The organism is Pseudomonas sp. GW821-FHT11D10 (assembly GCF_058808435.1).
On sequence record NZ_JBXARR010000005.1, the window covers coordinates 227,177 to 284,847 of the forward strand.

48 protein-coding genes, 2 tRNA genes and 1 riboswitch (1 of these 51 cut by a window edge) are annotated in these 57,671 nt (G+C 61.8%); of the genes, 37 read left to right on the forward strand and 13 right to left on the reverse strand.

The genetic code is table 11. The features are described 5' to 3' along the window. Positions 1–889 carry the 5' portion of a TolC family outer membrane protein gene (locus AC1RT4_RS17485; RefSeq protein WP_085608475.1) on the reverse strand. Its footprint begins 545 nt before the window's first position, so the window shows 889 of its 1,434 coding nt (coding positions 1–889); it begins with the start codon at positions 887–889; its stop codon lies beyond the left edge, outside the window. Positions 890–1,085: 196 nt separating this feature from the next. Continuing rightward, a riboswitch (TPP riboswitch) is annotated at positions 1,086–1,191 on the forward strand. Between the two features lie 146 nt (positions 1,192–1,337). On the opposite strand from AC1RT4_RS17485, the gene thiC reads away from it, so the two are divergent. Beyond that, positions 1,338–3,227, forward strand: coding sequence for a phosphomethylpyrimidine synthase ThiC (thiC, locus tag AC1RT4_RS17490; protein ID WP_011332157.1), 1,890 nt, complete (start codon positions 1,338–1,340; stop codon positions 3,225–3,227). A gap of 171 nt (positions 3,228–3,398) precedes the next feature. Next, complete coding sequence (gene cytX / locus AC1RT4_RS17495; protein WP_493086595.1) at positions 3,399–4,691, forward strand: putative hydroxymethylpyrimidine transporter CytX; 1,293 nt, start codon at positions 3,399–3,401, stop codon at positions 4,689–4,691. On the opposite strand, the gene AC1RT4_RS17500 is transcribed toward cytX, so the two are convergent. Next, the gene (locus tag AC1RT4_RS17500; RefSeq protein WP_085701039.1) at positions 4,660–5,406 is read right to left on the reverse strand and encodes an RsiV family protein; all 747 of its coding nucleotides are present in this window, start codon (positions 5,404–5,406) and stop codon (positions 4,660–4,662) included. The two genes, cytX and AC1RT4_RS17500, sit on opposite strands and share 32 nt — an antisense overlap. A gap of 221 nt (positions 5,407–5,627) precedes the next feature. On the opposite strand from AC1RT4_RS17500, the gene AC1RT4_RS17505 reads away from it, so the two are divergent. The 9 genes from AC1RT4_RS17505 to AC1RT4_RS17545 all read left to right on the forward strand — a co-directional run bounded on the left by AC1RT4_RS17505 (position 5,628) and on the right by AC1RT4_RS17545 (position 14,934). Continuing rightward, complete coding sequence (locus AC1RT4_RS17505) at positions 5,628–6,245, forward strand: NUDIX domain-containing protein (RefSeq protein ID WP_007952223.1); 618 nt, start codon at positions 5,628–5,630, stop codon at positions 6,243–6,245. Then, on the forward strand, positions 6,236–6,688 hold the full coding sequence (locus tag AC1RT4_RS17510) for a DUF1249 domain-containing protein (RefSeq protein ID WP_007952222.1): 453 nt from the start codon (positions 6,236–6,238) through the stop codon (positions 6,686–6,688). The genes AC1RT4_RS17505 and AC1RT4_RS17510 overlap by 10 nt, the downstream gene beginning before the upstream one ends. A 105-nt stretch (positions 6,689–6,793) precedes the next feature. Continuing rightward, positions 6,794–7,609 carry a 3',5'-cyclic-AMP phosphodiesterase gene (cpdA, locus tag AC1RT4_RS17515; protein ID WP_493086598.1) on the forward strand — a complete coding sequence of 272 codons (816 nt, stop codon included), beginning with the start codon at positions 6,794–6,796 and terminating at the stop codon, positions 7,607–7,609. Between the two features lie 96 nt (positions 7,610–7,705). Beyond that, entirely contained in the window at positions 7,706–8,314 is a 609-nt protein-coding gene (locus tag AC1RT4_RS17520; RefSeq protein ID WP_493086600.1) for a YqiA/YcfP family alpha/beta fold hydrolase, read from the forward strand. 42 nt (positions 8,315–8,356) lie between these two features. Next, a complete protein-coding gene (gene parE / locus AC1RT4_RS17525; RefSeq protein WP_085608483.1) occupies positions 8,357–10,264 on the forward strand; it encodes a DNA topoisomerase IV subunit B in 1,908 nt (635 codons plus the stop codon). Beyond that, complete coding sequence (locus tag AC1RT4_RS17530; protein WP_085608484.1) at positions 10,264–11,253, forward strand: esterase-like activity of phytase family protein; 990 nt, start codon at positions 10,264–10,266, stop codon at positions 11,251–11,253. The genes parE and AC1RT4_RS17530 overlap by 1 nt, the downstream gene beginning before the upstream one ends. After that, positions 11,250–11,774, forward strand: a complete 525-nt coding sequence (locus AC1RT4_RS17535) for a retropepsin-like aspartic protease family protein (RefSeq protein ID WP_007952204.1) — start codon at positions 11,250–11,252, stop codon at positions 11,772–11,774. The genes AC1RT4_RS17530 and AC1RT4_RS17535 overlap by 4 nt, the downstream gene beginning before the upstream one ends. A gap of 7 nt (positions 11,775–11,781) precedes the next feature. Next, positions 11,782–14,046, forward strand: coding sequence for a DNA topoisomerase IV subunit A (parC, locus tag AC1RT4_RS17540; RefSeq protein WP_011332166.1), 2,265 nt, complete (start codon positions 11,782–11,784; stop codon positions 14,044–14,046). 177 nt (positions 14,047–14,223) lie between these two features. Further along, positions 14,224–14,934 (forward strand): PqiC family protein, encoded by a 711-nt coding sequence (locus AC1RT4_RS17545; RefSeq protein WP_007952202.1) that lies wholly within the window; start codon positions 14,224–14,226, stop codon positions 14,932–14,934. 359 nt (positions 14,935–15,293) lie between these two features. Here AC1RT4_RS17545 and AC1RT4_RS17550 read toward each other — a convergent pair whose 3' ends face one another. Beyond that, a complete protein-coding gene (locus AC1RT4_RS17550) occupies positions 15,294–16,802 on the reverse strand; it encodes an AhpA/YtjB family protein (RefSeq protein ID WP_273901491.1) in 1,509 nt (502 codons plus the stop codon). Between the two features lie 134 nt (positions 16,803–16,936). Between AC1RT4_RS17550 and serB the strand changes: the two genes are divergently transcribed. Beyond that, complete coding sequence (serB, locus tag AC1RT4_RS17555) at positions 16,937–18,151, forward strand: phosphoserine phosphatase SerB (protein WP_007952163.1); 1,215 nt, start codon at positions 16,937–16,939, stop codon at positions 18,149–18,151. Positions 18,152–18,190: 39 nt separating this feature from the next. Here serB and AC1RT4_RS17560 read toward each other — a convergent pair whose 3' ends face one another. Then, positions 18,191–19,945, reverse strand: a complete 1,755-nt coding sequence (locus AC1RT4_RS17560; RefSeq protein ID WP_493086605.1) for a cyclic-di-GMP receptor FimW-related protein — start codon at positions 19,943–19,945, stop codon at positions 18,191–18,193. A 221-nt stretch (positions 19,946–20,166) separates the two neighbouring features. On the opposite strand from AC1RT4_RS17560, the gene AC1RT4_RS17565 reads away from it, so the two are divergent. Further along, the gene (locus AC1RT4_RS17565; RefSeq protein ID WP_007952165.1) at positions 20,167–20,568 is read left to right on the forward strand and encodes a lectin OAA family protein; all 402 of its coding nucleotides are present in this window, start codon (positions 20,167–20,169) and stop codon (positions 20,566–20,568) included. A 60-nt stretch (positions 20,569–20,628) separates the two neighbouring features. On the opposite strand, the gene asd is transcribed toward AC1RT4_RS17565, so the two are convergent. From asd to AC1RT4_RS17580, 3 genes are read right to left on the reverse strand one after another with little or no spacing between them, the layout of a single operon-like run. Beyond that, positions 20,629–21,489 carry an archaetidylserine decarboxylase gene (gene asd, locus AC1RT4_RS17570; RefSeq protein WP_007952166.1) on the reverse strand — a complete coding sequence of 287 codons (861 nt, stop codon included), beginning with the start codon at positions 21,487–21,489 and terminating at the stop codon, positions 20,629–20,631. 18 nt (positions 21,490–21,507) lie between these two features. Continuing rightward, positions 21,508–22,323, reverse strand: a complete 816-nt coding sequence (locus AC1RT4_RS17575) for a rhodanese-like domain-containing protein (protein WP_064379082.1) — start codon at positions 22,321–22,323, stop codon at positions 21,508–21,510. A 39-nt stretch (positions 22,324–22,362) separates the two neighbouring features. Next, positions 22,363–23,901: an HDOD domain-containing protein gene (locus tag AC1RT4_RS17580; protein WP_493086608.1), complete on the reverse strand. Its 1,539-nt coding sequence runs from the start codon at positions 23,899–23,901 to the stop codon at positions 22,363–22,365. A 166-nt stretch (positions 23,902–24,067) separates the two neighbouring features. On the opposite strand from AC1RT4_RS17580, the gene motA reads away from it, so the two are divergent. Further along, a complete protein-coding gene (motA, locus tag AC1RT4_RS17585; RefSeq protein ID WP_007952169.1) occupies positions 24,068–24,919 on the forward strand; it encodes a flagellar motor stator protein MotA in 852 nt (283 codons plus the stop codon). 3 nt (positions 24,920–24,922) lie between these two features. Then, positions 24,923–25,990, forward strand: a complete 1,068-nt coding sequence (gene motB, locus AC1RT4_RS17590) for a flagellar motor protein MotB (protein WP_493086610.1) — start codon at positions 24,923–24,925, stop codon at positions 25,988–25,990. A 56-nt stretch (positions 25,991–26,046) separates the two neighbouring features. On the opposite strand, the gene rsgA is transcribed toward motB, so the two are convergent. Continuing rightward, positions 26,047–27,078: a small ribosomal subunit biogenesis GTPase RsgA gene (gene rsgA / locus AC1RT4_RS17595; RefSeq protein ID WP_007950741.1), complete on the reverse strand. Its 1,032-nt coding sequence runs from the start codon at positions 27,076–27,078 to the stop codon at positions 26,047–26,049. Positions 27,079–27,185: 107 nt separating this feature from the next. Between rsgA and orn the strand changes: the two genes are divergently transcribed. Both orn and AC1RT4_RS17605 read left to right on the forward strand, forming a co-directional pair. Then, positions 27,186–27,728: an oligoribonuclease gene (gene orn, locus AC1RT4_RS17600; protein WP_007950739.1), complete on the forward strand. Its 543-nt coding sequence runs from the start codon at positions 27,186–27,188 to the stop codon at positions 27,726–27,728. An 83-nt stretch (positions 27,729–27,811) separates the two neighbouring features. Further along, positions 27,812–28,423, forward strand: a complete 612-nt coding sequence (locus AC1RT4_RS17605; protein ID WP_039766632.1) for a trimeric intracellular cation channel family protein — start codon at positions 27,812–27,814, stop codon at positions 28,421–28,423. On the opposite strand, the gene queG is transcribed toward AC1RT4_RS17605, so the two are convergent. Further along, positions 28,405–29,484, reverse strand: coding sequence for a tRNA epoxyqueuosine(34) reductase QueG (gene queG, locus AC1RT4_RS17610; protein WP_493086613.1), 1,080 nt, complete (start codon positions 29,482–29,484; stop codon positions 28,405–28,407). The two genes, AC1RT4_RS17605 and queG, sit on opposite strands and share 19 nt — an antisense overlap. Positions 29,485–29,547: 63 nt before the next feature. Here queG and AC1RT4_RS17615 point away from each other — a divergent pair, with 63 nt between their 5' ends. The 12 genes from AC1RT4_RS17615 to AC1RT4_RS17670 all read left to right on the forward strand — a co-directional run bounded on the left by AC1RT4_RS17615 (position 29,548) and on the right by AC1RT4_RS17670 (position 44,540). After that, a complete protein-coding gene (locus AC1RT4_RS17615) occupies positions 29,548–31,047 on the forward strand; it encodes an NAD(P)H-hydrate dehydratase (RefSeq protein ID WP_493086615.1) in 1,500 nt (499 codons plus the stop codon). Beyond that, on the forward strand, positions 31,035–31,505 hold the full coding sequence (tsaE, locus tag AC1RT4_RS17620; RefSeq protein ID WP_493086617.1) for a tRNA (adenosine(37)-N6)-threonylcarbamoyltransferase complex ATPase subunit type 1 TsaE: 471 nt from the start codon (positions 31,035–31,037) through the stop codon (positions 31,503–31,505). Before AC1RT4_RS17615 ends, tsaE begins: the two co-directional genes overlap by 13 nt. A gap of 51 nt (positions 31,506–31,556) precedes the next feature. Further along, positions 31,557–32,942, forward strand: a complete 1,386-nt coding sequence (locus tag AC1RT4_RS17625; protein ID WP_371857334.1) for an N-acetylmuramoyl-L-alanine amidase — start codon at positions 31,557–31,559, stop codon at positions 32,940–32,942. Continuing rightward, positions 32,939–34,846, forward strand: a complete 1,908-nt coding sequence (gene mutL / locus AC1RT4_RS17630) for a DNA mismatch repair endonuclease MutL (RefSeq protein ID WP_039766643.1) — start codon at positions 32,939–32,941, stop codon at positions 34,844–34,846. Before AC1RT4_RS17625 ends, mutL begins: the two co-directional genes overlap by 4 nt. After that, positions 34,846–35,817 carry a tRNA (adenosine(37)-N6)-dimethylallyltransferase MiaA gene (gene miaA / locus AC1RT4_RS17635; RefSeq protein ID WP_262159129.1) on the forward strand — a complete coding sequence of 324 codons (972 nt, stop codon included), beginning with the start codon at positions 34,846–34,848 and terminating at the stop codon, positions 35,815–35,817. The genes mutL and miaA overlap by 1 nt, the downstream gene beginning before the upstream one ends. Positions 35,818–35,910: 93 nt before the next feature. Beyond that, positions 35,911–36,171: an RNA chaperone Hfq gene (gene hfq / locus AC1RT4_RS17640; RefSeq protein WP_007902656.1), complete on the forward strand. Its 261-nt coding sequence runs from the start codon at positions 35,911–35,913 to the stop codon at positions 36,169–36,171. Between the two features lie 12 nt (positions 36,172–36,183). Beyond that, positions 36,184–37,485, forward strand: coding sequence for a ribosome rescue GTPase HflX (hflX, locus tag AC1RT4_RS17645; protein WP_007950725.1), 1,302 nt, complete (start codon positions 36,184–36,186; stop codon positions 37,483–37,485). A gap of 96 nt (positions 37,486–37,581) precedes the next feature. Continuing rightward, complete coding sequence (gene hflK, locus AC1RT4_RS17650) at positions 37,582–38,751, forward strand: FtsH protease activity modulator HflK (protein ID WP_273901508.1); 1,170 nt, start codon at positions 37,582–37,584, stop codon at positions 38,749–38,751. After that, positions 38,751–39,620, forward strand: a complete 870-nt coding sequence (gene hflC / locus AC1RT4_RS17655; protein ID WP_007950723.1) for a protease modulator HflC — start codon at positions 38,751–38,753, stop codon at positions 39,618–39,620. Before hflK ends, hflC begins: the two co-directional genes overlap by 1 nt. Positions 39,621–39,933: 313 nt before the next feature. Next, positions 39,934–41,121, forward strand: coding sequence for an ATP phosphoribosyltransferase regulatory subunit (locus AC1RT4_RS17660; RefSeq protein ID WP_007950716.1), 1,188 nt, complete (start codon positions 39,934–39,936; stop codon positions 41,119–41,121). A gap of 54 nt (positions 41,122–41,175) precedes the next feature. Next, the gene (locus AC1RT4_RS17665) at positions 41,176–42,465 is read left to right on the forward strand and encodes an adenylosuccinate synthase (RefSeq protein WP_007950715.1); all 1,290 of its coding nucleotides are present in this window, start codon (positions 41,176–41,178) and stop codon (positions 42,463–42,465) included. Positions 42,466–42,605: 140 nt separating this feature from the next. After that, positions 42,606–44,540 carry a methyl-accepting chemotaxis protein gene (locus AC1RT4_RS17670; protein ID WP_493086621.1) on the forward strand — a complete coding sequence of 645 codons (1,935 nt, stop codon included), beginning with the start codon at positions 42,606–42,608 and terminating at the stop codon, positions 44,538–44,540. 41 nt (positions 44,541–44,581) lie between these two features. Here AC1RT4_RS17670 and AC1RT4_RS17675 read toward each other — a convergent pair whose 3' ends face one another. The 4 genes from AC1RT4_RS17675 to AC1RT4_RS17690 all read right to left on the reverse strand — a co-directional run bounded on the left by AC1RT4_RS17675 (position 44,582) and on the right by AC1RT4_RS17690 (position 47,703). Then, positions 44,582–46,147, reverse strand: coding sequence for an ABC transporter permease (locus tag AC1RT4_RS17675; RefSeq protein WP_493086623.1), 1,566 nt, complete (start codon positions 46,145–46,147; stop codon positions 44,582–44,584). After that, positions 46,147–47,157 carry an iron ABC transporter substrate-binding protein gene (locus tag AC1RT4_RS17680; protein ID WP_493086625.1) on the reverse strand — a complete coding sequence of 337 codons (1,011 nt, stop codon included), beginning with the start codon at positions 47,155–47,157 and terminating at the stop codon, positions 46,147–46,149. The genes AC1RT4_RS17675 and AC1RT4_RS17680 overlap by 1 nt, the downstream gene beginning before the upstream one ends. A 191-nt stretch (positions 47,158–47,348) precedes the next feature. Continuing rightward, a tRNA-Leu gene (locus AC1RT4_RS17685) sits at positions 47,349–47,435 on the reverse strand. A 181-nt stretch (positions 47,436–47,616) separates the two neighbouring features. Continuing rightward, a tRNA-Leu gene (locus AC1RT4_RS17690) sits at positions 47,617–47,703 on the reverse strand. A 225-nt stretch (positions 47,704–47,928) separates the two neighbouring features. Between AC1RT4_RS17690 and rnr the strand changes: the two genes are divergently transcribed. The 8 genes from rnr to AC1RT4_RS17730 all read left to right on the forward strand — a co-directional run bounded on the left by rnr (position 47,929) and on the right by AC1RT4_RS17730 (position 57,645). After that, the gene (rnr, locus tag AC1RT4_RS17695; protein WP_221535375.1) at positions 47,929–50,559 is read left to right on the forward strand and encodes a ribonuclease R; all 2,631 of its coding nucleotides are present in this window, start codon (positions 47,929–47,931) and stop codon (positions 50,557–50,559) included. After that, the gene (gene rlmB, locus AC1RT4_RS17700; protein ID WP_007950704.1) at positions 50,556–51,323 is read left to right on the forward strand and encodes a 23S rRNA (guanosine(2251)-2'-O)-methyltransferase RlmB; all 768 of its coding nucleotides are present in this window, start codon (positions 50,556–50,558) and stop codon (positions 51,321–51,323) included. The genes rnr and rlmB overlap by 4 nt, the downstream gene beginning before the upstream one ends. A gap of 307 nt (positions 51,324–51,630) precedes the next feature. Next, positions 51,631–52,059, forward strand: coding sequence for a 30S ribosomal protein S6 (gene rpsF / locus AC1RT4_RS17705; protein ID WP_007950702.1), 429 nt, complete (start codon positions 51,631–51,633; stop codon positions 52,057–52,059). A gap of 28 nt (positions 52,060–52,087) precedes the next feature. Beyond that, positions 52,088–52,318 (forward strand): 30S ribosomal protein S18, encoded by a 231-nt coding sequence (gene rpsR / locus AC1RT4_RS17710; RefSeq protein WP_002551829.1) that lies wholly within the window; start codon positions 52,088–52,090, stop codon positions 52,316–52,318. A gap of 36 nt (positions 52,319–52,354) precedes the next feature. Continuing rightward, entirely contained in the window at positions 52,355–53,245 is an 891-nt protein-coding gene (locus AC1RT4_RS17715) for a YybS family protein (protein WP_039766674.1), read from the forward strand. 19 nt (positions 53,246–53,264) lie between these two features. Next, on the forward strand, positions 53,265–53,711 hold the full coding sequence (gene rplI / locus AC1RT4_RS17720; RefSeq protein ID WP_003186385.1) for a 50S ribosomal protein L9: 447 nt from the start codon (positions 53,265–53,267) through the stop codon (positions 53,709–53,711). Positions 53,712–53,831: 120 nt separating this feature from the next. After that, the gene (gene dnaB, locus AC1RT4_RS17725; protein ID WP_007950700.1) at positions 53,832–55,229 is read left to right on the forward strand and encodes a replicative DNA helicase; all 1,398 of its coding nucleotides are present in this window, start codon (positions 53,832–53,834) and stop codon (positions 55,227–55,229) included. 112 nt (positions 55,230–55,341) lie between these two features. Next, entirely contained in the window at positions 55,342–57,645 is a 2,304-nt protein-coding gene (locus tag AC1RT4_RS17730) for a YgiQ family radical SAM protein (RefSeq protein ID WP_493086630.1), read from the forward strand. The last annotated feature ends 26 nt before the right edge of the window (positions 57,646–57,671 follow it).

Below are 57,671 nucleotides of genomic sequence, written 5' to 3' on the forward strand. Positions count from 1 at the left end.
TGAAACCGAACGAATCGTTGTCGCCTTTCTCATACTTCGCCACGGCGTCGAGAGTCGGCAGGTGGCCGGCCTTGCGCTGTTTCAAGGTCTGTTCGGCGGAGCTGACCGCGTAGTTGCTGGCCAGCAGATTGAGGTTCTGTTTCGCGGCGGTATCGACCCAGGCCTTGGCGTCGTTCGGCGCCGGCGGCAGGATCGGCAACGTGTGGACGATTCCCTGAATCGAGTTGTACTGACGGTTGGTCAGGGTGATCAGCGCTTCGAACGCATCATCGACCTGACGCTGGGCGACGATCCGGTTGGCCCGTGCGGTGTCGTAACTGGCTTGCGATTGCAGCACGTCGGTCTTGTCCGACAGGCCCACGTCGAAGCGCTCGTTGGACTGGTCGAGCTGGCGCTTGAACGCGGCTTCCTCGGCCTTGGTCGAGGCCAGGTTGTCCTGGCTGCGCAGCACGTTGAAGTAGCTTTCGGCGGTCTGCAGGATCAGGTTCTGCTCGGTGGCCGAGAGTTGCAGCGCGGCCTGCTCGTTGACGTCCTTGGCGGCCTGGTACTGGAACCAGCGATCGGCGCGGAACAGCGGTTGCGCCAGGGTCGCCTGATACGACTGGGCGCTGCGGTTGGCGACGGCCGACGGCTGATCGATGTCGGTGCGGACATTGGCGACCTGGGCGCCACCGGACAGGTTCGGCAGCAGCCCGGCGCGGGCCTGGGGCACGACTTCTTTCTGCGCGCCGTACTGGGCGCGGGCGGCGGCCAGGTCGGCGTTGTTGTCGACCGCTTCCTGATAGACGCTGACCAGATCAGTCTTGGTCGATAAAGGCGCTTCTGCTGCCCAGACCGTGGCGGTGGACGCACAAGACACGGCAACAGCCAGTGAGAGTTTGCGCAGCATGAGGCGATCCCTAGCATGAATATTATGGAAATAATCCGGGCGCCAAAGGTAAGGCGCGGCCCATGCAGCGTCAAGGCGCAGCATGGCGTAGCGAGTGTAGTTGCGCAGGCGGCAGGCAACAATCTGCCAAATGCGCCATTCATCATGGTGTTTGCCGCGGTGTTGGCGTTCTTTGTCGGTTGTGTCTAGACTGGCCGGGTTCTTGTCGGGGTGCCTTGCTATGAGGCTGAGATCGAATAATTTCGGATCCCGTTGAACCTGATCAGGTTAGCGCCTGCGTAGGGAACAAGATTTCTCGTCACCCGGCGAGTCCTCTTGTGCTTCGTCCGGGATATTGTTCGACAATCGAACGCTCGACGACGATGCACAGCACCAGTCCTGGTGCGTCCGTGCCTTTCAGGTTCTGCTCCGACAATCCACTGCCTGGATGCTGTCTGGAGAGCCCGTGATGACTACAAAATCTAAAAACGCGATCAACCTGAGTGACTCGGCCAAGGTCGACGAGCAGTCGGTTCAACCGTTCACCCGTTCGCAAAAAGTCTACGTTCAGGGCTCCCGCCCGGACATCCGCGTGCCGATGCGCGAAATCACCCTCGATGTGACCCCGACCGACTTCGGCGGCGAAATCAACGCGCCGGTCACCGTCTACGACACCTCCGGCCCGTACACCGATCCGAATGTGGTGATCGACGTGCGCAAAGGTCTGGGCGACGTGCGTTCGGCGTGGATCGACGACCGTGGCGACACCGAGCGCCTGCCAGGCCTGAGTTCGAATTTCGGTCAGGAGCGCCTGGCCGATCCGGAGCTGACCAAGCTGCGCTTCGCCCACGTCAACAACCCGCGCCGCGCCAAGGCCGGGGCCAACGTCAGCCAGATGCACTACGCGCGCAAAGGCATCATCACCGCCGAGATGGAATACGTCGCCATCCGCGAAAACATGAAGCTGCAAGAGGCCCGCGCTGCCGGCCTGTTGAAGCAGCAGCACGCCGGCCACAGCTTCGGCGCGAGCATCCCGAAAGAAATCACCCCTGAGTTCGTGCGTGAAGAAATCGCCCGTGGTCGCGCGATCATCCCGGCCAACATCAACCACGTCGAACTGGAACCGATGATCATCGGCCGTAACTTCCTGGTGAAGATCAACGGCAACATCGGCAACAGCGCGCTGGGTTCGTCCATTGAAGAAGAAGTGGCGAAACTGACCTGGGGCATTCGCTGGGGCTCGGACACCGTGATGGACTTGTCCACCGGCAAGCACATCCACGAAACCCGCGAGTGGATCATCCGCAACTCGCCGGTTCCGATCGGCACCGTGCCGATTTATCAGGCGCTGGAAAAAGTGAATGGCGTCGCCGAAGACCTGACCTGGGAGCTGTTCCGCGACACGCTGATCGAGCAGGCGGAGCAGGGCGTCGATTACTTCACTATCCACGCCGGCGTGTTGCTGCGCTATGTGCCGCTGACCGCCAAGCGTGTGACCGGCATCGTGTCCCGTGGCGGCTCGATCATGGCCAAGTGGTGCCTGGCGCACCACAAAGAGAACTTCCTCTACACCCACTTCGACGAAATCTGCGAAATCATGAAGGCCTACGACGTCAGCTTCTCGCTGGGCGACGGCCTGCGTCCGGGCTCGATTGCCGACGCCAACGACGAAGCGCAATTCGGCGAACTGGAAACCCTCGGCGAGCTGACCAAGATCGCCTGGAAGCACGACGTGCAATGCATGATCGAAGGCCCGGGCCACGTGCCGATGCAGTTGATCAAAGAGAACATGGACAAGCAGCTGGAGTGCTGCGACGAGGCGCCGTTCTACACCCTCGGCCCGCTGACCACCGACATTGCGCCGGGCTACGACCACATCACCTCCGGTATCGGTGCGGCGATGATCGGCTGGTTCGGTTGCGCGATGCTCTGCTACGTGACGCCGAAGGAACACCTGGGTCTGCCGAACAAGGATGACGTGAAGACCGGGATCATCACCTACAAGATCGCCGCTCACGCAGCGGACCTGGCCAAGGGGCATCCGGGCGCGCAGATCCGCGACAACGCCTTGAGCAAGGCGCGGTTCGAATTCCGTTGGGAAGACCAGTTCAACCTCGGTCTGGATCCGGACACCGCTCGTTCGTATCACGATGAAACCCTGCCGAAGGACTCGGCGAAGGTCGCGCATTTCTGTTCGATGTGCGGGCCGAAATTCTGCTCGATGAAGATCACTCAGGAAGTCCGCGAATACGCGGCCAACCAGCGGATCGACGCGGTCGACGTGGACGTCGCCCAGGGCCTGGCGGAACAGGCCGAGCGGTTCAAGAAGGAAGGCAGTCAGCTGTACAAGAAAGTTTGATCCCACACTGATCGTTCCCACGCTCTGCGTGGGAATGCCTCTAGGGACGCTCCGCGTCCAGTGACGCGGAGCGTCACGGGCTGCATTCCCACGCGGACGGTTCGACGCCTCGACGTGGGAACGATCACAACGGGTCAGCACAACAACAAATGTCCCTCTGAGATAACACCCTTGAGCATTCAACCCGGTACTTATTCCCCCGACCTCGCCGTGCCCGCCAACCAGCGTGTATTCGGCGGTCGCGATCTGTTTTCCCTGTGGTTTTCCCTCGGCATCGGCCTGATGGTTTTGCAGACCGGTGCGCTGCTGGCGCCGGGGCTGGGCCTGTCGGGATCGCTTCTGGCCATCTTCCTCGGCACCCTGGTCGGCGTCCTGTTGCTGGCCGCCGTTGGCGTGATCGGCAGCGACACCGGCCTGTCGTCGATGGCCGCGCTGAAGCTCAGCCTCGGCAGCAAAGGCGCGAGCCTGCCGGCGCTGCTCAACCTGCTGCAACTGATCGGTTGGGGTTCGTTCGAAATCATCGTCATGCGCGATGCGGCCAGCCTGCTCGGCACCCGTGCTTTCAGCGAAGGTTCGCTGTGGGCCAGTCCGATGCTGTGGACGCTGTGCTTCGGTGCACTGGCAACCTTGCTCGCGGTCAGCGGGCCGTTGACGTTTGTGCGCAAGATCCTGCGCAAGTGGGGCATCTGGCTGATTCTGGCCGCGTGCATCTGGCTGACGTGGAACCTGTTCGCCAAGGCTGATCTTGCCGCCTTGTGGGCACAGGCCGGGGATGGTTCGATGTCGCTCGCCGTGGGCTTCGACATTGCGATTGCGATGCCGCTGTCATGGCTGCCACTGATCGCCGACTACTCGCGTTTCGGCCAGCGGGCGAAGAACGTATTCGGCGGCACGGCGATCGGTTTCTTCATCGGTAACTTCTGGCTGATGAGCCTCGGCGTGGCGTACACCCTGGCATTCGCGCCGAGCGGTGAAGTCAACGCGCTGCTGCTGGCACTGGCCGGTGCGGGTCTGGGCATTCCGCTGTTGCTGATTCTGCTGGACGAGTCGGAAAACGCTTTCGCCGACATTCACTCGGCAGCGGTTTCCAGCGGGATTCTGTTGCGTCTGAAAGTCGAGCATCTGGCGTTGGCCATCGGCGTGATCTGCACCCTGATCGCCTTGCTCGCGCCATTGGCGCAATACCAGAACTTCCTGCTGTTGATCGGTTCGGTGTTTGCGCCGCTGTTCGGCGTGGTGCTGGTGGATCACTTCATCCTGCGCAAGCGCAGTGCCCAGGTGGCGTCGGCCGCATTGCGCTGGCCGGCACTATTGGCGTGGCTGGGCGGTATCAGCACCTATCACTTGCTGGCCAATCTGTATCCGGATGTCGGCGCAACCCTGCCGGCGCTGGTGCTGGCAGGGCTGCTGCAACTCGTGCTCGGTCGGGCTTTCAGTTACGGCCGGGAAACAGCTCGGGCTTGAGAATGCCGTTCAGGCGCGGGTAAGGGATCTTCAGTTCGACGTGGCCCAGCGCGTAAGGCGCGATGGTGGTCACGTCGTACTTGAGGATCACGCCGCCGTAGGTCAGCGCCACGTTCGGGGTTTTGACGAACGGCCAGCTCTTCACGAATTCCGGTTCCTGATCGAGCTTGGTGCTGATCAGCCAGCTGTTGTGTGCCACTTGCGCGGCTTTCCAGAACGCCTCTTCCTGACCTGGCAGCAGCATGTCCGCCAGGGTCAGCACCTTGTGCTGCTGACGCGAATAGTTGATGAAACCGCGTCCCGGCGTACCGTGGGCACCGCCGGTGTCCAGATAGCTCGACGTTTCGATGATCACCAGACCGTCATGCTGCTCGCGTACTTTCGCCTGCAAATAGCTGCTGTTGCGCGGGCCGGCGTTGGCCAGGAACTGCTCGCGATACGCTGCCAGCGTCGGCGCCACCGGGGCGTTCGGTGCGGTGCGGGTCATTTGCAGCAGGCGTTTTTCGATGATGCCGTCCAGCGCCGGTTCTGCCGGGAAGCGCAACGTATCGATATTCACCAGCGGGCAGTCCGGGTTGGAACAACCGGGTTTCAGCGTTTCCGAGGCGTCGCGGGTGGTTTCCAGCGGCGTGCGGTAATTGGGCTGGAACAGGCTGGCGCAGGCGCCCAGGGTCAGGGCGATGGCGGCCACGGAGGCAATTTTGAAAAGCGACATGGGCGTCCTTTCTGAAGCAGGGGAAGGCAAAAAGTTACCGCTTCGACTCTCAACGAAGCGGTCAGTTCGCCACTAAGCTAATTAGAGTGGGTTTCGCCTCCACCGTCCATCCCGCTGACAGTAAAGGGGCTGCATCAAACGTCACCGGCGCGTTAGGATGGCGCGAAGTCGAGGTCGCAGGTAAGGGGCCTCGTATTGGATTTGCAGTAAAGAGGATGCTCATGACCGATTTTGCCAAAGCCATTCCGACCGCCGTCGATATCGTGCGACGCGAGCAGTGCTACAAGGGCTTCTACAAGCTCGACCGTCTGCACTTGCGACACGAACTGTTCGCCGGTGGCATGAGCCGCGAAATCAATCGTGAAGTGTTCGTGCGCCACGATGCGGTGTGCATGCTGCCCTACGATCCGCAGCGCGACGAAGTGGTGCTGATCGAGCAGTTTCGCGTCGGCGCTCTGGGCAAGGCGGACAACCCGTGGCTGGTGGAACTGGTCGCCGGTCTGATCGACAAGGATGAACAGCCGGAAGAAGTTGCTCACCGCGAGGCACAGGAGGAAGCTGGGCTGGACATCAAAGCCCTGTGGCCGATGACCAAATACTTTCCATCGCCGGGTGGCAGCAACGAATTCGTGCATCTGTATCTGGGGCGTTGCAGCACCGAAGGCGCGGGCGGCCTGCATGGGCTGGAGGAAGAAGCTGAAGATATTCGCGTCACGGTCTGGGCCTTTGAAGATGCCTTGCAGGCCGTACGTGACGGACGGATTGCCAATGCGGCGAGCATCATCGCCTTGCAGTGGCTGGCGCTCAATCGCGCCGAAGTGAGGGGGCTATGGTCGTAAACAAGCTGCGCGATCGCTACCGCGTCGACCTCGTGGGCCTGCAAGCCGCCTGCGAGGCCAACTACGCGCGCCTGATGCGACTGTTGCCGGACATGCGCAGTGACCCCGAGGCGCGGCGCATCGCCGTGACCCAGGGCGACCAGATGCTCGGCGTGCTGACCCTGGAAGTGCTGCAGGCCTGTCCGTACACCACGACCCTGCAGGTGCGTCAGGAACACAGCCTGCCGTGGCTGCCGGTGCCGCAACTGGAAGTGCAGGTCTATCACGATGCGCGCATGGCCGAGGTGATCAGCGCCGAACATGCGCGACGTTTTCGCGGCGTCTATCCTTACCCGAATGCGGCCATGCATCAGCCGGACGAGAAGGCCCAGCTCAATCTGTTCCTGGGCGAGTGGCTGAGTCATTGCCTGGCGTGCGGACACGAATACGCGGCGGTCCGATAACCACCGCAAGTTGTGAACTGCGTCCGGTTCGCCGGTTTCTCTTTGCGCTGTCCCCCCGCATAATTGCCGCACCTATCCAGTCCCGCGATCCCGGGGGAGAACGCCTTGCCGAGCGTATCGACTTTGACCACCGCCGACACGGCGTTGCTGGTGCAACTCTCTGACAGTCATCTGTTCGCCGAGGCGGACGGAACGCTGCTGGGCATGAACACCCGCGAGAGCCTGCAAAAAGTCATCGAGCTGGTGCTCGAACAGCAACCGCGGATCGACCTGATCGTTGCCAGCGGCGACCTGTCCCAGGACGGTACGCTGGAGTCCTACCAGCAATTCCGCCAGATGACGGCGCAGATCGACGCGCCGGCCCGCTGGATCCCCGGCAACCACGACGAACCGCAGATCATGGCTCAGGCGACTGTTAAGAGTGCGCTGCTGGAGTCCGTGGTGGATGTCGGCAACTGGCGCGTGACCCTGCTCGATTCGGCGGTGCCCGGATCAGTGCCGGGTTATTTGCAGGATGACCAACTGCAATTGCTCGCCCGCTCCCTGAGCGAAGCGCCGGATCGCCATCATCTGGTGTGCTTTCACCATCACCCGGTGTCGATCGATTGCGCCTGGATGGAGCCGATCGGCTTGCGCAATTCGGAAGCGTTTTTCGACGTGCTCGACCGTTTCCCGCAGGCCCGCGCCGTGCTGTGGGGGCATGTCCATCAGGAGATCGACCGCGAGCGCAACGGCGTACGGCTGATCGCCTCGCCATCGACCTGCATCCAGTTCGAGCCAGGCAGTGAAGATTTCAAGGTCGGCGAACAGGCACCGGGGTATCGCTGGTTGCGGTTGCTGCCGGATGGCCGGATCGAGACCGGTGTGGAGCGTGTCACCGATTTCCGGTTCACCGTTGATTACGGCTCCGACGGTTACTGATCAAAGGGCGCAGCGCTGATTTCCTCGGGTGCTGGCCCAACTCCCCTCGACTCCCTGTAAACTCCGCTTTCTTCAGCCGACGCCCAGGGAGCTCAAATGTCCGGTTCGATTCTCTATATCCATGGTTTCAACAGCGCGCCGGCCTCGAAGAAGGCCTGTCAGCTGGTCGAGGTGATGGAGCGGCTGGGTTTGAGCAATCAACTGCGTGTGCCGGCGCTGCACCATCACCCGCGCGAAGCCATCGGTCAGCTGGAACAGGCAATCGCCGAACTCGGCCGGCCATTGCTGGTGGGAAGCTCGCTCGGCGGCTACTATGCGACTCACCTGGCCGAGCGCCATGGCCTGAAAGCCCTGCTGGTCAACCCGGCCGTCAGTCCGCACCGGATGTTCGACGGATACCTGGGCACCCAGAAAAACCTGTACACCGACGAAACCTGGGAGCTGACCCACGACCACGTGACGGCCCTGGCCGAGCTGGAAGTGCCGGCGCCGCAGGATCCGCAGCGTTATCAGGTATGGTTGCAGACCGGGGATGAAACGCTGGATTATCGCCTTGCCCAGCAGTATTACCGGGCCTGTGCCTTGCGCATTCAGGCCGGCGGCGACCACAGTTTTCAGGGATTTGTTACACAATTGCCGGCATTGCTCAGCTTTGCCGGGATTGGCGCCGATACCTATCAGGCAATCGATTTCACCGCGCTGTGAAGTCTTGCCCCATTTTCATTGAATTACTGACGACGAGACCCTATGGCCACTCCCAGCGCTAGCTCCTATAACGCCGACGCCATCGAAGTCCTCTCGGGCCTCGACCCGGTGCGCAAGCGCCCCGGCATGTACACCGACACCAGTCGGCCGAACCACCTTGCCCAGGAAGTCATCGACAACAGCGTCGACGAAGCCCTGGCCGGCCACGCCAAATCGATCCAGGTCATCCTCCACGCCGATCACTCGCTGGAAGTCTGCGACGACGGCCGTGGCATGCCGGTCGACATCCACCCGGAAGAGGGTGTGTCGGGCGTTGAACTGATCCTCACCAAGCTCCATGCGGGCGGCAAGTTTTCCAACAAGAACTACCAGTTCTCCGGCGGTCTGCACGGGGTGGGTATTTCCGTGGTCAACGCCTTGTCGACCCAGGTGCGGGTGCGGGTCAAGCGTGACGGCAACGAATACGAGATGACCTTCGCCGACGGCTTCAAGGCCACCGATCTGCAAGTGATCGGCACCGTCGGCAAGCGCAATACCGGGACCAGCGTGTACTTCGCGCCGGATCCGAAATACTTCGACTCGCCAAAATTCTCCATCAGCCGCCTCAAGCACGTGCTCAAGGCCAAGGCCGTTCTGTGCCCGGGGCTGTTGATCAGCTTCGAAGACAAAGGCACCGGCGAAAAGGTCGAGTGGCATTACGAAGACGGCCTGCGCTCCTATCTGGTGGATGCGGTCAGCGAATTCGAGCGCCTGCCGGACGCGCCGTTCTGCGGCAACCTGGCCGGCACCAAGGAAGCGGTCGAGTGGGCGCTGTTGTGGCTGCCCGAAGGCGGCACCTCGGTCACTGAAAGCTACGTCAACCTGATCCCGACGGAGCAGGGCGGCACCCACGTCAACGGTCTGCGCCAGGGCCTGCTCGACGCGATGCGCGAGTTCTGCGAATTCCGCAGCCTGCTGCCGCGTGGCGTGAAGCTGGCGCCGGAAGACGTCTGGGAACGCATTGCTTTCGTCCTGTCGATGAAGATGCAGGAGCCGCAATTCTCCGGCCAGACCAAAGAACGTCTGTCGTCCCGTGAAGCGGCGGCCTTCGTTTCCGGTGTGGTCAAGGACGCGTTCAGCCTGTGGCTCAACGCCAACCCGGAAACCGGTCTGGCGCTGGCAGAGCTGGCGATCAGCAACGCTGGCCGCCGCCTGAAGGCCAGCAAGAAAGTCGAGCGCAAGCGCATCACCCAGGGGCCGGCGCTGCCGGGCAAACTGGCCGATTGCGCCGGGCAGGACCCGATGCGTTCCGAGCTGTTCCTGGTGGAAGGTGATTCCGCCGGCGGTTCGGCCAAGCAGGCGCGGGACAAGGAATTCCAGGCGATCCTGCCGTTGCGCGGCAAGATCCTCAACACCTGGGAAGTCGACGGCAGCGAAGTGCTGGCCAGCCAGGAAGTGCACAACATCGCGGTGGCCATCGGTGTCGATCCGGGCGCCGAGGACATGAGCCAGCTGCGCTACGGCAAGATCTGCATCCTCGCCGACGCCGACTCCGACGGTCTGCACATCGCAACGTTGTTGTGCGCTTTGTTCGTCCAGCATTTCCGCCCGCTGGTGGATGCCGGTCACGTCTACGTGGCGATGCCGCCGCTGTACCGCATCGATTTGGGCAAAGAGATTTTCTACGCCCTGGACGACGCCGAGCGCGACGGGATCCTTGACCGTCTGGTGGCCGAGAAGAAACGCGGCAAACCGCAGGTCACCCGATTCAAAGGTCTGGGTGAAATGAACCCGCCGCAGTTGCGTGAAACCACCATGGACCCGAACACCCGGCGCCTGGTGCAGTTGACCCTCGGGGATGACTTCGCCGAGACCTCGGAAATGATGGACATGCTGCTGGCGAAGAAACGTGCCGGCGACCGCAAGACCTGGCTTGAATCCAAGGGCAACCTCGCCGAGGTTCTGGCCTGATGCGGTTTGGCTGGGCCTTGGCGGGTGCGTTGCTGCTGGGTTCGATGACGGTGTCGGCAGAGCCAGTGCAAGAGCTGCGCGTGCTCGCCGAACACCCGGTCGAAGGCATGCGCGGCGGCAACCTGTCGGGGCTGGCCTTGTGCGGCAATGACCTGTGGACGGTTTCGGACCGCGACGATGATCAGATCTACCGTCTCGATATCCGCGACCGGGTCTGGCAGGCCACGGCCGTGCGCATCGATCCGCCGAAAGTGCCGGACAGCGGCTTGCCGTGGGGCATCAGTTCGCGCACCTGGGCGGCGTCGTTCATTCGTGGCGGCGATCTGGATTTCGAAGGCATCAGCTGTGACAGCGCCGGCAACCGCTACATCGTCAGCGAAGCCCACGCGGCCGTGCTGCAAGTGCCGCCGCAGGGGCCGTCGTCGTGGCTGAAAATCTCGCCGATGATGGTTCGCGAAGCGCGGGCAAGTGGGATGCTGCTGCAATTCAACGCGATATTCGAAGGCCTGGCGATCAACCCGGCGGGCGATCAGATGTGGCTGGCCGCCGAGCGGCAAAGCCGTGGCTTGTTGCTGATCAAGCGCCAGCAGACGGTGTGGGATTGTGACGGACGCTGCGTGCTGCTCAGCGAAGGCGGGATGGAAATGCAGCCGCCGCAGTTCCCGAAGGCCCGTCCGGTCAATCGGGATTTTTCCGATATCTCCCTGTTCAACGGCAAGCTGTTTACCCTTGAGCGCAACGCGTACCAGATCTGTCGACGCGATGCTCAGACAGCCAAGGTCGAGCTCTGCTGGTCCTATGCGGCCGAGCTGTTGCAGGCCAATCGTCGTTACGAGCAGAACTTCGGGCTGGAAGAGGCACTGGTCGTCGATGCTCAGGGTGCCTGGATCGGCGTCGACAACAATTTCGGCCCGCGCGCCGATGGCGAGGTTCGCCCGATCATCTGGCGTTTCGCCGCGCCTGAGGGTGGCTGGAGCGCCAAACCATGAGCCAGCAACCGCCGGGCAAACGCGCCGGTCGGGTGCTGATGATTCTGGCGTGGTGCGCGGCGCTGTTTCTGGCCACGCGGTTTTTCGGCCAGTGGGAAGAGCGCCAGCGTAATCCCAATGTGGAAGTGGCTTCGCAGCAGGGTAACGGCTTTATCGAAGTGAAACTGATCGGCAACGCCCAGGGACATTTTGTCGCCAGCGGCCTGATCAACGGTCGGCCGGTGGAGTTCATGCTCGACACCGGCGCGACCGACGTGGCAATCCCGGCCGAGGTGGCGAAAAACCTCCGGCTGGAAGAAGGTTTCGGTGTGACCCTGAGCACGGCCAATGGCCTGAGCCAGGGCTATCGCACCCGTATCGACCGCCTGCAACTGGGCGACATCGTGCTGCGGGACGTCCGCGCACTGGTGGCGCCGGGGCTGCATGGCGATCAGGTGCTGCTCGGCATGAGCGCCCTGAACAAACTTGAATTTACTCAGCGCGGCGGCACCATGCTGCTGCGCCAGACAACGAACCGATGAGGCCCGCATGAGCGACAACCTTGCAGACAGCTTAGATGGCGTAGAACGCCGGTCGCTGGCTGACTTCACCGAAAATGCCTACCTCAACTACTCCATGTACGTGATCATGGACCGTGCCCTGCCGCATATCGGCGACGGTCTGAAACCGGTACAGCGGCGTATCGTCTACGCCATGAGCGAGCTGGGGCTGGATGCCGACTCCAAACACAAGAAGTCGGCGCGTACCGTCGGCGACGTGCTCGGCAAGTTCCACCCGCACGGCGACTCGGCGTGCTACGAAGCGATGGTGCTGATGGCCCAGCCGTTCAGCTATCGCTACACGCTGGTGGACGGCCAGGGTAACTGGGGTGCGCCGGACGATCCGAAATCCTTCGCCGCCATGCGTTACACCGAAGCGCGGCTGTCACGTTATTCCGAAGTGCTGCTCAGCGAGCTGGGCCAGGGCACCGCAGACTGGGGCCCGAACTTCGACGGCACCCTGCAGGAACCGTTGGTGTTGCCGGCACGTTTGCCGAACATCCTGCTCAACGGCACCACCGGCATCGCCGTGGGCATGGCCACCGACGTGCCGCCGCACAACCTGCGCGAAGTCGCCACCGCGTGCGTGCGTCTGCTCGATGAGCCGAAAGCCACGGTCGAACAGCTCTGCGAACACATCCAGGGCCCGGACTACCCGACCGAAGCGGAAATCATCACCCCGCGCGCCGACCTGCTGAAAATGTACGAAACCGGCAAGGGCTCGGTACGCATGCGCGCCGTGTACCACGTCGAGGACGGCGACATCATCGTCACCGCGCTGCCGCACCAGGTCTCCGGGGCCAAGGTGCTGGAGCAGATCGCCGCACTGATGCAGGCCAAACCGTCGAAAGCGCCGCAGATCGCCGATCTTCGCGACGAATCCGACCACGAAAACCCGTGCCGCATCGTGATCATCCCGGTCAACAGCCGCGTCGATCACGAAGCGCTGATGCAGCACCTGTTCGCCAGCACCGAGCTGGAGTCGACCTACCGGGTCAACGTCAACATCATCGGTCTGGACGGCAAGCCGCAGCTGAAAAACCTCCGCGCGTTGCTGGTGGAGTGGCTGGAATTCCGCGTGCTGACCGTACGTCGCCGTCTGCAATTCCGCCTCGACAAGGTCGAGCGTCGCCTGCACCTGTTGGACGGTTTGCTGATTGCCTACCTCAACCTGGATGAAGTGATTCATATCATCCGTACCGAGGAACACCCGAAGGCCAAGCTGATCGAGCGTTTTGCCCTCAGCGAAATCCAGGCTGACTACATCCTCGACACCCGTCTGCGTCAGTTGGCGCGACTGGAAGAGATGAAGCTGCGCGACGAGCAGGACGAACTGCTCAAGGAACAAGCCAAACTGCAAGCGCTGCTGAGCAGCGAAGCCAAGCTGAAGAAGCTGGTTCGCAGCGAGCTGCTGAAAGATGCCGAAACCTACGGCGACGACCGTCGGTCGCCAATCGTTGAGCGTGCCGAAGCCAAGGCGCTGACCGAGCACGATCTGCTGCCGAACGAGAAAGTTACCGTCGTGCTGTCGGAAAAAGGCTGGATCCGTTCGGCCAAGGGCCACGAGATCGATGCCACCGGCCTGTCGTACAAAGCCGGGGACGGCTTCAAGACATCGGCGGCGGGGCGCTCGAACCAATCGGCTGTGGTCATCGACTCCACGGGCCGCAGTTACTCGCTGGCCACCCACACCCTGCCATCGGCACGGGGCCAGGGCGAGCCGTTGACCGGCCGTCTGACGCCGCCGCCGGGTGCAACGTTCGAATGTGTGCTGATGCCTGAAGAGGACTCGCTGTACGTGATCGCCTCGGACGCCGGCTACGGTTTTGTGGTGAAAGGCGAAGACCTGCAGGCCAAGAACAAGGCCGGCAAGGCACTCTTGAGCCTGCCGAACAACGCCAAGGTGATTGCGCCGCGTCCGGTCGCCGACCGCGAGCACAACTGGCTGGCCTCGGTGACGACCGAGGGTCGCCTGCTGATCTTCAAGATCAGCGATCTGCCACAATTAGGGAAGGGCAAAGGCAACAAGATCATTGGTATTTCCGGTGAGCGTGTGGCCAGTCGCGAAGAATATGTCACGGACATCGCCGTTCTTCCGGAAGGCGCCACCTTGGTGCTGCAGGCCGGAAAACGCACCTTGTCGCTGAAAGCCGACGACCTCGAACACTACAAAGGTGAACGTGGACGTCGTGGCAACAAACTGCCACGTGGCTTCCAGCGGGTGGATGCGCTGCTCGTCGAAAACCTCAATTAAGCGTCCTAGACGCCCCGATCTACGATTTAACCCGTAGATCGGCGCTTTGGCGCTGGAGTCGGAACGCATATTCACGGATGATATGGCCTTTCCAAGCGCCGGCGTGGCCGAGCGTTCTTCATATTTGTTGAGTATTTTCACTGTGGTCAGCCTTGTGGCGGCCACCTGGACGGGATGATGACTTCTCTGCGCCCCCTTATTTTCCTGCTCGCCGGCGTTCTTGGCCTGGCGGGTTGCAGCGTTCACCAGCCGGTGTCGCTGTATCAGCTGGACAGCGGAAGTCCGGCTCAGCCTGCGCAAAGCTCAGGCATGGCAGTTTTGCTGGGCCCTGTAATCGTTGCCGATTACCTGCAACGTGAAACCCTGTTGCAGCGTCAACCGGACGGCAGCCTGCAAGCCTCGGTCGATGGCCGTTGGGCGGGTAGCCTGTCTTCGGACATCGATCAGTTGCTGTTGCGTCAGGTCGCCGGGCATCTGGACAGTCAGCGCGTCGTGCTGGCGCCGGCCACCGTGGGCTTCACCCCGGACGTGCAGGTGCTGTTGACCATTACGCGTCTGGACTCGGGTCAGTCGCAACCGGCGATCCTCGACGCGCAATGGCGCCTGATCGACCGCCGTGGTCAGGTGCGCGATAACCGCATTGTTCATCTGCAGGAACAGCATGCCGGCACTACCGCCGCGCAGGTGCAGGCGCAAGGCGTGTTGTTGCAGCGTCTGGCGGAGCAGCTGTCGGTAGCGCTCAAGCCGTTGGCCAATCAGCCTCCGGTGGCCGAGGCGCCGCGCAAACCGGCGCCGAAGCCGGCAGCACCGGCGGCGGAAGCCGAGAAGCAGCCGAAGATACCGATGGCTTCGCCGATTCGTACGGATATGGAAGTGTTTCGCTTCTAAGGCTGGAACGAGTCAGAACAGAGCCCGCCTTGTGCGGGCTTTGTTGTTTCTGGACGTTGGTGGAACCTGCATTGGTGCCCAATTCGAAAAGCCCCTCACCCTAGCCCTCTCCCGGAGGGAGAGGGGACTGATAGGGGGATGCTCTAGGATTTCATCGACCTGAACGTGTTTTGCCGAATCCATAATCGCCAAGATCTTTCAGGTCGATGTATGACGCAAGACATCTCGGTCAGTCCCCTCTCCCTCCGGGAGAGGGCTAGGGTGAGGGGGCTCTCAAGGCCAGGCGCAATCATGGAAACGCCACGCACAAAAAAGCCCGCAGACAATCACTCGTCTGCGGGCTTCTTCATATCAGGGTCTCAGGCCCGACGCTCATGCATCCGCGCCAGTTGCCGCTCAAGCATCGACGGATAAGGCTCCATCAACCGCTCCACACAGCAAGCCCCCTCAGGGCTGGCAATCGGCCGGATTCGCGCGCGTTGGCGAATCAACGCGTCATCACCAATCTTGCGCTCCACCAGCAGCAGGTTGCGGCTGTGTTGCGACAGGGCCAGGGCGTCCTGGGCGGAGTCGGTCAGCAACAGGTCGATCTGGCTCAGACCGAACAGTTCGTCGCCAAGAGTCAGGCCCAGCTGCAATTGCAGGGTGATGCCGCTGTCGGCGACTTCGATCTGCAACTGGTGGCCCAGCGCCCGCAGCAGCTCGCCGCAGCAGATGGCGTTGGTCAGGTAATCGTCGCCGCTGTCTTCGGTGTGGAACAGCATCAGCGTGCTGCCGTCGTTCAGGGTTTCGATTTCGCCCTGATACAGCGAAGCAGCCTGCTCCAGGCAATCGCGATAGCGATCCTGCAACTCTTCCAGACGTGCGCGGGGCAAACGGCGCAGTTGTTCCTGCGAGCCCAGTTGTACCGCCAGCACCGCCGTGTGTTGCGGCACGCTTGGGGTCGGCCGGCGCACCGCCGGTTGTGCGGTTTCGTTCAGCGACTCGTCACGCAGATCGGCGAACGGATCTTCGTCATCGTCGTCTTCAACGGTGCTGACCACATGGCGTGGCGCAGGCTTCTGCGCAGCCATCGGGCGGCTCTCGTCGAAGCTCGGATCACGCAGGTTGCGCACTTCGAATTCCGGCTCGTCGTCCTCGAACTCGGGTTCCGGCTCGGGTTCCGGTTCGGCCGGCTCCGGGGCATAGTTGGCGTGCAACTGGCGGGCAAGATCGCCGATCTCGTCCTGACGCTCGATACCCGGCGTGTATTCGTCGATCCGGCGCAGCCACACACGCAATTGCAGCAGCGGCGTGGAGATGTGCCGGCCCAGACGCAGGCTCAGGGCCAGGGACAGTGCCAGCAGGATTGCACTCAGAATGCCCATGCTCTGAAGGCTGATGGTCATCGGCTGCTGGAACTGGTCCATGTCCAGGCTGATGCGCAGTTGCCCGGCGGTCACGTCCTGGAAGGTGATCTTGCTCTCGTACATGCCCTCGGCTTCGCCCAGCAGGCCGTGCTTGGGCCGCTGACCGGACTCGGCGAGGATGCGGTTGTCCACGCTGTAGATGGCGGCGTGGGCCACCAGCTTGTTCTTGGTCAGGTTGTTGAGCAGCACGTTGAGGCTGAGGATGTCGTTGGACACCAGCAGTTCGGTGGCGGAGGTGGCGGTCTGCGTGGTCAGGCTTTCGCCCAGCGCATCGGCCTGCTCGTGCATGGCCTGCTTGAACTGCAGGCCCATCACGCAGGCATAGATCACCAGGGCCAGGGCGACCAGGATCACGTTATGGCTGGCAATGCGCAATGCAATCGGTACACGGCGGTGGCGCAGTGCACGGAAGATCAGCAGAAAGAAGTTATCGGTTTTAACTGGCGTGGGCCGGTTCACTGAGCTCGGCTCTTTTGTCCGTGAAGTTGACGCGCAGTATAGCGACAGGCCCTAGACCGGCAAAGCGCTGGCGGTGCCCGATGGTCACTGAAAGTGGGTAGAATGCGGTTTTTTTCCAGTTGCGGGGGTGCGCGTTGCGCGAAATCGTCCTGATTAACATCACGGGAGTCGACCGTCCGGGTCTGACGGCGGCCATTACCGGTGTTCTGGCCCAGGGTGGTGTGAATATCCTCGACATCGGTCAGGCGGTGATCCACGACATGCTGTCGTTCGGCATCCTCGTGGAAATCCCCGACTCCGAGCAAGGCAAGTCGGTGCTCAAGGACATCCTGTTCAAGGGCTATGAGCTCGACCAGCAGGTGCGCTTCACCCCGGTGTCCGAAGAGGATTATCAGCAATGGGTGGGCAATCAGGGCAAGAAACGCCACATCGTCACCCTGCTGACCCGCAAGGTCACCGCCGGCCAGTTGCAGGCCGTGAGCTCGATCACCGCCAAATACGGCCTGAACATCGACCATATCGACCGTCTGTCGGGTCGCATGCCGCTGGACACCCCGGCCGACAAGGGCAAGGGCTGCATCGAATTCTCCGTACGTGGCGAAGCGGCCGATCCGCAGGCCCTGCGCGCCGAATTCCTCAGCGTGGCTCAGGAACTGAACGTCGATATCGCTTTCCAGGAAGATTCGCTGTTCCGTCGCAACCGTCGTCTGGCGGTGTTCGACATGGACTCCACCCTGATCGAAGCCGAAGTCATCGACGAACTGGCCAAGGCCGCCGGCGTCGGCGATCAGGTTTCGGAAATCACCGAGCGGGCAATGGCCGGCGAACTGGACTTCCGCGCCAGCTTCAAAGAGCGTCTGGCGCTGCTCAAGGGCCTGGATGTCAGCGTGCTCGATTCGATCGGCGCCTCGCTGCGCCTGACCGAGGGTGCCGAAACCCTGTTCGCCGAACTCAAGCGCCTGGGCTACAAGACTGCGATCCTGTCGGGCGGTTTCACCTACTTCGCCAAGCAATTGCAGGCCAAACTCGGCATCGATTACGTGTTCGCCAACGAACTGGAAGTGGTCGACGGCAAGTGCACCGGCGTGGCGATCGAGCCGATCGTCGATGCCCAGCGCAAGGCCGATCTGCTGAAGCAACTGGCTGAAAAAGAAGGTTTGCGTCTGGAGCAGACCATCGCCGTGGGCGACGGCGCCAACGACCTGCCGATGCTGGCGATTGCCGGTCTGGGCGTGGCGTTCCGCGCCAAGCCGCTGGTCAAGCAGTCGGCGAAGCAGGCGATCTCGACCCTCGGGCTGGATGGCGTGCTGTACCTGCTGGGCTTCCGGGATCGCGACGGGCAGCTCTGATATAAGCACGGGATCGCAGCCCTCGGCTGCGGTCCTGGCTCAAAGGGATTTCCACAACGAGTCGAAATCTTCTTCGCTCCCGCCATTCCTGGCCGCCTCCAGCGAGCGATAGGCAAACTGATTGAAACTGTGAGTGCTGGCCACCCGCCGATCCAGCCCGGCGCGGTGCTCTTCGCCCTGGGTGTTGATCAGCACTTTATTGCCTTCCTGAAACGGCAGCCGTGGCGCCAGCAATGTCGCTGGCAAATCGATCGCACTGATCTCCGGCAACAGCAAACCGCGCAGATACTGGCTGTGATCATCCCGCGAACGCACCAGTTGCAACCCGCACGGCCGGGCATGGGGCGCCACCAGTTCGATGCCCATTTGCGTACCGGCGCCGCGCACCTGGCGGATCCAGCGCACCACGGCAATGCTCCAGCCCTGGTTGAGGCTGTCCTGAATCCCGACCATTTCCCCGGCCTGCAATTCAGCGGGTACGTCCTTTGGCCAGGCCAGGCAATAACCGCCGGGGCTGTGGTTGATGACGGGCAAGGCATAGGTCGGGTAATGCGGCGGACTGTCGGCGTCGCCTTCATCGTCGATCAGCGGTTCGTAACGGATTTCCTCGTAGGGCAACAATTCATCGGATGTGCTCTGCGGTGCGGCATCGAACGCCTGGCTCCAGCTGTCCTTTTCGCCCTGAACCACCGCGCGGCTGAAATTCGCCGCACGGGCGCCGGGGTGCTTGAGCAGTTCGCTGAAGGTGCGTTCGCCGCCGAGGTAGAAGTGCAGGGCGCTCATGCCGACGCACACGGTCAGGTTGCCCTGGCCGACGGTGCGCTGGAAGCTGCGTTCGGCGGCTTCGCCCCAGGTGGCGTGCAGGTGTTGCAGGGTGTCGAGGGTCAGGCCGGACGGCACGGGCAGCGGGGTAGTCGCATCCTGATGCAGCAGGTGAGCCTCGATGGCGTTCACCAGCGGTTGCGGATCGAAGCCGAGCAGACTGGCCTGCTGTTCGCTGCGAAACTGGGAGCGGTAACGCGGGCCGGCGTCGATCTCTGCCGAAACCGCGAACAACCCCTCGCCCGGATGGGCGGGATGCAGTTTCAGCCACGCACTCCACGGTTCCACCACTTGGGCCAGACGCGCGATCTGATTCTGGCGCAACTGATTGCAGCGGGCGCTGCCCAGCAGCAGGGCGGCGAGGTAGGTCTGCTCGACACTCAACTCGCCGGTCAGGCTGGCAAGGTCGTCGCGCACCCGGCGATGTTGCAGTTGCAGCTCGCAGGCACAGCGAAACAATTGATGCAGTTCGAACCACAGCTGTTCCGGTGCGGCGCTGTACAACTGCGTGGCGCGAACCAGTTGCCCTTTCAGCGCATGGGCCGCCCGTTGCAGCGCTTCGCTCACCAGGGCTGCACGATCCCGGGAGTACTTGGGCGCGATCCGCAGAATGATCTGTTTGTAACCGATGGTCAGCTGACTTTGCAGGGCCTGGCACAGGTTGCTGATCTTGCGTGAGCGCTCATCGAGCATGATCGCCTGATGCAGAAAGTGCCGTTCCAGATGCTGGCAGACGAAATACACCTCGGGCCGCAGCAGCTCCAACAGATGCAGGCGGTTGTCGCTGGGGGTCAGCAGTTGATTGAGTTCACCGAGGCCTTGATACAGCAGACGCGCGGTTTCGCCGATGTTGGCCTTGGGCAGATCGGCGATCCAGCGCTTGAGGTCGCGCGGGGTGGCCTCACAGAAGGACAGGCGCAACTGCGTGGGCGTCGGGGCACTCAGTTTCGGTTGGGATCGAGGCTCACTCATGCCGTGACAAGCTCCGGCGGCGAATAGGGCAATGCCAAAAACTCTAGCAGTTGTGCTCTGTTTCGCAGGCGATTGTCAGGCTTTTTTACCGTTGGTCTGCTGGCCTGGTGCCATTTCGGCAGGCGCTACTAGGCTCTCAGGCGTGCGATCGGAAACGCACGGTTGCACGGCTTGCCGCAACGTCGGGCAGGTCTCTGAAAAACTTCAAGGAGATGAGGTTCATGTCTAAATACGCAGTGGCAAATCAATGGGGCGGTAGTTCGGCACCTTGGCATCCGGGTGGAACCTGGGTGCTGGGCGCGCGGGACAACCAGAACGTCGTCGCGATCGAGATCAAGTCCGGCGACGGTGGCAAAAGCTTCACCGGCACCATGACCTACGCCGGCGAAGGCCCTATTGGCTTCAAGGCTCAGCGCACTGGCCAGAACCAGTACAACGTCGAAAACCAGTGGGGTGGCAACGATGCCCCCTGGCATCCAGGTGGCAAGTGGGTGATCGGCGGGCGGGATAACCAGAACGTTATCGCGTTGAGCGTCACGTCCAATGACGGCGGGAAAAACCTCAGCGGCACCAATACCTACGCCAACGAAGGGCCGATCGGCTTCCGTGGGCAGATAGAGTAACGGCGCCACTCAGGTCGTGTCCGCCCCTTCGCAGACGTGCGAAAGGGCGGATCAACAGGTTCAGGCGTTCGACAGTGCCAGGGCCTGACCCATCTGTACCGGCGAGCCGGCTTTCAATTCTTCAACCCATTTCACCTGATCCGGCCCGAACAGCACGATCGCGGTCGAACCCAGCTTGAAGCGCCCCAGTTCCGCACCTTTTTCCAGATGAATCGGCGCACGGGCGGCTTCGTCGTAACGGAAGGTTTTCAGCTCGCGCTTCGGTGGCGTGACCAGACCGGCCCACACGGTTTCGATCGATGCCACGATCATCGCGCCCACCAGCACCACGGCCATCGGCCCGCGCTCGGTGTCGAAAATGCACGCCACGCGCTCGTTGCGGGCGAACAGTTCCGGCACGTTTTCCGCGGTGGTCTGGTTGACCGAGAAGATCCGGCCCGGGATGTAGACCATTTCGCGCAGGGTGCCGGCCAGCGGCATGTGCACGCGGTGGTAGTCCTTCGGCGACAGATAAACAGTGGCGAATTCACCGCCCATGAACGGTGCCGCATTCGCTGCATCGCCGCCCAGCAGTTCCAGCACGCTGAAACTGTGGCCCTTGGCCTGGAAGATGCGACCGTGCTCGATCGGGCCGAGCTGGCTGATCGCACCGTCGGCCGGGCTGAGGATCGCGCCCGGGGTCTGATCCAGTGGGCGTGCGCCGTCTTTCAGGGCGCGTGTGAAGAAGGCGTTGAAGTGCTCGTAAGCGGTCACGTCTTCAACCAGTGCCTGCGACATGTCCACTTGATAACGCTTGGCGAACCAGGTGGTGAAGGCATTCTTGAACCAGCGCACGCGGCACTCGGCGACGCAGCCGGCCAGGCGCGACAGCAGGTGATGAGGCAGCAGGTACTGGCTGATGATAAACAAACGCTCTTTCATGACTGTCCTTAAAAATCCTTAAAGCTCGACGGGGGTGTCGGGGTGGTTGCCCCATTCGCCCCAGGAACCGGCGTAGCCCTTGACCCGCGGATAACCGAGGGCCTTGGCCACCAGATAAGTGAAACCGGACCGGTGATGGGTCTGGCAGTGGGTAATGATTTCTTTGTCTTTGGTGATCCCGAGGTTTTCGAGAATCTGCGGCATGTCGGTACGGATGCGCAGCTGACGCGCCTGATCCATGCCCGCCGTCCATTCGAAATTGACCGCGCCGGGGATGTGCCCGCCCTTGGCCGCCAGGACTTTCTCGCCGGAATACTCCAGCGGCCCGCGAGCGTCCCAGATGGCCAGGTCAGCGGCGCCGAGACGGCTTTGCAGGTATTCGCGGGTGGCGGTCGGTTCCTCGTGCAGCGTCAGGGCAACCGGGCCGCCCGCCGCCGGAGGAATCTGGATCGACATCGGCGAACCTTCCGCCAGCCACGCCGGCAGACCGCCGTCGAGGTAGTGATACTTGTCGTGGCCGATCACGTCGAGCAGCCAGATGAAGCGCCCGGCCCAGCCGCCGCCTTCGTCGTCATAGACCACGTAGACCGCGTCCTTGCGATGGCCGAGCTCACCGAACAGTTCTTCGAGTTTTTCCTTGCTCGGCAACAGGCCCGGAGCCGGCGCCTGACCCAGCTGGGTGCGTTTCGGATCAACGAAGCGTGCGCCGGGAATGTGTCCCTCGGCGTAGCGGGCGGCACTGGTCAGATCCACCAGAATCAGATCGCGGGATTCGAGGCGCGGCAGCAGGTCGCTCGGCTCGATCACCAGGGCCAGGCCAGAGAAATCAGACATGTGAGGTCTCCAGAGCACAAAGGGGAAGGATTGTAGCTGTCATTGGCCGCGCTGGCTAAAACTGTGCAGGGCTTTCTCGATGCATTGCGCGGTTTTGCCGAAGGCTTGCACGGTGATGTCGGCGAACGGCCCGCCACCCTGGTCGGCGACCACGATCATGATCACCCGGCCATTGTTCACCAGCGAGCGCAGGAACAGGTGTTCGCCACGAAACAACGTGCGCAGCGAGGGCGGCAGCAGGGCGGAAAACTGGGCGTTGTTGTCCGGGGTGATCCGCACTTGCGCCTGCTGCGCGAGCAAGCGTTGCAGCACCGAACTCTGGCTGACGACGAAATTGAGCGCAGCGGCTTCCTTCGGCAACCCAGAGGTTTGATGGACGCGCAGATTGGCGTGGCTGCGGTCGGCCATCAGGATCATCACCCGGCGCATGCCGCTGGCGACCAGCGCATCGCGGGCGGCGACAGTCAGGCTCATGGCGTTGGTGAAGCGGCTTGGCACGGCCAACAGCTCGGCGCATTGGCGGCGCCACTGGGTCAGGTCTTCAGCGGACGGCGCCGCAGCCGGGAGCATTCCGGCAGGCAGGCGACGGGTGTCCCACGGCCACAGCAGCGAAACCGCCGGGTGCCACAGGTCCGGCATGGAATGATGGCGAGCGCTGACGGCAGCCTGTTGGTGCAACTGTTGTTGCACCTCGTCCATCGAGATTTGCAGATAAAGGCTGGTCAGGAATTGCCAGCGCTCACTGTGCGGGCTGTCCCAGGCCTGTTGCGCCGAGAGTGCCAGACCGTTGGCCAGCAACACGGTGTTGGCCGGCTGATTGAGCCAGCGGCGCAGGGTCGGATCGTCGTCGAGGCGGTTTTGCTGGCGCAGCGGATGATCGACGTCGCGGGCAATGCGCAGAACCTTGACCAGTTCGCGCTGCTCGGTCAGCAGCAGCCGATAACCTTGCTGGACCCAGATCGGCAGGCGCCAGGCTTCTACCAGCGCTTCGCCGATTTTCAGCAGGCGCACACCGAACAGCTGCTTTTCCACGACTCGCGCCGATTCGCCCTTGTGGATAACCCGCACTTCCCACTCTTCAAGCAATTGGGGAAAGGTCAGTGCCAACGGCCACAGCGGCGACAGAAACAGCAGGCTGCCCCAATGAATGTCCTGCCAAAGTCGCGCTAGGCGGCTGGCGAAAAAACCGTTGGCCTGTTGCGTGGCGTGCTGGCTGATCATCTGCAACTGGCGCAGGGCCTGCGGGATCTGTGCGGCAGGTTCGGCGGGCAGGCGGGCGAGCAGTTCTTCGGTACGGCCAAGGCCGAGGCGATTGATCGCCACTTCGAGGTTCTCCGCAGGCGTGGTCATGTTGCCGTGGGTGTGGCGATTGGCTTCGCGGATGATGCTCAGGGCCAGCGCCGGGCTGTCCTGCATCAGGTCGGCGATGTCGCGCAACGAGCTGCGGTCATCGCGAATCGCCCGGCAGACCCGGTCATGGGCGTCTTGCGGCACCGGCAGGCGAACGCTGTCGAGCAGCTTCACCCAGCCATCGAGCGTGGTCGGTTTTGCGTGTGGGACGTTCGTTTCATTAGCCATGTCTGGACGAGATCTTCACTGACTGTAGACGCGCCCGGCATGGGCTAAATTGGCTTTTCGCCTGAACTGGCTATAGTCTGGCGCAGTTTTGCCGATAAGTAGAAGAAGAGATTTTTTAACTTCCGAATATGACCTTGAACCCGACTTAAGTAAGTACTTTCTACCTATGGCTAAAATTATCGGCATCATCGTCGTATTCGCGAGCGTGCTCGGCGGATACGTGCTCTCCCACGGCAAGATTGCCGCCCTGATCCAGCCCTTCGAGGTGATGATCATCGGCGGTGCTGCACTCGGTGCATTCCTGCAGGCCAACCCCGGTTACATGACGATGCACGTGCTCAAGAAATCCCTGAGCATGTTCAGTTCGCGTTTCAGCCACACGTTCTATCTGGAAGTGCTGGGCCTGATCTACGAGATCCTCAACAAGAGCCGCCGCGAAGGCATGATGGCCATCGAAGGCGACATCGAAGACGCCGCCGCGAGCCCGATCTTCGCCAAGTACCCGGCGGTACTGAAAGACGAACGCATGACCGCGTTCATCTGCGATTACCTGCGCATCATGTCCTCCGGCAACATGGCTCCCCACGAGCTGGAAGGCCTGTTCGACATGGAACTGTACAGCCTGAAGGAAGACCTCGAGCATCCGTCCCACGCGGTGAATGGCATTGCCGACGCCATGCCGGGTTTCGGTATCGTCGCGGCGGTACTGGGTATCGTGGTGACCATGGCCTCCCTGGGTGAAGGCGATCAGAAGTCCATCGGTCTGCACGTAGGTGCGGCACTGGTAGGTACCTTCTTCGGTATTCTCGCGGCGTACGGTTTCTTCGGCCCGCTGGCGCACTCCCTGGCCCACGATGCCAAGGAAGAGCTGAACGTCTACGAAGCCATCAAGGCCTCGCTGGTGGCTTCGGCTTCCGGCATGCCGCCGTCGCTGGCTGTCGAGTTCGGTCGCAAGGTTCTGTACCCGGCTCACCGTCCAAGCTTTGCCGAGCTGGAACAAGCCGTTCGCGGTCGCTAAGTCATGGAAAATAACCAGCCGATAATCATCAAGCGCGTCAAGCGCATCGCCGGCGGGCATCACGGCGGGGCGTGGAAGATCGCCTTCGCCGACTTCGCGACGGCGATGATGGCGTTCTTCCTGGTGTTGTGGCTGCTGTCCACGGCGACCCCGGAACAGAAGATCGCCATCGCCGGTTACTTCAAGGACCCGGTCGGTTTCTCCGAGAGCGGCACGCCGTACATCATCGATCTGGGCGGCACGCCGACCCTCGCGCCGGAAAATACCCTCAACCCTGAAGTGAAGTCGCAGCCGCAGCCGGACAAGGTCACGGTTGACACCGAACAGGTTGAAGGCATGGCCGAGCAGGTCGAGAAGGAACGCCTGGAATTGCTGCTGCAAGAGCTGCAGAACAAGGTCGACGAGAACCCGCAACTGCAGAAGTTCAAGGACCAGATCCTGTTCGAGATCACGCCGAACGGCTTGCGCATCCAGATCATGGACGCCGAGAACCGGCCGATGTTCGACTCCGGTTCTGCACGCCTGAAGCCGTACTTCGAAGACATCCTGCTGGCCATGGCCGACACCATCAAAGCGGTGCCGAACAAGATCAGCATCAGCGGTCACACCGATGCCAAGCCTTACGTGGGCAATGGCGACTTCGGCAACTGGGAGCTTTCGGCCAACCGTGCCAACGCCGCCCGGCGTGCGCTGGTGGCGGGCAGTTATCCGGACGCTCAAGTGGCGCGGGTTGTTGGTTACGCCTCGTCGGCACTGTTCGACAAGGAGAACCCGTTCAACCCGGTCAACCGCCGCATCGACATCGTGGTGCTGACCAAGAAAGCCCAGGCGGCCATTGAAGGTTCGCAAGGCGCTGACCCGTCGCAACCGGCAGATCAAGGCCAGAACGGCGCGGCGCCGGCCACCCCGGTCGACCCGAACGCATTGCCGGCGGATCAGCAGCCAGTGCCTGCGCACGAGCTGCGCGAACGGCTGAACCTGTTCGACGACCCGCTGCCGAAACCGACCGAACCGGGCGCAGCGGCACCAGCCCCGGCGCCGGCTGCACCGGCCACTGCGCCGAAACAGTGACCCACAAAAAAGCCGCGAGATGATCGCGGCTTTTTTGTGTCTGGTTACTTGAAAGTCTAGTAACCGTTTTCCGGCAGGCTGGCGATGATCGAGCGGTAGCTGTTCATTCGCTGCTGCTGCACGCGGCCATCTTCCAGGGCCTTGAGCAGTGCGCATCCCGGTTCGCGATCGTGCTTGCAGTCGCGGAAGCGGCAGGTGCCGAGCAGGTCGTTGAACTCGATGAAGCCGGCTTCGACGTCGGCGCGGCTGACGTGGCCGAGGCCGAATTCACGGATGCCCGGGGAGTCGATCAGTTCGCCGCCGCCAGGGAAGTGGAACAGGCGCGCGGTGGTCGTGGTGTGGGTGCCCTGGCCGGACAGCTCGGACAGCGGGCCGACGCGGGTTTCGACTTCCGGCAGCAGGCTGTTGACCAGCGACGACTTGCCGACACCGGACTGGCCGACGAACACGCTGATGCGCCCGTCGAGCTGTTTCTGCAATTGCTCCATGCCGTTGCCGTGGTGCGCCGAGACTTCCAGCACCGGGTAACCCAGCGTGCGATAGACCGCCAGCAGGGCATTCAGCGCCGGGGCGTTCTGCTCGTCGATCAGGTCGAATTTGTTCAGCAGCAGCAACGGGCGGATGCCGGCGTGCTCGGCGGCAACCAGATAGCGGTCGATCAGGTTCGCATGGGGCTCGGGCAGCGGGGCGAACACGATGACGATCATGTCGACGTTGGCGGCCACCGGTTTGAGCTGGCCACGGCTGTCCGGGCGGCAGAGTTCGGTGGTGCGCGGCAGTTGCGCGACGATCACACCGATGCCCTGGTTGCCGGCACGCCAGACTACTTGGTCGCCGGTCACCAGCGCCGGCAGGTTGGCGCGCAGGTGGCAGCGGAAGACCTGGCCGGCCAGTTCGCCGTCAACGGCCTCGACCTCGACCTGCACACCGAAGTGGGCGATCACCAGACCGTGCTGTTCCGGGCCCAGATCGCCGCCTTCGAGCGCCTCGACTGCCGAGGACTCGCGTTTGGCGGCGCGGGCGGCGCGCTCGCCCTGAATCTTTTCGATGCGCCAGTTTTGACGACGATTGAGTTGGCGTTTGGCCATGGGTGTTCCGTCTGAAGAATGCAGCGATTAGGTAAAACGGCCGCGAGTTTAGCACGCCCGGCAGGCTGCCTAGGCTAAACTGCGCAGCATTGCTCAGGAGCCGAAATATGCAAAACCCGCAGAATCTGATCTGGATCGACCTGGAAATGACCGGTCTGGATCCGGAAAACGACGTCATCATCGAAATGGCCACCATCGTCACCGACAGTGACCTGAACACCTTGGCCGAAGGCCCGGTGATCGCCATTCACCACAGCGACGAAGTCCTCGCCCGCATGGACGAGTGGAACACTCGCACTCACGGCAACTCGGGACTGACCCAGCGCGTGCGCGACAGCCGCGTGAGCATGGCCGAGGCTGAAGCCGAAACCATCGCCTTCCTGGAGAAGTGGGTGCCGAAAGGCAAGTCGCCGATCTGTGGCAACAGCATCTGCCAGGATCGCCGCTTCCTTTATACCCACATGAAGTCGCTGGAAAGCTACTTCCACTACCGCAACCTCGACGTCTCCACGCTCAAGGAACTGGCCGCGCGCTGGGCGCCGGACGTGCGTGACAGCTTCAAGAAGGGCAGCACTCACCTGGCGCTGGACGACATCCGCGAATCCATCGCCGAGCTGCAGCACTACCGCAAGCATTTCATCAAGTTCTGAGATCGGCACCCACGCCGGGGCGCCCTCTTTTGGTGCCTCGGCGAAGTGAGTAGACTGCGCGCCTTCCTGCCAGGATCGCCACCATGTTGCTGATGCTCTACCTCGTCGCCATTACTGCCGAAGCCATGACCGGCGCCCTGTCTGCAGGCCGTCGCGGCATGGACTGGTTCGGCGTGGTGCTGATCGCCTGCGTTACGGCATTGGGCGGTGGTTCGGTGCGCGACGTGCTGCTCGGGCACTACCCGCTGACCTGGGTCAAACACCCGGAATACCTGGTGCTGACGACCATTGCAGCGATGATCACGGTGTTCACCGCACGCTGGATGCGTCACCTGCGATCACTGTTTCTGGTGCTCGACGCGGTCGGTCTGGTGGCATTCACCCTGATTGGCTGCATGACCGCTCTGGAAATGGGCCACGGCATGCTGGTGGCTTCGGTCAGCGGCGTGATCACCGGGGTATTCGGCGGCATTCTGCGTGACATCTTCTGCAACGACATCCCACTGATCTTCCGTCGCGAACTCTACGCCAGCGTCTCGTTCGCTGCGGCGTGGTGCTACATGCTCTGTCTGTTCCTCAACGTGCCGAGCGAACAGGCGATCCTGATCACGTTGTTCGGTGGCTTTCTATTGCGGCTGTTGGCGATTCGCTTCCACTGGGAAATGCCGAAGTTCGTCTATAACGACGCGCCTTGACGGTCGGCGTGTTGTTTCAGCGCCCATTCCACATGTTCACGCACCAGTTCTGACGGGTATTCACGCCGTGCCTTGAGCGCTTCCAGCACTGGAATGCTCGATGGTGCATTGCCCAATCCCACCGCCAGATTGCGCAGCCAACGCTCGTAGCCCGCGCGGCGCAGCGGCGAGCCCTCGGTGCTGCTGAGGAATTTGTCTTCATCCCACAAAAACAGCTCGGCCAGTTCGGCGTTGTCCAGGTTGTGCCGTGGCTTGAAATCGCTTTCGCCGGACGGGCGAGCGAAGCGGTTCCACGGGCAGCAGATCTGGCAGTCGTCGCAGCCGAACACCCGGTTGCCGATCAGCGGTCGCAGGTCTTCCGGGATGGCGTTCTTCAGTTCGATGGTCAGGTAGGAAATGCAGCGTCGCGCGTCCAGCACATAAGGGCCGACGAAAGCGTTGGTCGGGCAGATGTCGAGGCACGCGGTGCAGCGTCCGCAATGTTCGGTGCTGTGGGGTTCGTCCACCGGCAACGGCAGGTCGACGAACAGTTCGCTGAGAAAGAAATAACTGCCGGCCTTGCGGTTCAGCACCAGGGTGTTTTTGCCGATCCAGCCCAGCCCGGCCTGTTCGGCGATGGCCTTTTCCAGCACCGGGGCGCTGTCGACGAAGGCACGGAAGCCGAACGGGCCGATCTCGGATTGAATCCTGTCCGCCAGTTGTTGAACGCGTTTACGGATCAACTTGTGATAATCGCGGCCCAAGGCATAACGCGAGATGTAGGCTTTTTCCGGTTTGGCCAGCAATTGCGCCATTTGCGTGTCGCCCGGCAGGTAGTCCATGCGCAGCGACACCACGCGCAAGGTGCCCGGCACCAGCTCTTCGGGGTGCGAGCGTTTGCTGCCGTGGGCGCCCATGTAATCCATTTCGCCGTGGTAGCCGGCCTCGAGCCAGCGTTGCAGGTGCTGCTCGTGCTCGGCCAGGTCCAGACCGCTGATGCCGACTTGCTGGAAGCCCAGCTCGCGGCCCCAGTCCTTGATGGATTGGGCGAGGGCTGGCAGATCTGTGGTGATGGCGGACATGAGGCGAGAGAAACCGGAGCTGAGGTGCGTATAATTCTGCCAGACATCGGAGCCCGAAGACGCATGCCGCACACTAAAGATCAATTACCCGACGCGCTGTACCGTGCCGCGCAGGTGCGCGAACTCGACGCACGGCTGATCGCCGCCGGCACGCCGGGCTTCGAATTGATGCAGCGTGCCGCCCACGCCACCTGGCGCGCACTGGTGCGCCAATGGCCGGCTGCGAATGAAATGACGGTACTGGCCGGGCACGGCAACAACGCAGGCGATGGTTATCTGGTGGCGGTGCTCGCGCATCGGGCGGGTTGGCAGGTTCAGGTGCTGGCTGTCGGCGAGCCGCAGCGTTTGAAGGGCGACGCCGCCGTGGCGCACGCCGAAGCTGTGGCCGATGGCGTTTCGATTGCCCCATGGGATCTGTCCTGCGAGTTGCGCGGCATCGTCGTTGACGCGTTGCTCGGCACCGGCCTGAGCGGCGAGGTGCGTGAGCCCTATGCCGCTGCGATTGCGGCGATCAATGCCAGCCGACTGCCGGTGGTGGCGGTCGATATCCCTTCCGGGTTGTGCGCCGACACTGGTCATGCGCTGGGTGATGCGGTGCACGCCGACCTCACCGTGACCTTCATCGGCCTGAAACTCGGACTGTTCACGGGCGCGGCGGCGGATCACGTCGGCGAACTGCTGTTTAACGATCTGCAGGCCTCGGCCGAAAACTTCAGTGACATTCCTGCCGCCGCTCAACGACTCAGCGCGATTAACCTGCCGCAACCGGCGGCCCGCGCGCCGGCTGCGCACAAGGGGCGTTTCGGCCATGTGCTGCTGATTGGCGGCGATCACGGCTTTGGCGGGGCGATTCTTCTCAGCACTGAAGGCGCGTTGCGCAGTGGTGCCGGGATGGTCTCGGTCGCGACTCGCCCGGAACATGTGCCGGCGGCGCTGACCCGGGTACCGGAAGCCATGGCGCTGGGCACTTCTTCGGCCAATCAATTGATGGGGCTGCTGGAAAAGGCGTCCGTGCTGGTGGTCGGGCCGGGGCTGGGTCAGGCCGGTTGGGGAAGGGCGCTGCTGTCGGCCGCTGCCAATGCATCGCTGCCTCAGGTGTGGGATGCCGACGCGTTGAACCTGTTGGCCTGCGGTTTCGTCTGTCTGCCCAACGATTGTGTGATCACGCCGCATCCGGGTGAGGCGGCGCGGCTGCTGGGGATCAGCACCGCCGACGTGCAGGCCGATCGTCCGGCGGCGGCGCTGGCGTTGAGCAAAAAATATACAGCGGTGGTGGTGCTCAAGGGTGCGGGCAGTCTGATGGCTCATCCCGATGGTCGTCTGGCGCTGTGTCATCAAGGCCATCCGGCCATGGCCACCGCAGGGCTCGGCGATGTACTGGCCGGTCTGATCGGCGCACTGCTGGCCCAGGGCATGGACGGTTTTGATGCCGCGTGTCTGGCAGTCTGGCTGCACGCCAACGCCGGTGCGCAACAAGGTAAATTCGGCCGTGGGCTGGCGGCCAGTGATCTGATTCCAGCCATTCGTCAGTTGTTGGAGGAGCATGCACCGTGTCTGAAGTAACCCTGTACCTGGCCGATGAACAGGCCATGAGCGACTTTGGCGCACGCATCGCCCGTATCACCCGGGGCCATGGCCTGATCTTTCTCGAAGGCAACCTCGGGATGGGCAAAACCACGCTGTCGCGGGGCATCATTCGCGGTCTGGGGCACGTGGGGGCGGTGAAAAGTCCGACCTTCACGCTGGTCGAGCCTTACGAGATCGGTGACATCCGTGCCTTCCACTTTGATCTGTATCGCCTGGTCGATCCGGAGGAGCTGGAGTTTCTCGGGATCCGCGACTATTTCGAAGACGACGCCCTGTGCCTGATCGAATGGCCCGATAAAGGTGCAGGCTTTTTGCCAAAGCCTGACCTGACCATTACCATTAGCCCGCAAGACAGCGGACGTTCGCTGACCATTTTGTCCCAGGGCTCGCGCGGCGAGGCCTGGTGTGCCGCTTTGGCATTGGAAACCAATTGAATGATGGGGTTAGGTATGCGCTTTCGCGCGTTGGTGGCTGCCGCTGGACTGATGTTGATGGCAGTAACCGTCAACGCTGTGGCCGAGACGAAGGTCAACAGCGTGCGCCTGTGGCGGGCGCCGGACAACACGCGACTGGTGTTCGACCTGACAGGCCCGGTGCAGCACAGCGTCTTCACGCTGACCGCGCCGGATCGTCTGGTGATCGACATCAACGGCGCCACCCTCGGCGCGCCGCTGAATGTGCAGACCGCCAACACGCCGATCACCGCCATGCGCTCGGCCCAACGCACGCCGACCGACCTGCGGGTGGTCATCGACCTGAAAAAAGCCGTCACCCCGAAAAGCTTCTCGCTGGCGCCGAATGCGCAGTACGGCAACCGACTGGTGGTCGACCTGTTCGACAACCCGGCTGACGCTGCACCACCGCCCACACCTGCCCCGACCCCGACGGTTGCGACCGTTCCTGCGGTGCCGGTCACGCCGGCCGAGCCTGCGATCAAACTGCCACCGGCCCCGGCCGGCAAGCGCGACATCATCGTGGTGATCGACGCCGGCCACGGTGGCGAAGACCCGGGTGCATCGGGCTCGCGCGGTCAGCGCGAGAAAGACGTGGTACTGCAGATCGCCCGTGAGTTGCAGCGTCAGGTCAACGGCATGAAAGGCTTCCGCGCCGAACTGACCCGTACCGGCGACTACTTCATCCCGCTGCGCGGCCGTACCGAAATCGCCCGCAAGAAGGGCGCCGACCTGTTCGTCTCGATCCACGCCGACGCTGCACCGTCTGCGGCCGCGTTCGGTGCGTCGGTGTTCGCCCTGTCCGACCGTGGCGCCACTTCGGAAACCGCCCGTTGGCTGGCCGACAGCGAAAACCGTTCCGACCTGATCGGCGGTGCCGGCAACGTCAGTCTCGACGACAAGGACCGCATGCTGGCCGGCGTTCTGCTTGACTTGTCGATGACCGCCTCGCTGACCTCCAGCCTCAACGTCGGCCAGAAAGTCCTGACCAACATTGGCCGGGTCACCCCGCTGCACAAACAGCGCGTGGAGCAGGCCGGGTTCATGGTGCTGAAGTCGCCGGACATCCCGTCGATCCTGGTGGAAACCGGCTTCATCTCCAACGCCAACGAAGCGAACAAGCTCTCGGCAGCGAGCCACCAGCAGGCGCTGGCGCGCTCGATTAGCAGTGGCGTGCGCCAGTTCTTCCAGCAGAATCCGCCACCGGGCACTTACATCGCCTGGCTGCGTGATTCGGGCAAGATCGCTCAAGGGCCGCGTGATCACCGGGTAGGCCCGGGTGAGACCGTGGCGATGATTGCCGTGCGGTATCAGATCTCGCCGGCCACGCTGCGCAGTGCCAACAACCTGAAAAGCGATGATCTGAAAGTCGGTCAGCACCTGACCATTCCCGGCACCGAACTGGCGTCCAAAGAATGAATCAGGTCCTGAACGCTGCCCGCATCGAACTGCTCAGCCCGCGGCTGGCGAACCAGATCGCCGCCGGTGAGGTGGTCGAACGCCCGGCCTCGGTGATCAAGGAGTTGCTGGAAAACAGCCTCGACTCCGGCGCCAAGCGTATCGACGTCGATGTCGAACAGGGCGGCGTCAAACTGCTGCGAGTGCGCGACGATGGCAGCGGCATTTCCGCCGATGACCTGCCGCTGGCCCTGGCCCGTCACGCCACCAGCAAGATCCGCAACCTCGAAGACCTCGAGCAGGTGATGAGCCTGGGTTTCCGGGGCGAGGCTTTGGCGTCGATCAGCTCCGTGGCACGCCTGACCCTGACCTCGCGCACCCGCGATGCCGATCAGGCCTGGCAGGTCGAGACCGAAGGCCGCGACATGGCGCCCCGCGTGCAGCCGGCGGCGCACCCGGTCGGCACGTCGGTGGAAGTCCGTGACCTGTTCTTCAACACTCCGGCGCGACGCAAATTCCTCAAGACCGAAAAAACCGAATTCGATCACCTGCAAGAAGTGATCAAGCGACTGGCGCTGGCGCGTTTCGACGTGGCGTTCCATTTGCGCCACAACGGCAAGACCATCCTCAGCCTGCACGAAGCCCACGATGATGCGGCCCGCGCCCGGCGTGTGGCGGCGATCTGTGGTTCGGGCTTCCTCGAGCAGGCGTTGCCGATCGAGATCGAGCGCAATGGCCTGCATTTGTGGGGCTGGGTCGGTCTGCCGACCTTCAACCGCAGTCAGGCGGACTTGCAGTATTTCTTCGTCAACGGCCGCGCAGTACGCGACAAACTGGTGGCCCACGCGGTGCGTCAGGCTTATCGCGATGTGCTGTTCAATGGCCGGCACCCAACGTTCGCGCTGTTTTTCGAGGTCGATCCGGCGGCGGTGGACGTCAACGTGCACCCGACCAAACACGAAGTGCGCTTCCGTGACGGACGCATGGTGCATGACTTCCTGTATGGCACCTTGCACCGTGCCCTCGGCGATGTGCGGCCGGAAGATCAGCTAGCCGGGTCGGTCACTACCGCGATCGTCCGGCCAACCGGCCTTGAAGCCGGTGAATTCGGGCCGCAGGGCGAAATGCGTCTGGCCGCCAATGCGTTGCTGGAGCAGCCGCAGGCGCAACCGGCGTTCAATACCTCGTCGGGTGCCAGCGCTGGCGGCGCTTATCAGTATCAATACACGCCGCGTCCGCAATCGACCGTGCCGGTAGCCGAGGCCCAGGCCGCGTACCGCGAGTTTTTTGCGCCGCTGCCCGAGGCCAATGCCAATGCATTGCCAGCCGGTCAGGAAGACATTCCGCCGCTTGGCTACGCGCTGGCGCAGCTCAAGGGTATCTACATACTGTCCGAGAACGCCCAGGGCCTGGTTTTGGTGGACATGCACGCCGCGCACGAGCGCATCATGTATGAGCGCCTGAAGATTGCCATGGCCAGCGAAGGCCTGAGCGGCCAGCCGCTGCTGGTGCCGGAATCGCTGGCGGTCAGTCAACGCGAGGCCGATTGCGCCGAAGAACATGCGGCGTGGTTCCAGCGTCTTGGTTTTGAATTGCAGCGCCTTGGCCCGGAAACCCTGGCCATCCGGCAGATCCCGGCCCTGCTCAAGCAGGCCGAAGCCAACCGTCTGGTGGGCGATGTGCTGTCGGACTTGATGGAATACGGCACCAGCGACCGGATCCAGGCGCATCTGAACGAACTGCTCGGCACCATGGCCTGCCACGGCGCGATCCGCGCCAACCGGCGCCTGGCCCTGCCGGAAATGAACGGCCTGCTGCGTGACATGGAAAACACCGAGCGCAGCGGTCAATGCAACCATGGCCGACCGACCTGGACCCAACTGGGCCTGGACGATCTGGACAAACTGTTCCTGCGCGGTCGTTGATGAGCCAGCTTCCTCCAGCGATTTTCCTGATGGGCCCGACCGCTGCGGGCAAGACCGACCTGGCCATCGAGCTGACCAAGGTGCTGCCGTGCGAGCTGATCAGTGTCGATTCGGCGCTGGTCTATCGCGGCATGGACATCGGCACCGCCAAACCGTCCAAAGAGCTGCTGGCCGAGTTTCCCCACCGCCTGATCGACATTCTCGACCCGGCCGAAGCCTATTCGGCAGCGGATTTCCGCCGCGATGCGCTGGAGGCCATGGCCGAGATCACCGCACGCGGAAAAATTCCGCTGCTGGTGGGCGGCACGATGCTTTATTACAAGGCTTTGATCGAAGGCCTGGCGGACATGCCGGCGGCCGATCCCGAAGTTCGCGCGCAGATCGAAGAAGAGGCTGCACGCCTTGGCTGGCAAGCCCTGCACGATCAACTGGCGGTCATCGATCCGGAGTCTGCGGCACGCATTCATCCGAACGATCCACAACGACTGAGTCGTGCGCTGGAAGTTTACCGGGTCAGCGGTCAGAGCATGACTGAACTGCGGCTGAAACAATCTGTACAAAGTACCGAAGCGGCCGCATCGGGACTGCAACAATTGCCCTATACTGTCGCGAACCTGGCGATTGCTCCAACTAATCGGCAGGTACTGCACGAGCGCATTAAACAAAGATTCACAAATATGCTGGAACAGGGATTCATCGACGAGGTCGTAGCCCTGCGTAATAGAAGTGACCTGCATGCCGGGTTGCCGTCTATACGTGCGGTAGGCTACCGCCAGGTCTGGGACTTCCTGGATGGCAAGCTGACGTCGGCCGAGATGCAGGAACGGGGCATCATCGCCACGCGCCAATTGGCCAAACGCCAGTTCACCTGGCTGCGCAGCTGGAAAGATTTACACTGGCTCGACAGTCTGGATTGCGACAATCTGCCACGCGCCTTGAAATACCTTGGGACGATCTCCATATTGAGCTGAGTCCTTGCAATTGCCGTCTATCCTTGGGGGTGTGGCGGCAAAAGCCATCTGTTTACCTATTTTTTATATTGAATCCTTAAAGGAGTGCGGCACATGTCAAAAGGGCATTCGCTACAAGACCCTTACTTGAATACTTTACGTAAAGAGAAAGTGGGGGTTTCCATCTACCTGGTGAACGGGATCAAACTGCAAGGCACGATCGAGTCGTTCGACCAGTTCGTTATCCTGCTGAAGAACACCGTCAGCCAGATGGTTTACAAACACGCTATCTCTACAGTCGTGCCGGTTCGTCCAATTCGTCTGCCAAGCGCAACCGAATCCGAAGCAGGTGACGCTGAGCCAGGTAACGCCTGATAGGAGTCTCCTTTGTTCTTTGAGCGCCACGGTGGTGGTGAGCGAGTCATCCTCGTTCACTTGGATGGACAGGACCCTGAGGCGCGCGAAGATCCGCAGGAGTTTCAGGAACTGGCAAATTCGGCTGGCGCCGAGACCGTTGCGTTTTTTAACGTGCCGCGTCATCGGCCAACCGCCAAATACCTGATTGGCAGCGGCAAGGTCGAGGAGCTGCGCGACCTGGTCCACGCCGAAGAAGCCGATCTGGTGATCTTCAATCACGTCCTCACGCCCAGTCAGGAACGTAACCTCGAACGTGTTTTCGAGTGTCGCGTGATCGACCGTACCGGTCTGATTCTCGATATTTTCGCCCAACGCGCCCGTACCCATGAGGGCAAGCTCCAGGTAGAACTGGCCCAGCTTGACCACATGAGCACCCGGCTGGTTCGCGGCTGGACTCACCTTGAGCGTCAGGGTGGCGGTATCGGCATGCGCGGCCCGGGTGAAACCCAGCTCGAAACCGACCGGCGACTGCTGCGGGTTCGCCTGCGTCAGATCAAGGGCCGGCTGGAAAAAGTGCGCAGCCAGCGCGAACAGTCGCGTCGCGGCCGCTCGCGTGCGGATATCCCTACCGTGTCTCTGGTGGGATACACCAACGCCGGCAAGTCCACGCTGTTCAATAACGTGACCAAGTCCGACGTGTACGCGGCTGACCAGCTGTTCGCCACGCTCGACCCGACCCTGCGCCGTCTGGATCTGGACGACCTGGGGCCGATTGTCCTGGCCGACACGGTGGGTTTCATCCGCCACTTGCCGCACAAACTGGTCGAGGCATTTCGGTCTACGCTCGAAGAGTCGAGCAACTCCGACCTGTTGTTGCACGTGATCGATGCGGCCGAACCGGATCGCATGTTGCAGATCGAGCAGGTGATGGTGGTGCTGGGCGAGATCGGTGCCCAGGACTTGCCGATCCTCGAGGTCTATAACAAACTCGATTTGCTTGAAGGCGTTGAGCCACAAATCCAGCGCGATGAAAACGGCAAGCCCCAGCGGGTCTGGCTGTCGGCGCGTGATGGCACCGGTCTGGAATTGCTCGAGCAGGCGATTGCCGAGTTGTTGGGCAGTGACCTGTTCGTGGGAACCTTGCGCCTGCCTCAGCGGTTCGCGCGTCTGCGTGCGCAGTTCTTCGAACTGGGCGCGGTACAGAAAGAAGAACACGACGAAGAAGGGGTCAGCTTGCTGGCCGTTCGATTGCCACGCTCGGAGCTCAATCGACTGGTGAGTCGTGAAGGCGTTGTGCCGACGGAGTTCATCGAGCAACACACTTTGCAATAAAAGCCTGGCAAAGCGGTTGTGCCGCAACGGCAGGCATTCTGTAGCATTGGTCGGCGCGCCGTGGGTGCGTCTTTGCTTTATCAGATGGAGAGCGCTATGGCTTGGAATGAGCCGGGTGGCAACTCGAACAATCAGGATCCTTGGGGTGGCAAGCGTCGCAACAACGGCGACCGCAAGGGACCGCCGGATCTCGACGAGGCCTTCCGAAAGCTGCAGGAAAGCCTGAACGGGTTGTTCGGTGGTGGAAAAAAACGCGGTGACGACGGTGGTGGATCGGGCAAGAGCGGCGGCTTCGGCGGCCTGCTCGGCATCGGCCTTGTCGTGCTGGCGGCCGTCTGGCTGTACAGCGCGGTGTACGTCGTGGACGAGCAGGAGCAAGCCGTGGTGCTGCGCTTCGGCAAGTACTACGAGACTGTCGGTCCCGGCCTGAACATCTACTTCCCGCCGATCGACAAGAAGTACATGGAGAACGTCACGCGTGAGCGTGCCTACACCAAGCAGGGCCAGATGCTGACCGAAGACGAGAACATCGTCGAAGTGCCGCTGACCGTGCAGTACAAGATCAGCAACCTGCAGGACTTCGTGCTGAACGTCGACCAGCCGGAAATCAGCCTGCAACACGCGACCGACAGTGCGCTGCGCCATGTGGTGGGTTCCACCGCGATGGACCAGGTGCTGACCGAAGGTCGTGAGCTGATGGCCAGCGAGATCAAGGAACGTCTGCAACGTTTCCTCGATACCTATCGCACCGGTATCACCGTCACCCAGGTCAACGTACAGAGCGCAGCGGCACCGCGTGAAGTGCAGGAAGCCTTCGATGACGTGATCCGCGCCCGTGAAGACGAGCAGCGTTCGCGCAACCAGGCTGAAACCTACGCCAACGGCGTGGTGCCGGAAGCACGTGGTCAGGCCCAGCGCATCCTCGAAGATGCCAACGGTTACCGTGACGAAACGGTCTCGCGCGCCAAGGGTGAAGCGGATCGCTTCACCAAGCTGGTTGCCGAGTATCGCAAGGCGCCCGAGGTCACTCGCCAGCGTCTGTACCTGGACACCATGCAGGAAGTCTTCAGCAGCACCAGCAAGGTACTCGTGACCGGCAACAAGAACGGCCAGAGCAACCTGCTTTACCTGCCGCTGGACAAGATGATTCAGAACAGTTCGGGCAGTAATGCACCGGTTACCGGTTCGGCTGCCGCCAGCAACAACACGGATGCTGCGCCGCATGTCACTGACCTGCCGCAGTCGCGTACAAGGGAGACCCGCTGATGAGCAATAAATCGCTGATCGCCCTGATCGTTGGCGTTGTTGTGGTACTGGTTGGCTGGAACTGCTTCTACATCGTTGCTCAGACCGAGCGCGCGGTGTTGCTGCAATTCGGTCGCGTGGTTCAGGCTGACGTTCAGCCGGGTCTGCATGTGAAGGTTCCTTACGTTAACCAGGTGCGTAAATTCGACGCACGTCTGATGACGCTGGATGCACCGACACAGCGTTTCCTGACGCTGGAAAAGAAAGCCGTGATGGTCGATGCCTACGCCAAGTGGCGCGTGAAAGATGCCGAGCGCTTCTACACCGCAACCTCCGGCCTCAAGCAGATCGCCGACGAGCGTCTGTCCCGTCGTCTGGAATCGGGCCTGCGTGACCAGTTCGGTAAGCGCACTCTGCACGAAGTGGTATCCGGTGAGCGCGATGCGCTGATGGCCGATATCACTGCGTCGCTGAACAAGATGGCGGAAAAAGAGCTGGGTATCGAAGTGGTCGATGTCCGGGTCAAGGCCATCGATCTGCCGAAAGAAGTGAACCGCAGCGTGTTCGAACGTATGAGCACCGAGCGTGAGCGTGAAGCTCGCGAGCACCGCGCCAAGGGTAACGAGCTGGCCGAAGGCATCCGTGCCGACGCCGATCGTCAGCGCCGCGTGCTGCTGGCTGAAGCCTATCGTGAATCCGAAGAGATTCGCGGTGACGGCGACGCCCAGGCCGCTGCGATCTACTCCAAGGCCTACGGCCAGGATCAGGAATTCTACGGTTTCTACCGTAGCCTGCGTGCCTACCGTGAAAGCTTCGCGAACAAATCCGACGTCCTGGTCCTCGACCCAAGCAGCGACTTCTTCCGTTACCTGGAAAAGTCCAAGCCTTGATACGACGTTGACCTGAATCATTCCGCCCGGCGGCTAAAACCTCGGGCGGGGTGATCCTTTGGGAAAACGTGTGTATGATGCGGCAGCCGGGAAATTCCCGGCTTTTTTGCGTCTGCACGTTTGATTGCTGTTTTTGTTGCAGAAGATCGGGTTGAATGGCCCGACAGTTTTTCGAGGAAAGTGATGGGCGAAGCCGGTAACAGGCCTTTCGCCGCGTCGTTCATGCGCGTGCGTTTTGAACGGGCCGGTCATTTTCTGCTTCACTCAAGGCTCGCCCTCGGGCTGGCCGCCCGGATCTAAGGGGAATGGCGTAATGGCAACGGTAGACCGCTGGCTGCTGCCAGATGGCATCGAAGAAGTACTGCCACCGGAAGCGGCGCGCATTGAAGTCGCGCGTCGTCAGGTGTTGGATCTGTTCCAGAGCTGGGGTTACGAGTTTGTCGTGACTCCCCATATCGAGTACCTGGAATCCCTGCTGACCGGCGCGGGCCAGGACCTGGATCTGCGTACCTTCAAGGTCATCGACCCGCAATCGGGCCGGCAGATGGGTTTCCGTGCCGACATCACGCCGCAAGTGGCGCGCATCGATGCGCACACCCTGCGTCGCGAAGGCCCGAGCCGTCTGTGCTACGCCGGCAGCGTGCTGCATGCCCAGCCGCGTGCCTTGTCGTCCTCGCGCAGCCCGATCCAGCTGGGCGCCGAGTTGTACGGCGATGCCAGCCCGAGCAGCGACGTTGAAGTCATCAGCCTGATGCTGGCCATGCTGCAACTGGCCGACGTGCCGGACGTACACATGGACCTCGGGCACGTCGGCATCTACCGCGGTCTGGCCCAGGCGGCCGGTCTGTCGGGTGAAGTCGAGCAGCAGTTGTTCGATGCGTTGCAACGCAAGGCCATCGACGAGGTCATTACCTTGACCGAAGGCCTGCCGGCCGATCTGTCCGGCATGTTGCGCGCGCTGGTCGACCTGTGCGGCGGCCGTGAAGTACTGACCGCTGCCCGCGAGCGTCTGGCCAATGCACCGGCCCCGGTACTGGCGGCACTGGAAGATTTGTTGGCGATCGCCGAGCGTCTGTCGGTGCGTTTCCCGGAGCTGCCGCTGTACTTCGACCTGGGCGAGCTGCGCGGTTATCACTACCACACCGGTGTGGTGTTCGCGGTATTCGTGCCGGGTGTTGGCCAGTCCATCGCCCAGGGCGGTCGCTACGACGACATCGGCGCCGACTTCGGCCGCGCCCGTCCGGCCACCGGCTTTTCCACCGATTTGAAAACCCTGGTGACCCTGGGGCGTGCTGAGATCGAGCTACCGTCTGGCGGTATCTGGATGCCTGACAGTACGGATGCGGCACTCTGGCAGCAGGTTTGCCAGTTGCGCAGTGAGGGTCAGCGTGTCGTTCAGGCATTGCCTGGACAACCTTTGGCCGCCGCCCGTGATGCGGACTGCGACCGGCAATTGATCCAGCAGAACGGGCTTTGGCAAGTATCGCCACTGGCTTCTTGAGTTTTCCTGCCGGCTGACGCCGGCACCAAGTTTGCGCGAATGAGGACAAGTGTTATGGGTAAGAATGTCGTAGTCCTGGGCACCCAATGGGGTGATGAGGGCAAAGGCAAGATCGTTGATCTGCTGACCGAACATGCTGCCGCCGTAGTGCGCTACCAGGGTGGCCACAACGCCGGTCACACTCTGGTGATCGACGGTGAAAAAACCGTCTTGCACCTGATCCCGTCGGGCGTGCTGCGCGAAGGCGTGCAGTGCCTGATCGGCAACGGCGTGGTGGTTGCACCTGACGCCCTGCTGCGCGAGATCACCAAGCTGGAAGAGAAAGGCGTACCGGTGCGCGAGCGCCTGCGTATCAGCCCTTCCTGCCCGCTGATCCTGTCCTTCCACGTGGCGCTGGACCAGGCCCGTGAAAAGGCCCGTGGCGAGCTGAAGATCGGTACGACCGGTCGCGGCATCGGCCCGGCTTACGAAGACAAGGTTGCACGTCGCGGTCTGCGTGTTGGCGACCTGCTCAACATGCCGCGCTTTGAAGACAAGCTGCGTGAACTGGTGGATTACCACAACTTCATGCTGGTCGGTTACTACAAAGAGCCTGCCATCGAGTACGAAAAGACTCTGGCCGAGTGCAAGGAATACGCCGAGCTGCTCAAGCCGCTGATGCTGGACGTGACTGCCGAGCTGCACGACCTGCGTCGCGCCGGCAAAGACATCATGTTCGAAGGCGCCCAGGGTTCGTTGCTCGACATCGACCACGGTACCTATCCGTACGTGACCAGCTCCAACACCACCGCGGGTGGCGTTGCGACCGGTTCGGGCGTTGGCCCGATGTTCCTGGATTACATCCTGGGCATCACCAAGGCTTACACCACTCGCGTAGGTTCGGGCCCATTCCCGACCGAGCTGTTCGACGAAGTCGGTGCGCACCTGGCCAAGCAAGGTCACGAGTTCGGTGCTACCACTGGCCGTGCCCGTCGTTGTGGCTGGTTCGACGCCGTTATCCTGCGTCGCGCTATCGATGTGAACAGCATCTCGGGCATCTGCCTGACCAAGCTGGACGTACTCGATGGTCTGGAAACCATCAACATCTGCACCGGCTACAAAGATGCACAAGGCAACGCTGTTGCTCCGACTGACGCTGACAGCTACGTAGGCCTGCAGCCTGTGTACGAAGAAGTGCCAGGCTGGACCGAATCGACCGTGGGTGCCAAAACCCTGGAAGAGCTGCCGGCTAACGCTCGTGCCTACATCAAACGCGTTGAAGAGTTGATCGGTGCGCCGATCGACATTATTTCGACGGGTCCGGACCGCAACGAAACCATCGTTCTGCGTCATCCGTTCGCTTGATAAGTCGTTGATGTAAAAACACAAAGGCCCCTTCATCGGGGCCTTTGTCGTTTATGCCTGTTGGACGGCATGACCTTTGCTGTGATTCTGTCTACAAGAGTGCCATCAAATTAATGGCGTCAGAAGTAGAGGGATTCAAAGTGTCAGCCGTTCTCTCACTGTTACAAAGCCGTTTGTTGCGGCCTGTGTTCGTTACCCTTGGTATCGCCCTTTTGGTGCAAGTGCTGGTGGCCGTCGCCCTGACGCGGAGCACCGTCACCGCGCTGGAAGCCGATCTCGGCACTCGCCTGGGCGCCGACAGCCAGAAGTTGTCCGGTGAGCTGGAGCAAGCCGGGCGCGAAGTCACGTCGAGCCTCGACAATCTCTCCTCAAGTACCCGTCAACGTCTTACCGCCGGTCTTTCCTCGCGTCTGAAGGAAGAGCAGGCGCAGCTGCGTGCGACTCTGGAAAAAGACCTGAAGGATTCGGCCAATGACATGGCCCAGTTGCTGGCCTCGGTGGCGCCTCGCGCCATGTGGGACAGCGACGTGCCGACCCTGTCCGAATTCGCCCGTCGGGCCCAGCGCAATCCCAACGTGCTGTTCGTGGTGTATGACGACGCCACCGGCCAGCACCTGACCCGCTACCTCAACCGCGAAAACCCGATCAACAAGGCTCTTTTGGAAAAAGGCCAGGGCGAGCGGGCGCTGGATAAAGTGCTGGATGCGGCGAAGAACGATCCGTCGGTCTACTACCTCGAAGCCTCGATCAATCCTAACGGAGTTGAAATCGGCAAGGTACTGATGGGCGTTTCGACTGCTTCGGTCGAAACCGATCTGGCGGCGCTCGATCAGCGCTTCTCGGCGTTGATTGCCAGCAGCGATCAATTGGTCGGCGACAGCCTCAAAGGCGCCGCTGCCGACAGCGCCACCGCCATGCGTGCGCGTCTGCAATCGGCACAGTCCACGGCTGCCAAGATGAAGGCCAACACCACTAGTACCGTGCAGGACGCTGCAGCAACCCTGCGCTGGCGCATCGGCATGGGCCTGGCGCTGGTCGGTGCCGGGGTGCTGTTGCTGCTGGCAGTGGTGCTCGGTCATCGGGTGGTCAATCGCCTGAAAATGCTCAACGCCGCCATGGATGATCTGGCAGCGGGCGAGGGCGATCTGACCAAGCGTGTGCAGATCAACAGCAAGGACGAAATCGGCGACATGGCTTCGGCGGTCAACCGCTTTGTGGATAAGTTGCAGCCGATCGTGCGCGAGGCCGGGGATGTGGCTCAGCGTACCGGTGTGGAGATCGGTGCCATGACCCTGCGCAACGCCGGTGCCGATGCGGCGGCCGGGATGCAGCGTGATGAAGTGGCCGAAAGTCTGCGCGCGTTGTCGCAAATGGCCGACGAGGCGCAGTCGGAAAGCCATGCGATGCAGGCTGCGTTGAAGCAGGTGGTCGATATTCGCCAGGCCACCGACGAGAACACTCGCACCTCGGCGAAGGTCGGCAGCCTGATCGAGGCGCTGGCGGGGCAGGTCGATACCGGGGCGAAAGTCATCGAGCGGCTGGCGCAGCAGAGCGAGCAGATCGAAGTGGTGCTGACCGTGATTCATGGCATCGCCGAGCAGACCAACCTGCTGGCTCTCAACGCTGCGATCGAGGCGGCCCGAGCCGGCGAGACCGGTCGCGGGTTTGCAGTGGTGGCGGATGAAGTGCGGGCGCTGGCGAGCAAGACTCAAAGCTCCACCGGCGACATTCAGGCGCACATCGTGGCCTTGCAGCAGGGCGCCCGTGAGGCGGTGGAGGCGATCGGCCAGGCCGGGCGTCAGGCCAGCGAAGGCTTGCTGGTGCTGCGTGACAGCGCGCGGTTGCAGCAGTCGGTGCAGGCGTCGGTCGAGCAGGTGCATGCGGCGATTGGTCTGGCGACTCAGGCAGCGGCGCATCAGGCGCAAGGCGCGCAGGCTGTGCGTGGGCGGGTCGAGACGATCCATGCCCAGGCCGAGAAAGCCGCTCAGGCGGTGGTCGAGACCACGGCCAGCGGCAAGGTGCTGGATGGTCTGGCGGCGCAGCTCAAGGCGAGTCTGGGGCAGTTCCGGGCCTGATAGTCCGGGCAAAAAAAATCGCAGCCTCGGCTGCGATTTTTTTATCGGCTCAAATACATCCGGGTCGTCAGCAGATACACCGGCAATCCTGACACCACAATCAACAACGCCGCATAAGGCGCCGCCGCTGCGAACTCGACATTCGCGGTGTGCGCCCAGACTTCGGTCGCCAATGTGTTGAGCCCCGTCGGGCTCAGCAGCAGCGTCGCCGTCAGTTCCTTCATGGCATCCAGAAACACCAGCGCAAACGCTGCGCCCAGTGCCGGGAAGATGATCGGCAGGGTCACTCGGCAGAACGCCGTGAACGAAGAGGCGCCCAGCGTGCGGGCGGCTTCTTCGAGTTGCGGTGCGGCCTTGTTCAGCGCCGTGCGGATCGGCGCCTGAGCCAGCGGCAGAAACAGCAGCGCATAGGCGATCAGCAATAGCGCGGAGGTCTGGTACAGCGCCGGCACGTAATGCAGGGCGAAATACACCAGCGTCAGGGCGATCACCAATCCCGGCAGGGCGTGCAGCAGATAGGGCAGGCGCTCGGCCCAGATCGCCAGTTGGCCTTTGTACCGCACTACCAGCAACCCGACCGGCACCGCCAGCACCAGACACAATCCCGCGCCACCCAGCGATAGCGCCAGCGACGACAGCAAAGCTTCGGTGATCGCCGCAACCGGGAATGCCGCTGACGATCCCACGGCGAGCCAGTAAGCCAGCATGCCCAGTGGAATCCCGCTGCCGACAATCGCCAGCATCAGGCAATACAGCTGACCGGCAATCGCCCAAGGCCCGAGTCGCACTTGTTCAGCCTGACGGGCCGCGCCCTGGCCGGTGCGCACATGGCGACCCTTGCCGCGCACGCGCAGCTCCAGCCACAACAGCATCAAACACAGCGCCAGCAATACCGCCGACAGCATCGCCGCGTTGGCATTGCTGAATTCCAGTTCGAATTGCTGATAGATCGCCGTGGTGAAGGTTTGCAGGCCAATGATCGACAGTGCGCCGAATTCCACCAGCATGTGCAATGCGATCAGCAACGAGCCGGCCAGCAGCGAAGGCCAGAGCAGGGGCAGGGTGACCCGGAAAAACACGCCCCAGCGATTCTGGCCCAGCGTGCGAGCCGATTCCTCAAGAGAAGGATCAAGATTGCGCAGCGTGGCGGCCACCGGCAGAAAGATCAGCGGGTACTTCGACAGGCTCATCACCAGAATCGCCCCGCCGAGTCCTTCGAACTGCGCGCTGAGCGAAACCCAGGTAAAGCTGCTGACAAATGCCGGCACCGCGAACGGCAGGCAAAGAATCACGCCCCACAGCCGTCGGCCCGGCAGATTGCTGCGTTCCAGCAACCACGCCAGCGACAGGCCGATCACGCCACAGGTCACGGTCACGCCAACCATCAGCGCCAGCGTATTGCGCAGCAGGCCGAACACATACGGGCGCCACAGCAAATGCAGCGCCTCGGACCAGCCCGCCTGCCAGGCTTTGAGCCCGACGTAGGCCAGCGGCAACAGGCTCATGACTACCAGCAACAACACCGGCAGCACCAGCCAGATCGACGGCCGCTTGCGCCGTGGCACGTAACCCCCGCGTGTGGCGGGGGCGGATAACGATGCGGTCATCAGTTCAGGCCAACTTCGCGTTCCAGATCCAGCGCTTCTTCGGCGTTACCGAGATCGGCCGGCGTGACGTCCGGTGCTTCCAGTTCGCTGAATGGCTTGAGGCCGCGATCCGATTCCATGCCTTTGTGCAGCGGGTATTCGGCGGTGGTCTGGGTGATCACGCGCTGGCCTTCTTCGCTGGCCATGTAGGCGAGGAATTGCTGGGCTTCTTTTGGATGTTTGCTGGATTTCAGCACGGCTGCGCTGGACACGGTGATCAGACCGCCAACGTCACCGCCGGTGAAGTAGTGCAGTTTCGAATCAAGCTGGCCTTTTTCCCGTTGCAGGGCGAACCAGTAATAGTTGTTCACCAGTACGGTGGCGACTTCGCCGTTTTCCACAGCCTTGAGGGCGACCATGTTGTTGCTGTAGGTCTTGCCGAAGGCGCGCAGGCCGGTCAGCCATTCTTCGGCGGCTTCGCGGCCGTGTTTCTTGATGATGGCGACAGCTTGTTCCTGGAAGGCGCCGCTGGTCGGTACGAAGCCGACCTTGCCTTGCCACTGCGGGTCGGCGAAATCCAATACCGATTTCGGCAGGTCTTTTTCATCGACCAGTTTCGGGTTGAACGCGACCACACGAACCCGGGCAGTGACGCCGATCCAGGTGCCGTTGCCGGCGACGTATTCTTTCGGCAGAACGGCCAGGGTCGCGTCGTCGGCCTTGGCCAGCAGGCCTTGCTCGCCGAGGTTGTTCAGCGGCGGGGATTCTTCGGTGTAGATGACGTCGGCAGGGGAGCGGTCGCCTTCTTCGATGATCTGGCTGGCCAGCTGATTGCTGCTGCCCTTGCGCACGTTGACGTGAATGCCGGTCTTGGCTTCGAAGGCTTTGGCGATCGCGTCGCCGACTTCCTTGTGTTGACCGTTGTAGAGAGTCAGGGAAACCGCGTCGGCAGCCTGGGTGAGGGGAGTGGCGAGTGCCAGGCCGAGCAGGGTGAAGGTCAAGCCGCGGCGCAGGGTATTTCGAAACATCATTCGCAGGGTTCCTCACTGTCGCATTGCAAAAACTTGCAACAATGATAAACGATATTGTTTCTCAAGTGCGCCTTGCGGGGAAGGGGTGGGTCTGGTAGGCGTTGGTTTCCAGGATTTCCAAACCCCGGAAACGCAAAAACCCGCTTTCGCGGGTTTTTGTGAGATTCAAGATCGTGACCTTGAATTTGAATTGGTGCCCAGAAGAAGACTCGAACTTCCACGACCGTAAGGTCACCAGCACCTGAAGCTGGCGTGTCTACCAATTTCACCATCTGGGCTTCATCTTCAGCGTTGTCGCTGTTGATGTGGCGCACTATACGGAGCGCCTTTTGATCTGTAAACCCCTGATTTGATTTTAATAAATCATTTTCAGAAAAAGGCGGGGCGCAGAATGCAAAAAACCCGCTTTCGCGGGTTTTTGTGTGAGTATTGAAACTGATCTAGTCTCAAACTCGAAATTGGTGCCCAGGAGAAGACTCGAACTTCCACGACCGTAAGGTCACCAGCACCTGAAGCTGGCGTGTCTACCAATTTCACCACCTGGGCATCTCGTCAACGTGTGTACGTCGTCGATGGCGCGCACTATACGGAGCGCCTTTTTAACTGTAAACCCCTGCCAGCAAAAAAAATGATTTTTTTTACCAGCGGTGTTCAAAACGCCCTCCAGGCGTCGATACAAGGCTCCAGACGCGTCTTATATAGTCGGAAATTTCCCGTTTGATGGCGCCTATGCCAAACTAACCCGCATATAGACAAGGTGAAAACTCTCTAATGGCCGATTGGCAGTCCCTCGATCCCGAGGCCGCTCGTGAAGCGGAAAAATATGAAAACCCTATTCCCAGCCGCGAACTGATCCTTCAGCACCTTGCTGATCGGGGTTCGCCTGCTGCCCGCGAGCAACTGGTCGAAGAGTTTGGTCTGACCACAGAAGACCAGATCGAAGCCCTGCGCCGCCGCCTGCGCGCCATGGAGCGCGACGCTCAACTGATCTACACCCGCCGTGGCACGTATGCGCCGGTAGACAAGCTCGACCTGATCCTCGGTCGCATCAGCGGTCACCGCGACGGCTTCGGCTTCCTGGTGCCGGATGACGGCTCCGACGACCTGTTCATGAGCCCGGCGCAAATGCGTCTGGTGTTCGATGGCGACCGTGCCCTGGCCCGTGTTTCCGGCCTGGACCGTCGCGGTCGTCGCGAAGGCGTGATCGTCGAAGTGGTGTCCCGTGCCCACGAAAGCATCGTCGGCCGCTACTTCGAAGAAGGCGGTATCGGCTTCGTCGTTGCGGACAACCCGAAGATCCAGCAGGAAGTGCTGGTTACCCCGGGCCGCAACGCCAACGCCCAGATCGGTCAGTTCGTCGAGGTGAAAATCACCCACTGGCCGACTCCGCGCTTCCAGCCACAAGGCGATGTGATCGAAGTCGTCGGCAACTACATGGCGCCGGGCATGGAAATCGATGTCGCCCTGCGCACCTACGACATTCCGCACGTCTGGCCTGAAGCCGTTCTGAAGGAAGCCGGCAAGCTCAAGCCGGAAGTCGAAGAGAAGGACAAAGAGAAGCGCGTCGACCTGCGCCATCTGCCGTTCGTCACCATCGACGGCGAAGATGCCCGCGACTTCGACGACGCGGTCTACTGCGAAGCCAAGCCGGGCAAACTGCGCCTGTTCTCCGGTGGCTGGAAGTTGTACGTGGCGATTGCCGACGTTTCCAGCTACGTGAAGATCGGTTCGGCTCTGGACAATGAAGCCCAGGTGCGTGGCAACTCGGTGTACTTCCCCGAACGCGTGGTGCCGATGCTGCCGGAGCAACTCTCCAACGGCCTGTGCTCGCTGAATCCACATGTCGATCGTCTGGCCATGGTTTGCGAGATGACCATCTCCAAGTCCGGCGAAATGACCGACTACTGCTTCTATGAAGCGGTGATCCATTCCCACGCTCGTCTGACCTACAACAAGGTCAGCGCGATGCTGGAAACGCCGAAGGCTACCGAAGGTCGCAAGCTGCGCGGTGAATACACCGACGTCTTGCCGCATCTCAAGCAGCTCTACGCGCTGTACAAGGTATTGCTGGCTGCCCGTCACGTGCGCGGCGCGATCGATTTCGAAACTCAGGAAACCCGGATCATCTTCGGTTCCGAGCGCAAGATTGCCGAAATCCGTCCGACCACCCGTAACGACGCGCACAAGCTGATCGAGGAATGCATGCTGGCGGCCAACGTGGCCACTGCCGAATTCCTGAAGAAGCACGAAATCCCTGCGCTGTACCGTGTCCACGATGGCCCGCCACCGGAGCGTCTGGAAAAACTGCGCGCGTTCCTCGGTGAGCTCGGTCTGTCCCTGCACAAAGGCAAGGATGGTCCGTCGCCGAAGGACTATCAGGCCTTGTTGGCCAGCATCAAGGACCGTCCGGATTTCCACCTGATCCAGACCGTAATGCTGCGCTCCCTGAGCCAGGCGGTGTACAGCGCCCAGAACGAAGGCCACTTCGGCCTGAATTACGAAGCCTATACCCACTTCACCTCGCCGATCCGTCGTTACCCGGACCTGCTCACGCACCGGGCGATCCGCAGCGTGATCCATTCGAAACAGGACACCCCGCACGTTCGCCGTGCCGGTGCGATGACCATTCCGAAGGCGCGCATCTATCCGTACGACGAAGCGGCGCTGGAGCAACTCGGCGAGCAGTGCTCGATGAGCGAGCGCCGTGCCGACGAAGCGACCCGCGACGTAGTGAACTGGCTCAAGTGCGAGTTCATGAAAGACCGCGTGGGCGAATCGTTCCCGGGCGTGATCACTGCGGTGACCGGTTTCGGCCTGTTCGTCGAACTGACCGATATCTACGTCGAAGGTTTGGTGCACGTAACGGCGTTGCCGGGCGACTACTACCACTTCGACCCTGTGCACCACCGCCTGGCGGGCGAGCGCACCGGTCGCAGCTTCCGTCTTGGCGATACCGTTGAGGTGCGCGTGATGCGCGTCGATCTCGACGAGCGCAAGATCGACTTCGAGATGGCTGAAAAAACCATCAGCGCGCCGATCGGCCGCAAGAAGCGTGGCGCCGAGACGACCGCTCCAGCGGCCAAAGTTGTGGAAGAAAAGGCTCCGGCAAAAACCGCCAGCCGTCGGCCGGCCAAGGAAAAGGTCGCCGAGGCTTATCGCCCGAGTGACGCCGTGGCGAAAAACGCCGAGCTGCGCAAAAGCCGTGAAATGAAGAAGGCCTTGCTGGCCGACGCCAAAAACGGTGGTAAAGCGGCGTCCGGGGGAAAGACCGGACGGTCGGCGCCTGAAAAGGCCTCCGGCGGCAAGCCAGCCAAACCGAGCAAACACCGTAAAGGCCCGCCGAAAGCGGGTTCCGCTCCAGCCAAAAGTGGCGGGGCGCGTAAACCGAAGGCGAAGTCATGAGTCAGTTGGAAAAAATCTACGGCGTTCACGCGGTAGAAGCGTTGCTGCGTCACCACCCAAAACGCGTCAAGCAGATCTGGCTGGCTGAAAGCCGCAACGATCCGCGCGTGCAGACGCTGATCGAGCTGGCCAACGAAAACCGGGTCCAGATCGGTCAGGCCGAGCGCCGCGAAATGGACGCCTGGGTCGAAGGCGTGCACCAGGGCGTGGTGGCGGACGTCAGTCCGAGCCAGGTCTGGGGCGAAGCGATGCTCGACGAGCTGCTCGATCGCACCGAAGGCGCGCCGCTGTTGCTGGTGCTCGACGGCGTGACCGACCCGCACAACCTCGGCGCCTGCCTGCGTTCGGCGGATGCTGCCGGTGCGCTGGCGGTCATCGTGCCAAAAGACAAGTCGGCCACCCTGACCCCAGTGGTGCGTAAAGTGGCTTGCGGCGCGGCGGAAGTGATTCCGCTGGTGGCCGTCACCAACCTTGCGCGCACCCTGGAAAAGCTTCAGCAGCGCGGGTTGTGGATTGTCGGCACGGCGGGTGAGGCCGAAGTCAGCATCTATGACCAGGACCTGACCGGCCCGACCATTCTGATCATGGGTGCCGAAGGCAAAGGCATGCGTCGCCTGACCCGCGAACATTGCGATTACCTGGTGCACCTGCCGATGGCCGGTAGCGTCAGCAGTCTCAACGTCTCGGTTGCGACCGGCGTGTGCCTGTTCGAGGCCCAGCGCCAGCGCGGTGCCAAGGCCAAGGCGGCGGCTAAAAAGGCTTAAGCCTCACGAAGCGCAAAATGTGGGAGCGAGTCTGCTCGCGATAGCGGTGAAACATTCAGCATAAATGTCGAATGTTGCGCCCTCATCGCGAGCCGGCTCGCTCCCATAGTGTTTTCTGGTGTGGCAGAAAGTGTGACTGTTCAAATAATCACCAATTGCCTTGCACCTCTTCAGTCCCTTCTCTACAATTGCGCCCCTTGCTGTGGCGGCAGGCATGCATGTGCCCCGCGCCAGCAAGTCCATAAGTGTCATTCACTCCTTGTCTGACCGTTTTTGAGCGGCAGGCTACAACCCGTAAGGAGCATTCATGCGTCATTACGAAATCATCTTTCTGGTCCACCCTGACCAGAGCGAGCAAGTCGGCGGCATGGTTGAGCGTTACACCAAGCTGATCGAAGAAGACGGCGGCAAAATCCACCGTCTGGAAGACTGGGGCCGTCGTCAACTGGCCTACGCAATCAACAATGTTCACAAGGCTCACTACGTGATGCTGAACGTTGAGTGCACCGGCAAGGCCCTGGCCGAGCTGGAAGACAACTTCCGCTACAACGATGCTGTGATCCGTAACCTGGTCATCCGTCGCGACGAAGCCGTTACCGGCCAGTCCGAGATGCTCAAGGCTGAAGAAAACCGCAGTGAGCGCCGTGAGCGTCGCGAACGTCCTGAGCACGATGGCAGCGCCGATGGCGATGACAGCGATAGCGACAGCGACAACAGCGATAACGCTGACGAGTAATCCACGGACCTTTTAAGGAGCCTATCAAATGGCACGTTTCTTCCGTCGTCGTAAATTCTGCCGCTTCACCGCTGAAGACGTGAAGGAGATCGATTACAAAGATCTCAACACTCTGAAAGCCTACGTATCCGAGACCGGCAAAATCGTTCCAAGCCGCATCACCGGTACCAAAGCTCGTTATCAGCGTCAGCTGGCCACCGCTATCAAGCGCGCCCGCTTCCTGGCCCTGCTGGCCTACACCGACAGCCACGGCCGCTGAGACCGGGCAGTCGACAAGTAGCAAAGGATTGAATGCATGCGTGCCTTAGCTGAGTTCATCATGCGCGGCCGTATGCAGGCCACTCTCGTAGTGGCCGGGTGTGCAACATTGCCGTTGTTGTATTGGTTGGGTGCTGCCGCCGGGAGCCTGGTGCTTCTGCGGCGCGGATTGACCGACGCCCTGGGCGTCGTGTCGCTGGGACTGCTGCCGGCATTGATCTGGTGGTTGTATGCCGATGACCCACGGGCGCTTCTGGTGCTGCTGGGGTCTTCGGGGCTTGCGCTGGTGTTGCGCGCAAGCGAGTCCTGGGTCCGCACGCTGCTGGTCAGCGTAGCCATGGGACTGGTGTTTTCAGTGGTGCTCGGGGCGGCGTTTGCGCCCCAGATCGAGATGCTGGCGCAGGCCTTGGTAAAGGTCATGCCCGCGCTTCTCGGTGATGCCTACCAACAATTGTCGGTAGACGAGCAGGCGCGTTTCGCGTCGCTGATCGCACCGGTCCTGACCGGCCTGATTGCGGCCTTGTTGCAGATCGTCAGCGTGCTGAGCCTGATTGTCGGGCGTTACTGGCAGGCGTTGTTGTACAACCCGGGTGGTTTTGGTCGCGAGTTTCGCGCCATCCGGATCCCGCTGGGGCCGGCGATGTTACTGCTGGCGTTGATGCTTCTGGGCCCGAATCTCGGTGCACAGATGGCCATGTTGACGCCGTTGTGCAGTGTACCGCTGGTGTTCGCCGGGCTGGCCCTGATTCACGGGCTGGTGGCGCAAAGGCGACTGGCCGGTTTCTGGCTGGTGGGGTTGTACGTGACGCTGTTGCTGTTCATGCAGCTGATCTATCCGTTGCTCGTGGTTCTGGCCATTGTCGACAGCCTGATTGATTTTCGCGGTCGGGTGTCGAAAGACACCGATAACGCGAACGGTGAAGGTTAAAAGTTAAGAGGATTTCCACATGCAACTGATCCTTCTGGAAAAAATCGCCAACCTGGGCAACCTGGGCGACAAAGTAAACGTTAAGGCCGGTTACGGCCGTAACTACCTGCTGCCTTTCGGCAAAGCCACCGCTGCGACCGCTGCCAACCTGGCTGCGTTCGAGGAGCGTCGCGCTGAGCTGGAAAAAGCCGCCGCAGACCGTAAAGCATCGGCTGAAAGCCGTGCTGCCCAACTGGCCGAGCTGGAAGTGACCATCACTGCCACCGCTGGCGACGAAGGCAAGCTGTTCGGTTCGATCGGTACTCACGACATCGCTGACGCACTGACCGCCTCCGGCGTTGAAGTTGCGAAAAGCGAAGTTCGTCTGCCGAACGGCACCATCCGCAACGTGGGTGAATTCGACGTGGCTGTGCACCTGCACGCCGAAGTTGAAGCCACCGTACGCGTTGTCGTGGTAGCAGCTTAAGCAACACCCTGATCGACTGGCGGCTTGTCCGTCAGACGGTTAACATCGGGCACGATCCTGTTTACAGGTCGTGCCCTTTGTCTTTCTGCACTCCCTGCTTTTCCTGATTAAAAAGTGGCCATGAACGAAATCTCCGCTCCCGAGCAATACGATCTGCAAACCGCCGCGCTGAAAGTGCCGCCGCATTCCATCGAGGCCGAACAGGCCGTACTCGGTGGTCTGATGCTGGACAACAACGCCTGGGAACGCGTGCTCGATCAAGTCTCCGACGGCGATTTCTACCGACATGACCACCGTCTGATTTTCCGTGCGATCGCCAAACTGGCCGATCAGAACATGCCGATCGACGTCGTGACCCTTGCCGAGCAACTGGACAAGGAAGGTCAGACCTCGCAGGTCGGCGGCCTCGGCTACCTTGGTGAGCTGGCGAAAAACACGCCGTCCGTCGCCAACATCAAGGCCTATGCGCAGATCGTCCGCCAGCGTGCGACGTTGCGTCAGTTGATCGGTATCAGCACCGAGATCGCCGACAGCGCCTTCAACCCCGAAGGTCGCACCGCCGAGGAAATCCTCGACGAAGCCGAGCGGCAGATTTTCGCGATTGCCGAGGCCCGGCCAAAAACCGGCGGCCCGGTGGGCGTGAATGACCTGTTGACCAAGGCCATCGACCGCATCGACACCCTGTTCAACACCGCCGACTCGATCACCGGGCTGTCCACCGGCTACACCGACCTCGACGAGAAGACCAGCGGCCTGCAACCGGCCGACTTGATCATCGTCGCCGGCCGTCCGTCGATGGGTAAGACCACCTTTGCGATGAACCTGGTGGAAAACGCCGTGTTGCGCAGCGACAAGGTGGTGCTGGTGTACTCCCTCGAGATGCCAGGCGAATCGCTGATCATGCGTATGCTGTCGTCCCTCGGTCGTATCGACCAGACCAAAGTGCGTTCCGGCCAGCTGGAAGACGACGACTGGCCGCGCCTGACCTCGGCGGTCAACCTGCTCAACGACCGCAAGCTGTTCATCGATGACACCGCCGGCATCAGCCCGTCGGAGATGCGTGCCCGGACCCGGCGTCTGGTGCGCGAGCACGGCGACATCGGCCTGATCATGATCGACTACCTGCAGCTGATGCAGATCCCGGGCTCCAGCGGTGACAACCGGACCAACGAGATTTCCGAGATCTCCCGATCCCTGAAAGCCCTGGCCAAGGAATTCAACTGCCCGGTAGTCGCCCTGTCGCAGCTCAACCGTTCCCTGGAGCAACGTCCCAACAAGCGTCCGGTGAACTCCGACTTGCGGGAATCCGGAGCGATCGAGCAGGACGCCGACGTCATCATGTTCGTGTACCGGGACGAGGTGTATCACCCGGAAACCGAACACAAGGGCATCGCCGAAATCATCATCGGCAAGCAGCGGAACGGCCCGATCGGCTTCATCCGCCTGGCTTTCATCGGCAAGTACACGCGCTTCGAAAACCTCGCGCCGGGCAGCTATAACTTCGACGACGACGAGTAAGCCCGTCGTCATCTGAAAGCCTCTGATATTTCCGACCACAGCCGTCGGAATTGGTCATTTTTTGTGCTATATTCCGCGCCCGCGATTTTGCACCTCAACACCGGTCATCGACATGCAAGCAGCCAAGCCGTTATTTGACTATCCAAAATACTGGGCCGAATGTTTCGGGCCGGCGCCATTCCTGCCGATGAGCAGGGAGGAGATGGATCAGCTTGGCTGGGATTCCTGCGACATCATCATTGTTACGGGAGATGCCTACGTCGATCACCCGTCGTTCGGCATGGCGATCATCGGCCGGCTGCTGGAGTCGCAAGGCTTCCGCGTCGGGATCATCGCGCAGCCTAACTGGCAGTCCAAAGACGACTTCATGAAGCTCGGCGAGCCGAACCTGTTCTTCGGCGTCGCGGCCGGCAATATGGACTCGATGATCAACCGCTACACCGCGGACAAGAAAATCCGCTCCGACGACGCCTACACCCCGGGCGGCATGGCCGGCAAACGTCCGGATCGCGCAAGCCTGGTCTACAGCCAGCGCTGCAAGGAAGCCTACAAGCACGTGCCGATCGTGCTCGGCGGCATCGAAGCCTCCCTGCGCCGCATCGCCCACTACGACTACTGGCAGGATCGCGTGCGCAACTCGATCCTGATCGACGCCAGCGCCGACATCCTGCTGTACGGCAACGCCGAGCGGGCGATTGTCGAAGTCGCCCAGCGTCTGTCCTACGGTCACAAGATCGAAGACATCACCGATGTGCGCGGCACCGCGTTCATCCGTCGTGACACGCCGGCGGGCTGGTACGAAGTCGACTCCACGCGCATCGACCGTCCGGGCAAGATCGACAAGATCATCAACCCGTACGTCAACACCCAGGACACTCAGGCTTGCGCGATCGAGCAGGAGAAGGGTCCGGTTGAAGATCCGGAAGAAGCCAAGGTCGTACAGATCCTGGCCAGCCCGAAAATGACCCGCGACAAGACCGTGATCCGCCTGCCGTCGATGGAAAAGGTGCGTAACGACCCGGTCCTGTACGCCCACGCCAACCGCGTGCTGCACCTGGAAACCAACCCGGGCAACGCCCGTGCGCTGGTGCAGAAGCATGGCGAGATCGACGTCTGGTTCAACCCGCCGCCGATTCCGATGACCACTGAAGAAATGGACTACGTGTTCGGCATGCCTTACGCACGTGTTCCGCACCCTGCGTACGGCAAGGAAAAGATCCCGGCCTACGACATGATCCGCTTCTCGGTGAACATCATGCGTGGCTGCTTCGGCGGCTGCACCTTCTGCTCGATCACCGAGCACGAAGGCCGGATCATCCAGAACCGTTCCGAAGAGTCGATCATTCGCGAAATCGAAGAGATCCGCGACAAGGTGCCGGGTTTCACCGGCGTCATTTCCGACCTCGGCGGCCCGACCGCGAACATGTACCGCATCGCCTGCAAGAGCCCGGAAATCGAATCCGCGTGCCGCAAGCCGTCCTGCGTGTTCCCGGGCATCTGCCCGAACCTGAACACCGACCACTCGTCGCTGATTCAGCTGTACCGCAGCGCCCGTGCGTTGCCGGGTGTGAAGAAGATCCTGATCGCCTCCGGCCTGCGGTACGACCTCGCGGTCGAGTCGCCGGAGTACGTCAAAGAGCTGGTGACCCACCACGTCGGCGGTTACCTGAAGATCGCCCCGGAACACACCGAGGAAGGTCCGCTCAACCAGATGATGAAACCGGGGATCGGCACCTACGATCGCTTCAAGCGCATGTTCGAGAAGTACACCAAGGAAGCCGGGAAAGAGCAGTACCTGATTCCGTACTTCATCGCCGCGCACCCGGGCACCACCGACGAAGACATGATGAACCTGGCCCTGTGGCTCAAAGGCAACGGTTTCCGTGCCGACCAGGTGCAGGCGTTCTACCCGTCGCCGATGGCCACTGCCACCGCGATGTACCACTCGGGCAAGAACCCGCTGCGCAAGGTCACTTACAAGAGCGACGGCGTGACCATCGTCAAGAGCGAGGAGCAGCGCCGTCTGCACAAGGCGTTCCTGCGTTATCACGACCCGAAGGGCTGGCCGATGCTGCGTGAAGCGCTGACCCGCATGGGCCGCGCCGACCTGATCGGGCCGGGCAAGAACCAGTTGATCCCGCTGCATCAGCCGGCCACCGACAGCTACCAGAGTGCCCGTCGCAAGAACTCGACGCCGGCCGGCAGCCACAAGGTCGCGAAAGAGAAGACCACCAAGATCCTCACCCAGCACACCGGTCTGCCTCCACGAGCCAGTGATGGTGGCAATCCATGGGACAAGCGTGAACAGGCCAAGGCCGCGGCATTCGCCCGCAACCAGCAGGCCGCCAAGGAGCGCAAGGACGCCGCGAAAGGCAAAGGGCCGAAACCGGCACGCAAGCCGGTCGTACCGCGCTAAAACGCACTTGAGCCAAAACAGAACGC

Coding starts and splice junctions, on each gene's coding strand:
- thiC (WP_011332157.1), top strand. CDS start 1,338: ATGACTACAAAATCTAAAAACGCGATCAACCTGAGTGACTCGGCCAAG.
- AC1RT4_RS17500 (WP_085701039.1), bottom strand. CDS start 5,406: ATGTCGCTTTTCAAAATTGCCTCCGTGGCCGCCATCGCCCTGACCCTG.
- AC1RT4_RS17505 (WP_007952223.1), top strand. CDS start 5,628: ATGACCGATTTTGCCAAAGCCATTCCGACCGCCGTCGATATCGTGCGA.
- AC1RT4_RS17510 (WP_007952222.1), top strand. CDS start 6,236: ATGGTCGTAAACAAGCTGCGCGATCGCTACCGCGTCGACCTCGTGGGC.
- AC1RT4_RS17520 (WP_493086600.1), top strand. CDS start 7,706: ATGTCCGGTTCGATTCTCTATATCCATGGTTTCAACAGCGCGCCGGCC.
- parE (WP_085608483.1), top strand. CDS start 8,357: ATGGCCACTCCCAGCGCTAGCTCCTATAACGCCGACGCCATCGAAGTC.
- AC1RT4_RS17530 (WP_085608484.1), top strand. CDS start 10,264: ATGCGGTTTGGCTGGGCCTTGGCGGGTGCGTTGCTGCTGGGTTCGATG.
- AC1RT4_RS17535 (WP_007952204.1), top strand. CDS start 11,250: ATGAGCCAGCAACCGCCGGGCAAACGCGCCGGTCGGGTGCTGATGATT.
- parC (WP_011332166.1), top strand. CDS start 11,782: ATGAGCGACAACCTTGCAGACAGCTTAGATGGCGTAGAACGCCGGTCG.
- AC1RT4_RS17545 (WP_007952202.1), top strand. CDS start 14,224: ATGACTTCTCTGCGCCCCCTTATTTTCCTGCTCGCCGGCGTTCTTGGC.
- AC1RT4_RS17560 (WP_493086605.1), bottom strand. CDS start 19,945: ATGAGTGAGCCTCGATCCCAACCGAAACTGAGTGCCCCGACGCCCACG.
- AC1RT4_RS17565 (WP_007952165.1), top strand. CDS start 20,167: ATGTCTAAATACGCAGTGGCAAATCAATGGGGCGGTAGTTCGGCACCT.
- asd (WP_007952166.1), bottom strand. CDS start 21,489: ATGAAAGAGCGTTTGTTTATCATCAGCCAGTACCTGCTGCCTCATCAC.
- AC1RT4_RS17575 (WP_064379082.1), bottom strand. CDS start 22,323: ATGTCTGATTTCTCTGGCCTGGCCCTGGTGATCGAGCCGAGCGACCTG.
- AC1RT4_RS17580 (WP_493086608.1), bottom strand. CDS start 23,901: ATGGCTAATGAAACGAACGTCCCACACGCAAAACCGACCACGCTCGAT.
- motA (WP_007952169.1), top strand. CDS start 24,068: ATGGCTAAAATTATCGGCATCATCGTCGTATTCGCGAGCGTGCTCGGC.
- motB (WP_493086610.1), top strand. CDS start 24,923: ATGGAAAATAACCAGCCGATAATCATCAAGCGCGTCAAGCGCATCGCC.
- rsgA (WP_007950741.1), bottom strand. CDS start 27,078: ATGGCCAAACGCCAACTCAATCGTCGTCAAAACTGGCGCATCGAAAAG.
- orn (WP_007950739.1), top strand. CDS start 27,186: ATGCAAAACCCGCAGAATCTGATCTGGATCGACCTGGAAATGACCGGT.
- AC1RT4_RS17605 (WP_039766632.1), top strand. CDS start 27,812: ATGTTGCTGATGCTCTACCTCGTCGCCATTACTGCCGAAGCCATGACC.
- queG (WP_493086613.1), bottom strand. CDS start 29,484: ATGTCCGCCATCACCACAGATCTGCCAGCCCTCGCCCAATCCATCAAG.
- AC1RT4_RS17615 (WP_493086615.1), top strand. CDS start 29,548: ATGCCGCACACTAAAGATCAATTACCCGACGCGCTGTACCGTGCCGCG.
- AC1RT4_RS17625 (WP_371857334.1), top strand. CDS start 31,557: ATGTTGATGGCAGTAACCGTCAACGCTGTGGCCGAGACGAAGGTCAAC.
- mutL (WP_039766643.1), top strand. CDS start 32,939: ATGAATCAGGTCCTGAACGCTGCCCGCATCGAACTGCTCAGCCCGCGG.
- miaA (WP_262159129.1), top strand. CDS start 34,846: ATGAGCCAGCTTCCTCCAGCGATTTTCCTGATGGGCCCGACCGCTGCG.
- hfq (WP_007902656.1), top strand. CDS start 35,911: ATGTCAAAAGGGCATTCGCTACAAGACCCTTACTTGAATACTTTACGT.
- hflK (WP_273901508.1), top strand. CDS start 37,582: ATGGCTTGGAATGAGCCGGGTGGCAACTCGAACAATCAGGATCCTTGG.
- hflC (WP_007950723.1), top strand. CDS start 38,751: ATGAGCAATAAATCGCTGATCGCCCTGATCGTTGGCGTTGTTGTGGTA.
- AC1RT4_RS17660 (WP_007950716.1), top strand. CDS start 39,934: ATGGCAACGGTAGACCGCTGGCTGCTGCCAGATGGCATCGAAGAAGTA.
- AC1RT4_RS17665 (WP_007950715.1), top strand. CDS start 41,176: ATGGGTAAGAATGTCGTAGTCCTGGGCACCCAATGGGGTGATGAGGGC.
- AC1RT4_RS17675 (WP_493086623.1), bottom strand. CDS start 46,147: ATGACCGCATCGTTATCCGCCCCCGCCACACGCGGGGGTTACGTGCCA.
- AC1RT4_RS17680 (WP_493086625.1), bottom strand. CDS start 47,157: ATGATGTTTCGAAATACCCTGCGCCGCGGCTTGACCTTCACCCTGCTC.
- rnr (WP_221535375.1), top strand. CDS start 47,929: ATGGCCGATTGGCAGTCCCTCGATCCCGAGGCCGCTCGTGAAGCGGAA.
- rlmB (WP_007950704.1), top strand. CDS start 50,556: ATGAGTCAGTTGGAAAAAATCTACGGCGTTCACGCGGTAGAAGCGTTG.
- rpsF (WP_007950702.1), top strand. CDS start 51,631: ATGCGTCATTACGAAATCATCTTTCTGGTCCACCCTGACCAGAGCGAG.
- rpsR (WP_002551829.1), top strand. CDS start 52,088: ATGGCACGTTTCTTCCGTCGTCGTAAATTCTGCCGCTTCACCGCTGAA.
- AC1RT4_RS17715 (WP_039766674.1), top strand. CDS start 52,355: ATGCGTGCCTTAGCTGAGTTCATCATGCGCGGCCGTATGCAGGCCACT.
- rplI (WP_003186385.1), top strand. CDS start 53,265: ATGCAACTGATCCTTCTGGAAAAAATCGCCAACCTGGGCAACCTGGGC.
- dnaB (WP_007950700.1), top strand. CDS start 53,832: ATGAACGAAATCTCCGCTCCCGAGCAATACGATCTGCAAACCGCCGCG.
- AC1RT4_RS17730 (WP_493086630.1), top strand. CDS start 55,342: ATGCAAGCAGCCAAGCCGTTATTTGACTATCCAAAATACTGGGCCGAA.